Below are 57,671 nucleotides of genomic sequence, written 5' to 3'. Positions count from 1 at the left end.
GGACAACCGCTGGGTGCCTGTCTGGATGCGCGCCCCTGATGCAGAAAAAGCCCCGTCTGATGCAGAAAACAACGTATCTGATGCCGAAAACGGCAGTGCTGACGTACCCGATGCGGCTTTTGATGCAGACAGCCACCACACCCTGCCTGATGCAGCCTGATAACGGAGGCCGCCCCTTCGGGGGCGGCAGTAAGGAGAAAATGATGCGTAACATTATTACCCCCGCTGTACTGAACACCATGATCCCCCAGGAGTTTGAAGACTGGCGCGACGGCGGCGAAGACTTGCGCCGCGAACTGACCCACGCCGTGATGCGTGACCTGACCTGTCCCGCAGGCTGGGACCTGAACGGCGAATACCGCAGTGAGTTTGGCGGTTTTTTCCCGGTGCAGATCCGTTTCACGCCAGCCCACGGTAATTTCAGCCTGGCGGTATGCAGCCCCGGCGATATCAGCCCGTCCTGGATGGTGGTCTTTATTCCGGTCAGCGGTCGCCCGTTCTCGGTTATCCGCACGCTGCCCGCCTGGTCGCCGGAGGTTATCAGCCATACGTTGAGTCTTGTCGCCCGCCTCGATGCCGACGGCTACAGTCAGGCCAGCATTGTCAGCGTTCTGGCTATGGAGGGCGCGGCATGATCCCTTTATCTCACACGCTGGTTGCCCTGAAACCCGCCCGTCAGGCCGCACTACAGGCCATTATGACGGTGGAAGAATCCCGCCGCCGTGGAGCACGTCTGCCAGCCCTGCCACATGCGCGTACTTTTTTGCGTGTGCTGACCGGCAGCAGCCGGATTAACACAGCGGTGGCACAGCGTATTCCTGGCCTGAACTGGGAGCCGAAGAACCGCCTGTGCAGCCTCAAACAGGTGGAGGAAGCGCTGGATCGACTGATTGCCAGCAAAGGGGAACATTGCCCGCTGCCGCTCTCCGTGGATGTGCAGGCCGAACTGTTCCCGGAGGTGATACATACCCGGACAGATCGCCGGATGCAGCGCGAGAAAATCGCCTTCAACCGCAAAATGCGCCGGGAGGAAAAAGCGCTGGAGCATACCTGGCGGCTTCGCCAGAACCTGCTGGGGCAGGCCATGACGGAGCTTAACTTTCAGTCGCCGGAAACCATCGGTGCCTGGTATTCGCGCTGGGCGGACGAGTTTGACGCGCGGGAGCTGGCGCGGCCTTTCTGGCAGTGGCGGACGCGGTTCGCCTCGCTGACGTCGCTGGACTGGCTGCGCGACAGCGATGAGCCGCTGTACAATGTGATGTATGAAATCAGGTTCATTGTCCGGGAAACCCCGGCACATGTGCGCGAGGCCGAACGCTGGCAGGTACCCAACAAGCTGACGGACCGGAGGCAGGGATGAAGTGGCGCTATTCGCTGCGCTGGAAGCTGCCGCACAGACCGTGTCCGGGTCCGCATGAACTGGTATCGGAAGTGGTGGAGGCCGGGCTGCCCGCGCCTGAATCGGTGATGGCCCGCTGGGTGGCAGGTGCCGGGTATGCGGTATGTGTGGATTTCCTGGATGAGAGGCAGATCAGGCGCTGGAGCGATGAGCGGAAAGCGGCTACCCGCAGACGAAATCTGGAACGCCGAGTGAACCGGATTGCGCCGTTATTTGCTGATGAGTTAATCGAACGGGAAATGGAGACACGGCCTGAATATTTTCAGGGCAAAAGTATGAATTTTTCAGCGAAAGATGAGGATTTATGCTGAAGATTTTGACGATAATTCAGTAGCTGGTTGGGGGGCTAAAAATGAGATACTGGATACTGGTTGCACTGTTTAATGTTTTGTTTACGCTCGTCATGCATTTTGCTGCTCCACAAACGTACGGAACGATCCCGTATTATATAGGATTGGGCATCTGCTCGCTGATTGCATTGATAATTACCTGGAACGATCCGTCTGCACTGCTCGATGAGATAATATTCTTTGCCTTTAAATGGGGAGCGCTGGTTGGCGGTATGGCTTTTTCGGTCTGGGGCATTGGATACAAACTCGAATTCTGGGGAAATAGTGAATCTGATGCCGTTTTTAGCAGCGCTTTCGATACCATCATGCCTAATCTGGCGATACTGACAGGGCTCATGATTCTGTTCGGTGCTTACATATGGTATCCGCGTAAATAGCTCATATTTTGCCTGTTTCATGGTGAAGAATTAAAAGAGCGGTGGTGCCTGCGGCACGACCGCTTTTTTTCTATATTCCTGTCCCGTCCTTACTGCTCTGTCTCTGCCAATATCTGCTGCCTGATGTTCTGATATGCCGGTTATTGAGTTTGCACGTTTTCCTTCTGTTGATAGCAGGCTATTGCCTTTCTGTACTCAGTAATAACAGACTGATGGCCCCCTTCGGCTCCTGACCAGCTGACGCTGTCCAGTCGTCGAGCCCCACTCCGCCAGGGCAGCTGCTGCGCACCTGCCAGTCTCCGCCGAACCCCTGCGGGTTTCGTGCCATACGGCTAGGGTCTGATGGCGAAGGTCAGGGGCAGCGGCTTGCTGCGACCGTTCCGGTCGCACCGCCTCCACCGCGCCGGCGGAGCCGTCGCTCTGATGTCGCCACGCCGTTCCGACGTGTCGGGTGTGTGCATCCTGTTCGCCCGGTGAGGCCATCACCCTGTGCGTCCTCACGCGGAGGGCTGTTCGTAGCACCGCCGTGTCGTCATCCAAGGGGTATATAAACTCCGCCAAAACTTTTTGCGTGGGGCCGCAAAAACTTTTGTCTCCGCCCCTTTCCTTCCTTGGACGTCGTTGCTCCTTTGCCCTTTGCCGCGAGAGAACTCACCAGGGAGATGGAAAACCATCACCACAGGAGAAAACCAGGATGCACACACGAAACGTCAACGTCAAAACCGCCGCTCAAGAATCTTCCGGAAGATGTGATTCAGAAATCACAGCTGAACAAATCGTTGATCTGTTTTGCTGGGTTATGGCTGCGACAGAAGGGGAATTACAACCGCTGATTTTTGAACCGCCAGTCGGGAGTTATGAGTTGTCATTAATCAATGAGAACTGCATTGATTATCTCTCTGTCTGGATCCTGGACGGCAATCCAGTAGCTGCTGCTGCACCAGTAGATAATTTTTTTCGCATAATTACGCCAGTAAGTATTAAATAAAGGGGAATATTATGATCAGCTTTGCTAATCGTTATCGCGCACCGTCCTCTATTCGTCAGAATCGTCCGCTGACTAATGATGAATTACAGCGCATTGTACCCAGTGCATTTTCTTCTGAAAAACATGATTCACGTTCAGAACGCTATACCTATATTCCAACTATTGAAATACTGGACCGTCTGCGTGAAGAAGGCTTTCAACCTTTTTATGCAACCCAATCCCGTACACGAGATATTGAAAAGCGTGAGTTCACAAAACATTTATTACGTCTACGTCGCCATGATCAGATTGCGGGGAAAGAAGTCCCAGAGATTATTTTGCTGAACAGTCACGATGGCTCCAGTAGCTATAAAATGATTCCAGGTATGTTCCGCCAGATTTGTACCAATGGTCTGGTAGCATGGAAAGATTTCGGCGAAATTAGAGTGCCGCATAAAGGTGATATTGTCGGACAGGTTATTGAAGGTGCATACACTGTGATGGATACGTTCGATACCGTGATTGAAAATATTGATATCATGAAAGGTATTCAGTTGACTGAGCCGGAGCAACGTTTGTTAAGCGTTGCAGCACTTGAGTATAAATATGATTGTGCTCATTCACCTGTGACACCTGACCAGTTATTACAGGCTCGCCGTTGGGAAGACAGAGGCTTGGATTTGTGGAGTACATTTAACCGTATTCAGGAGAACGTCATCAAAGGCGGAATTTCAGGAAAGACAGCAAAAGGGAAAAGAACAAAAACACGGGAGGTTACTGGCATAGATGGTGATGTGAAACTTAATCAGGCGCTCTGGAAAATGGCAGAAGAATTTGCAAGGTTGAAAGCCTGATATAAATCCGCTCGCAAGAGCGGTTTTTTTTGATTAATTTTTGCTTACGTTTATTTCTTTTATTCTGTCCATCGGAGGTAGGGCGACTACGCCTGATGTACCATCGATGATCATTTTTCTTGCAAGCAAAATACGATAGATATTTTTTATTTCTGAAGCATAGGCACGACGTTTTTTTATCATCGTATCCCGCGGCCCCGTATTATACATTCCAACGCTGTCCCAGTTTTTTCCGTAGGACTGGAAGTTGTGTGCCAGAACCCATGCTCCCGAGTAAACACATATGCATGGATCTTTTAATAGTCGCTCGCGGGTAATATTAAACTTTTTAAGTTTATTGTAATGATAACTGTTCACCTGCATTCCGCAGACATCTTCTGATCCGTCTCTGTTTGACCCATTAACAGCTGCTGGTTTAAGACGACTCTCTTTAATTGAAATTGCCATAAGAAGCAGCGGATCTATTTGATAGTCTTTCCCTGCCTGGTCAAAACACATCTGTGGAGTGGCCGTTGCTGATAGTGAAAACGCCAGCAATAGGACAGGAGTGTTTGATATTTTCATTCAATAAGCCTTATGTCTCTCATAAGCACTGACATGCAATGCAATAAAAAATACCCCGCCAGATCATTTGAATCAAGATAATTTACTACAAACGCGCGTAAGCGCTCCAAATCATGCATTTAGCTACAACCTCAAATACCAGAATCAACCTGTTCGCAGTTATTTACTTGCCGCTCTTTGCTAACCCATTTAAACATCACACCCCACGCAAGATTCCATCTTGCAGATTTTTCCTTTAATTTCATCACGCTAATATAGGTCATAATGCGGAATTTAAGAATATGAGGTTAAATGGTGTGTGGATTAACACACATTGCAGTGCTGTTACCCCACACATTGCAGTGCCTGATTAACACACCTCCCAGTGCCTGATTAAGCACTGTAAAGTGTGGGGATTGTGTGTATCCAAATAATAGAGTAACTTAAGACGGAGTAGTGCTTGATCCACACACACAATGGTGCCGTATTAACACACCTGATAGTGCCGCATGCACACACATAATACTGCCAGATTACGACACAGAGAAAAGCGCATTTAGATTTTAAAGACGGATACAGGCTTTAAAATCAAAGCTGCCTGATGTATTAAATCTGTCTAAACAGGATAGAACAGTGCCGGATACGGCACTGCATGAAATGTTCAGGAAAATATTATGCCGCGTAAGAACATCTACTTCAAAGATAAAATTGACAGAGAGATTCAGGATATTGTTGATATAGAGTTACAGAAAGGGGCAACCGGCTCTGAAACGAACTACTCATCAACAGTTAACGAACTCGTTCGCCTCGGACTCATGGTTCACAAATCAAAAGAAGAAGGTTCAACATTCGATCTCGATGGTTTCAGGCGCGACCTTATCAGGAAAGTATCAGGCTCAAGAGAAGGTATGATGATATTAACCGCTCTTGTCTCAGAAATTTATGTCAACCTTAAAGGACCACAGGCGGGGGTGTCACTGGATGACCTCATCAATAATAACATAAGCGCCATTAACGATGCCGAAGATGAGGCCGACAGAAAACACTTTATCATCGATGAAAAATAATCATGAAGCCGGGAAGAACCGGCTTCATCGATCACTGAGCGCTGTCTTTATCCCATGACAGCGTGCTCTTTTCTGCTTCAGATATTTTTTCTTTTAAAAACACTTCAAATTCCAGACATAAGACTTTCAATGCCTGCGCATCCTCATTCTGGTCAAGAATCTTTTCTGTGAAATACCCCAGCGTGTTCATCAGCCTTGTAAGCATTTCATCATTAAGGCTTCGCTTATGAACCCTTGCCATTGTACGAATCTCTTCTGCAAGATTCTCTGGAATACGCATACTATAACCAGTTGTTTTGCCAGGAAGTAAAACACGCTCTCCTTCTCGCCACATCCACAAACGCTCTGAATAGGTGTCAGATTCTGTATTTTCCTCCACATTACCTTTTTCATTATCAAGCAGATGACTAAGCCAGTTTTCGAATCTGACAGCCAGCTCTATTAAACGTTCACCCTCTGCCGTTCTAATCACCGGGTTATTTGGCTGGTAATTCAATGACAATAACAACCTTGCGATAATTTCATCATTAACACTTCGCTTACCTAATCTGGCACATATTCTAAGCTCCATAAGCAAATTATCCGGGGCACGCAACCTCCACTCAACAGCCTCACCCGGCTGAAACTTACGCGGCCTGCCACGACCTTCCCACATTTTCTCTTTTACTTTCATTGTTATAGATCTCGCAAGCAACACATCGACAGTCTGGAAGACAACCCTACTCGACTTACATATTAGGAATATTCCCAAAAACTTTTAACAGTGTGACATGTGTCACGGTTTTTTTTTTTTAGGGTCATGGGACAATATCGTGTGCGTAAACAAACACTTATGCACATCCAAATTGTTTACTTCCGGAGAAAACAAGCATGTCCAAACAAGGTAATGCCCTTAAAGTCTCAAAGGGATGGGCGGTAGCGTCTTTATTTCATAAGGCACGCGCAAACCGACAACTTAGAAAATTCATTAATAACGGAGGGTTGATTTTAATTTCACTTATGGTCGCTCATCCAGCTTTGGCTGGCGGCACTGATTTACTCGCATCCCAAAACACGACAGTTAATTCAACCTTCGGCTCCGGTTCCTCTCTTGTAAAATGGTTCTACATAGCTGAAATCATTATGGGGCTGTTTATTTACATCAAAGTACGCTCACCACTGGTATTTCTCGGTGTCGTGTTGTGTATCATATTCACTCGTATCGCTTTCGGCATCGCGAGTTAAAGATGAGCGGGGAAGACGATAAATACCACTTCCCGGAAACTCTCAATCAGCAGGAACGCTATATTGGTCTTCCTCTCGATGAAGTGATTATTGTTGCCCCTTTAATTATCCTGGGGGTTCTTAACAATATGTCTCTCGAACTTTCCATTGTAGCGGGTCTGCTGTGGGCAATAATCAGGCATCTGAAAAAAGGGCAGGGTTCGTACTGGTTACTTAACTTTTGCTATTGGCACCTACCCTCCATCCTGTTCAGGATTACCTTCCGACAAATACCTGATTCTAGTTTCCGGCACTGGAGAGCGTAACTAATATGAAGCTTAAAATTAAAGGCGAGCGCGATAAACAACTCCGCTATGCGTTTATTGCACTGGCTTTATTGCTTCTACTCAGCGCCGTGGGAAATGTTCTGACGGGGTCTCTCGCGTGGTATTTCGCCACAAAACAGAAAACCATCACTACACCCATGTCATTCAATCAACCATTTACATCTGATGCCTCTGGTGCTGACGGTACCGGAATGACTATGTTCGCCGCCGCCTTTATTTACTGGCGACTGAATGTCAGCCCGGAAAACGTAGATAACAACCAGAAAATGCTGCTCGGTTTTGTCCCATCCGCCGAACGGGATGAGCTGAAGAAAGCACTTGATATTGAGGCTGAACGTATCAAGAAAGGCGGAATCACCACCCGCTTTGATACAAAAGAAATTCGGGTAATGAATGAACCTGGCGTGGTTGAGTTCAGCGGAACACTGAAGTCCTCCACAACCAATGGCGCTATCACCACACCGCTTAAGGACCAGGAAAAAACCTACCGACTGAAACTGAGTTATATCGAAGGACTGGTAAATCTTCACCTGTTCGAAGAACTTCAGTCGGCCATCACCACTAACTGACAGGACTGCCAATGAAAATCCGTATTTCACCGGCAGCTGCTGCTGTGTTACTGGCAACGGGACTTTTTACCAGCGGCCTTCGGGCCGCTTCCGCCCCCGCTGCCATTCCGTTTGAGAACGACGCCGCCTTTAATGTCACTCTCAGCAATACCAATCCCAGCAAGGTTGTTATTAACGGAGAACTGATTACCAGCATCAGCGGACCATCCGGTGCCTATGACCAGAGCCAGACAGATGACGGCGCCCTTATCCTTTCACCACTTGTCGGTCAAAACTTTACTGTTTTCATTCAGACTGACCGGGGCTCATCTCTGAGCCTCAATGTCCGGCCCCAGCCAGGTAACGGTAAAACACTGCGATTTACCCCTGTGTCTCCACCGCTTCGCAAAAACAATGATGCGAAAGCGTGGGAGGAAGGGCAGAGCTATGAAAAAACGCTCGCTTCCCTGTCACGTATTATCGTTAACGGCGACGTTCCTGATGACTACCAGGAATACCCAATAAGTCGTATGCCTGCATATAACCCGGGCACGTCAGTACACCTGGTACCTGAACGCCAGTTTGTGGGGAACCATCTGCGAATAGTGCGTTTCCGTATGTCCAACTCCGGCAATATTACTCAGAACCTGCGTGAACGTGACTTCTGGCGCAAAGGTGTCAGGGCTGTGATGCTCTCCCGGCATCAGCTTTACGCCGGTGGAGAAGGGTATGCCTGGATTATTTTTTCAGATGACGGAGAACCGCGCTCATGAGTCTGAATGAAAATCTTAAAACCCGACGCAGACAGATAACTGTCCTTGCCGCCCTCATTGCCTCCGGGGCAGCTCTGGCTGGAGGAGTTTACTGGTATGGACAATATCAGGAAAAACAGAAAGCACCTCCTCCGGTTGCCGCCCCAAATATGACGGGTGTGGTTACCGCCTCGTTCAATGAAAAGGTCAACGATGCCGCACTGGCACAGCAGCAGGCCAAGACGTCTGCGCTTGAACAGAATTTCAACATGCTGTCTCAGAAGCTTGACCAGAACATACTTAATACAGGCCAGAAGCTGGCAGAAAAGGATGCTGAAATACAGCGCCTGACTGACCTGTTAAACCAGAAAGCCTCCGGCAGCAATTCGACCAGTGGTCAGCAGACACCACCTGCTGGTCAGAACGGAACACCACTCCCTGGTCCTGTTGCTGCCGGTCAGGCCCGACCGCCAGAATACTCCATAACTCCAGCAGGCACACCGTCCGCCAATGGTTCTGCCAATACGGGACAGGGGGTTGGCTTTTATCCCGGAGGCTCTGGCCAGCGTGTCATGGGAGGACTTACCACCTCAAAGTTTTCTTATGAAAATCTGAAAAAGAAACCAACGAAACTGCCGTGGATACCATCAGGCTCTTTCTCTGACGCCATTATGATTGAAGGTGCTGATGCAAACGCCAGCGTTACTGGCCAGCAGAATACCCGCCCGGTGACTTTCAGGCTGCTTGGTAATATTCAGATGCCTAACAACAAGGAATATAGCGCTGATGGCTGTTTTGTTGTCGGGGAAATATGGGGGGATATCTCCAGTGAACGTGGTGAGGTACGAACTAAATCAATCAGTTGTGTGCTGAAGAATGGAAAGCATATCGATATGGAATTCAACGGACATGTCAGCTATCAGGGCAAAGGTGGTATCCGGGGAAAACCGGTTATGCGTAACGGTATGATTGTGGGTTATGCAGGTGCGGCTGGTCTGCTGTCCGGCTTTGGTGAGGGGATTAAATCTGCATCCACGCCGTCTGTAGGGTTGGGGGCAACTGCCGATGTTGGTGCCGGCGATGTGTTCAAACAAGGATTCGGCGGAGGGGCAAATAAAGCTGCTGATACGCTGAGCCAGTACTGGATTAAGCGCGCCGAACAATACCATCCAATCATTGATATCGGTGCCGGTAACCGCGTTACCGTGGTGTTCCAGAAAGGCTTCCGCCTGGAAACTCTGGAAGATGCGGAAGAACAAAAAGCGAAGGAAGCCCTGCAGAATGCGGCAAATTCAACACAGAATGAAACCGCGCTTCAGTCCGTCAGCCAGACGACATCAAACAGCACCACTTCAGTGGGAAATATTAACCCGGATGACGTGTTACGACAGGCCAGCCAGTTGCGTCTCGGCGACACGATTAACTGAGGTGGATGATGAATGATAACGACAGATTGTTTAACAAGATTGGCGTGGATATACGGATGTGGCGCGACAATGCTTATCCTCCACGCATCACGTGGATTTGGATACTGTCAATTACGTTCAGTCTCCTCAACGCAGGTGTATGGATTTATATATATACATACTGGTGGTCATCCTGGTGGTTTCAGTGTACTGCCATCTTTGTTGGTATGTGCCTTTTCCCTTTTCTGTTTATGAAAATTTTTGGCACCCTTCCTGGTACCTGGCCTGAAGTACTGGACAGAAATCTGGCCATATATAAGCCACTGAACATCGCGGCGTGGCAGTGGCTACAGTCCACGGTTACCGAAAGAAAGGAGCTTCCTCTGGATGTCATGCAGCGGTGGTATGAGGAAGAAAAAACATATCGTGATGAAGGAATATCAGGCAAAGCTTCAAAAGAATGTCACTTCAGGTTTCTTCAAAACATCCCGGACATCAACGGCGAGGGGAGCGGGGGGCGTGAACGTTAATATACTCTGTGGACTCCAGCCACACTGATTTTCATCCTCAATTACTTCCATTAATACCTAATAATTTACCGGAGTTATCCCATGAAAAAACTGATGGGCGCTGCACTGCTGTGTAGCGTACTGACCGGCTGCGCCGGTATGAATTCTGATTTCGACTGTAATAAAACCGCGACCGACCAGTGCCTCACAACCGGGGAGGCAAATAAACTGGCCGCCCAGGGCAAAAGCCTTGACGACCTCACTGCGGATAAAGCTGCAAAAAAGCCTGCGGGTGAAACCCTGCCGGCACTGCGCAATGTGGCTCCTGTCGTTAATACGTCACGTCCTGTTTCAGTCGCAGCAACCGGATCTCCCAGTTCTAAGTTAATCGCGCCACGTCCTCTTGCTGCTGTTCCAGCAGGAACTATGCAGACCGGAGTGACTCCGCGTATTACTTCTTCAGCTGTTGGGCAGTCTGTCCCTGCCAATACGGCAGGACGGGTTCAGGCGCAGCGTATACCTGACGCGACCCAGCGTCTGTGGATTGCACCGTGGGTGGATACCGATGACAACTTCCATCAGCCGTCCGTGGTCGAGTTTGTGAAAAACAAATCGCACTGGGATGAAAGCTATCGTGTTATCGGGGAGGGGGGCGAATGATCAGTTTAAAAGATGACCCCACTTCGCCAGATATGACACTGCTGACTGAAGAGAGAGTGTTAAACAATTCCGGATATCGAATGGAGATGAGTGTCGATGAGCCCGTGTGTTTCAACCTCACTGAAGAGGCCCGGCAGCGCCGTCTTGAGCTGATCCGTTCTGTTGTGGAGGGGCGAAAATGAGCAGCGTTCTGGATACTCTGATGGGTTTGATTGAAAGAGGACAGCACAAGGATGGCGCAGCAACTGCTCGAGCCAATCTTGAGCAAACATGGGATTACCCCTCCCTGGTTGCCAGCCTGCCATACCGTTATTACGATGAAAAAAATGACCTGTTTATCAATACGGGTACGGCAGGATTTGTTCTCGAACTGGCCCCGCTTCCGGGGGCCAATGAGCAGGTGATGGCGGCTCTTGATGACATGCTGCGTAAGAAGCTTCCGCGTAAAACACCTGTCACCGTTATTCTGACTGCAAGTAAATGTGTGGGTGAGCGCATTGCGGCTGGCGTCAGCACCGACATGTGGAAAGGCCAGATGGCCGATCACCTGAATAAAATCACCCGTGCTTTCTGGGAGAGATCAGCTTTACACGGTCTGGCAAACAAGCGTGAATACCCGCTTTACCTGCGTAATTACCGGATCTTTATTGTCTATGGTAAAGCCGTTAAACGATTTTCTCAGCAGGTGATGGATGAGCTGGTTCAGCTACGTAACACCATTCGTGTTTCCCTGGGGGCGGCTCGTATTGATTCCATCAATACTGACGTGAACGGTTTCCTGTCAGTTATGCGTGAAATGATGAACTACCGTCATGAGCAGATTATGACGTCTCCGGGCGACTATAACGAGGATGAGTTGCTCAACCGCCAGGTGGTTGATCCGTCCATTGATTTTGAAGTTCATCCTTCACACTTACGTATTGAATTACCTGAAAAAATAGAAACGGATGGTACACGGCTTCCTGCATCAGTCTGTCGTATCGTAAATATGCAACTGAGTAAAAATCCACGTCGCTTTGCGCTCTGGCAGGGGGCCGATAACCTGCAGAATATCCGATTCCCGGATCTTGGCATTCCTTGTCCGTTTATGATTACCTGGACAACTGAGCTAGAGGAACAGACATCAAGTCAGAGCGAGGCTTTCCGCAAGGATACGGATCTGTCCAAAAAAGCAAACTCAGCCTATGGCGCTTTGTTCCCCGGAACCAAAAAAGCAGCAGATGAATGGCGTAAAACGCGCGAACAGCTGTATACCAACGAAATTGCTCTTTGCCGCACGTATTTCAATGTGACGTTGTTTACACCTGACAACAATACAGAAGCACAGAAATGTGAACTGGCGGCAGTGAACGTCTTTCGTAAAAACGAACTGGAAATGGTCACGATTCAGTACCAGCAGATGCGTAACTGGCTGGCCAGCTTCCCTTTCGTTATGCAGGAGGGGATGTGGGAGGATCTCAAAACGACAGGGGCCACATTACGTGGAAAATCATGGAATGCGGTAAGCCTGATGCCGGTGGTAGCCGAACGTCAGTTGTCACGTGGAGGAATGCCGCTTCCGACCTACCGCAACCAGGTCGCTTTCTTCGATATGTTCGACGAAGAGAATGGCAGTACCAACTTCAATATTGCTGTCACGGGAACGTCTGGTGCCGGTAAATCATTCCTGACACAAAGTATTCTCCGCGATGTGCTGAACGCAGGTGGATTTGGCTGGGTTATTGATATGGGTGACAGCTACAAGAACTACTGCCTGCAGGCCGGTGGTGTGTATCTTGATGGTGCTCAACTGCGCTTTAACCCGTTTGCCAACGTCAGGGATATCAAGCTTTCTGCTGAAGGCATTGTTCGACTCCTTGCGGTACTGGCGAGTCCAACCGAGCCACTGGATGTTGTTTGTGAAGCGATACTGAAAAAAGCGGTCATGCATGCCTGGGAACAAAAGGTAAACCGGGCACGTATAGATGATGTTTATAACTATCTGACCAGTGAGGAAGTTAATACCGCGTTTGCGGACAAACCGACCATTATTGCCCGAATGGCTGAACTGGCCATGTTGCTGGAAACCTACTGTACCTGGGGGGCTGATGGCGAATACTTTAATGCCGACAAACCTACCCTTGATGACGAAACCCGTTTTGCGGTGCTGGAACTTCTGAGTCTGGAAAACAAGCCGAAGCTGCTTTCCGCTATCCTGTTTTCTCTCATCCTCGCGATTCAGGAAAAGATGTACCACAGCCCGCGAGATCTCAAAAAAGTCTGCATTATCGACGAAGCCTGGCGACTGCTCGGTGGTTCTAATCCTCATGCAGCCCGCTTTATCGAAACTGGCTATCGTACCGTACGCCGACATCGTGGTGCATTCATTACGATTACTCAGGGCATTAAAGACTTCAGTGCCGGTAAGGAGGCTGAAGCCGCATGGAACAACAGTTCAACCAAAATCACCCTGCTGCAGGATACGAAGGCCTTCAAACAATACCTATCCGATAATCCGGATCAATTCTCTGACATGGAAAAGGAAGTTATCCGTGGTTTCCAGCCGGCAATCCAGACCGATTACAGCTCGCTGCTTATCAGTGCAGGTGAATACAGTTCCTTCCATCGGCTGTTTGTTGATCCTGTTACACGCGCCATGTTCAGTTCCCGTGGCGAGGACTTCGCATATATGCAAAACGCTCAGAAAGCAGGGGCCACATCAGAAGAGGCCGCCTATTTGCTGGCTGAAAGGAAGTTTGGTGACGAACTTCACGAACTTGAAGAATGGGTGAAAGCGGCATGAGTAACAGTAACGAAAAACCGTATAGCGGCGGCACAGTACGCGAGGGCGTATCAATATCGGGCTGGCTTACTTCAAGGAATCTGAAACTGGCTGCTTGTGTGCTGGTTACTCAGATGTTTTGGACCGGAATTACAGTGGCCTACATAAAACTCACTGCGCCAGAAATCGTGGTCTTCGACATGAAAGGCACGATCGACCTTTTCATGCAGCAGTCAGCACAACTGCAGCTCGATGAGGACAAGGCGAAAGCACTGACGACCCGCTTCAATACGGCGATGTCCGATAGTCTGGAACAGTGGCAAATCTCGCATAACGCCATCATTTTGGTGAAACCTGCGTCTGTCAGCCCGTTACCGGATATCACGACTGAAATCCGTAGCGATATTGCCCGGCGTACTCAGGAGGTCCCGTGAATACACGACCTGCACTGACAGCCCTGATACTGCTGGCACTGTCAGCCAGTTGCGGTGCGAAAGATCTGGGTACCTGGGGAAATGTATTTGAACCTGCCGAGCAGGACATGCTGGATTTTATCCAGAACCGGCTGAAGGGAATGGAACAAAGTGGGGAACTGGATAAATTGCGTGGAGAAGCCGTTGAACGGGTGAAGAGGAATGCCGTCCGGCCACCTGCTGTCGGGGGGCTGACCAATGCTGAAAAATACCGCAGCTTTGTATTTGACCCTACGTTTACTGTCCAGGAAACCATCACGGATATGCAGGGAAATGTTATCGCGCGCAAAGGAGAGCAGGTAAATCCACTGGATAAAGTCCCTTTCAACCAGGTGCTGTATTTTATCGATGGCGATAATAAAGACCAGATGGAATGGGCCAGAAAGGAGCTCGCCGATAAGACGAACGCAAAAGTGATTCTGGTTAAAGGCAATATTAAGGACACCAGTGATGCCCTCAATGAGCGCATTTACTTCGATCAGTCAGGAACCCTCACGCGCAAGTTTGGCTTCTCAAATATTCCTGTGCGTATATCCCCCGATGGCCGTGTACTTAAAGTGGAAGAAATTCCGGTATCAGGAGCAAAGAAATGACAACAACAACGCTAGGCGATCTGTTTCCCGAAATGCGTACAGTCGTTACATCACCTGAAAGACCTCGCAGTTCACCCCGTAAATTCCCTGGCAAATCTGTAAAGAAAAACGTTCGACAGGGAACGGCAGACAAACTTAAGTCGTTATATCCGGAGATTAGCTCCTGGAGTCCGGTGCTGGTGACGCAGGCATGGTTAAACTGGCTGAAAGTCAATCAGATGGAGCTTGTTGAGCCAGAAACCCGAGATGAGCGTTTCCCTGAATACCTTGTTGCGTTAATGGTGTCACATATGCGGGAGACAAAGGCATGGACCTAGACGAGACAGAGATTATGTCAGCGATGGGTCTATTAATGGCTCTGGTCGTAATACTGTACGCCTGCTTTTTCCTCATTTGGGCAATGAGAAAAGATCGCCAGAACAGTGATATCTCTGTTCCACGGGCATTTTTTGAGGATGAACCTCCTGTAATGGGGGGCTGGGAAAAACATGCTTATCCTCTTACTCAGGTGATAGTCAGTGTGAATGCTCAGCCACACACGATAACCCGCGACCTGGTGTTTTGTCTTGAACGCGCTGCCAGCTGTATCACGAGTAACGAACTGCCGGGGAATGCTGAAGGATTTCATTATCGTGGTGACTATGGAAATACCGGTTTAGCGTTTCCTGAATACTCCGTTCACTGGCATGTTCATGCACGTTTGTGCTTTGAATCCCCCGGCTTTTTTCCGGAAGGTGCTGGGTGTACGTTACCCCCGTTGATAAAAATGGCCGGCTATCTTGCTGAAGGCAGTCTGGCCCGTCATATCGTCGTTATTGTCCAGGGTACGAAGCACACTTCTCGTGAGTTCCTTTCCCGGTATCTCACTGATGCGGCGAACTCCATCGCCACTGGCGCGACCGAGGGTTCTGAGTTTGACGATGACAGTGGCTACGCATTCATTGTTGTTCAACCAGTATCAGTAACATGATGATTATTTACTCTATTTGATATTCAACATGTCCGGCAGCTGGACATCGTTTTGCACCTCAGCAAGCCCTCATTTTTTTTAAATCCAGACAAGGTAAATCCATGAAAAAAGACCCTGAAGGTGAAAAGGGCCGGAATATTTCCATCTCGTCACTACGTCATGATGAAGGTTCAGCCAGAAGGCTGGATGAGATCCTCAATGAGAACCCTCTCTACAAACCTTCAGCCGTAATGCGTGGTGGCATTCTTGCCCTGTATGAAATGACTCAGGAACAGCGACTGGCCATCATTATGAAAGCTGCCGCCAGTGCTAAAAACCACTGATATTTCCCTGCCCCCGCAGATCTGATGGTGGCACATCCGGAGATCCCCATGACCTACTTTGAACCTGTAAAGGCGGTTGCAGTAATCCGTGACACAAACGGCTTCTGGACTCACCCACACTACTTTAAACCTTCATGTGATGAGGCCTCCCGGTCCGATTTCGATGAATGGCTACGCATGAATCAACTTGTCTGTGCACTTCGCTGGCTGGAGAACGATGCGCCTCCGCAGGTTATTGAAGCCTGGGAAAACGGAGCATCAGATATTCGTGAATGGCAGCCATCATCTCCTGCAGAAGAGGGCTGGTTTATTGGCTCGATACACGACACTGAAGACGGACCTGTTTGCGTGTGGCTCAGGGGGGTGGCATGAAACGCTTTGTCTGGTTCTCCACATTACTTCTGGTACTGGCCTGGACGCCAGCGCCGGTGTTTGCCTCAAGTAATGCCGGCGAGGGAAGGTGGGTGAATCCGATTTCGGATATTTGCTGGAAATGTATGTTCCCCATGTCAATTGGTAGCATCAAACTTGCTTCAGGCCCTCTGCCTGACACCAGTAATCCATCCTCCCCCATACAAATTTGCCCTGTTGGAATATTGTACCGCATCGGGCTGGCAATTGGATTCTGGGAACCGATGGCGATGGTCGATGTCACCCGTGAACCTGGCGTTATGGTGAACATGGGCGGATTTAAAATTGATCTCGGTCGGACGGGTATCGGAACGGCTGGCCAGAGCGACCGTCCTGCTGCTGGCACGTTCTATCATGTTCACTGGTACAAATACCCACTAATTTTCTGGCTTAACATTATCACCAGTCTTGGCTGTCTGCAGACAGGGGATCTGGATATTGCTTACCTTTCAGAAATCGATCCATTGTGGAATGACAGCACGCTGTCCATGATGATCAATCCGGAAGCCTCACTTTTCGGAAATCTGATTGCGCAGGCAGCATGCGCGGCGGATTCTGTGGCAAGTGCAGTCGGCCGCCCATTGGCCCCATTATTCTGGTGTGCGGGCAGTCAGGGGTCGATGTATCCCATGACAGGCTATACCAGTGGTGAGTTTTCCCCTCTTGAATCATCACTTCTGGTCAGTGAACGCATGGCGTTCAAGATGCACCGTGAAGGTCTGGTCTGGAATTCAATTGGCGCGGATAACGCAGTCTGCAACCAGTATCCATCCCCCATAATTCCGAAAGATCGCTGGCGTTACCAGATGGTGAATATGTTCCCGGAGAGCACAAATTGCCACGCTTTTGGGGCCACCACTCAAACCTGGGGGATTAAACATAATACCCCCAATTCAAAAAAGAATTTCGGTTACCTCTTCTGGCGCAAACGTAACTGCGTTTTTCTGTAAGGAATTAACAATGAAAACAATCAAGTGCCGGGTGCTGCTTGCCAGTACTCTTTTATTCTGCACATCGTTTGTATCAGCCAGTGAGCAGTCTGCTGTGTCCGTCAGGGATATGTCGTGGATAAAACAGCAGCAGCAAGAACTGGAAGCATTTAAACAGAATCTCCAGGGCCAGACATTACCCCTCCCGATCGAACAGCAGAGACAGATTAACCGTCTTCAGGAGGACATTTCCCGTCAACAACCCTCTGCCCAAAACGGGGAAAAACACACATTTCCTGCCATCTACTTTGTCAGTCTTGGCCTGCCTCGCGAGGGGTTGTTACCCATGCTTCGTGATGCAAACCGCTATGGCATTCCCGCCACTCTCCGCGGGCTGGTTAACAACGATATGCGTAAGACAGCTGCGACGATATTTGAACTGGCTAAAGAAGATAAAAACATTGGCGTGCAAATCGATCCGACGCTGTATACCGAATATCACATTACTGTCATACCGGCTCTGGTGGTTACCTGTCCGGGACATTTTGATGTTATTCGCGGCAGCCTTCCTCTCAGGCAGGCCCTGGAAAGGGTGGCTGAACGTGGAGACTGTGCAGCAACAGCAAGACAGTTGTTGAAGGAGGGAGAATGAGAGCATTTTGGGGAGGGCTGATACTCCTGTTGCCGTTACTGGCTGTGGCCGATACAACCAGTGATGCTTTTAATGCCGGGGCAGAATTTGGCAAAGGAAATAAAGGGCAGGGCACTAATAGCCTGAATAATCCGGATCCGGTGACAGGGAGCATTCCCGGATACACCGCGACACCACCTGAAACAGGGTATTACGGCGGAGTTAAAGGCGATGATGCCGGACTTGCAAATAAAGGTATGGAAGGGTTGCTGAACAGTAACGCAGGGCAGGCAGTTATCGATGCCGGTACTAAAAACCCGTTACCCGTTATCGATCCCAATGCTCCTTTTATTACAGCAGGCAAGGATGCTGAATCAAACGCTGAGGGGATGGTCAACGGAACCGGAAACCCTCAACAATGCCAGGAAACAAACGTTTCAAAGTCCGAATTCGTGAAATATACCTGCGAGCGTGACGCCTGGATAGAACAAAGCTGTAGCCGTACTGCAAAAATTGTTATTGAGGGGGATTCCACCTGGGAAACTCAGACGTTGCAATACGAACTCTACGATATACCCATGCAGGAAATTAACGGACGAAATGTCGTCACCATCGTTCCCCAGGTGAGCGGGGAAATTATTCAGGCCACTTATTCATGGCAGGATAACAAAGGTAACAAACCCCGTTTCTTCATGAATGTTTCCATTCTGGGGGCAGAAATTCCCTGGCACAATAAAGGCAATTACCAGAATGTCAGCTTTACACCCGTACCGGCGACGCTGACCGCCGGCGTTGCTTTTACGTCATCTCATCCGCATGAACTCAGGGACGGTTCGGGCCGACAGAAATTTTATAAACATGTCCCGATGTCTATCCGTCTGGTCCTGCGGGTGAAGAAAAATAACAGTGTGCCCAAAGTTGAATGGACTGAATCGTGCGGATTCCAGAAAAGCAGAAGCGCTCTTGCAGCCAAAAGTACACCTGTCTTTGTATCAAGCACCTGCTCAGTGGCCGGAGGGTACAGACCAGTGACTATAGACGGTGTTGTCCAGCAGGTGTGGAGTGATTGCTGGGAGTATCTGGATCAGTATCTGGTTCAGTCAGGTTCAAACGGCACCTGCGAGCCACTGATGAATGATCCAGCATGTACCGTGACGGGAACGCAGTGCCTTACGCAAAACGGGAGTTATTGCGAGCATGAGAGGGTGAACTACGAATGTCAGCGTAAGTTCACTTCTGGTGGGGTTATCTGCGGTGGTGATTATTTTTGTAAAACAGGCGACTGCAGTGATACAGATGGTGCCGGAGACAGTGGTTTTGACGAAGCAGTATCGAAACTGGCAGGACTGGCATCCGCAGCTGATGATGTTAAAAATGGCCAGAATGCCGTGGATGTCAGGGCATTTACCGGGAAAGTGACCAGTTGCCGTAAAGCTATTGCCGGCTTTTCTAACTGCTGTAAAGACTCCGGATGGGGCCAGGACATCGGTCTGTCGGCTTGTAACAGTGAAGAACTGGCGTTGGGCAAAGCGAAAGCTAAAAAAATTACGGTCAGTGTTGGTGAACGCTGCGATCGTGAGGTTCTGGGGGCCTGCCTTCAGAAGAGTAAAGTTTACTGCGTGTTCGAAGGAAAACTGGCTCGTATTATTCAGGAGCAGGGGCGTCGTGACCAGCTTGGTGTTGGGTTTGGAAGTGGTAAGAATCCTGACTGTCGGGGAATAACTATCCCTGAGTTACAAAATATTAATTTTGACTTAATTAATTTTTCTGACTTCTACAGTGACCTGATGGATAACCAGAAAATCCCCGATTCATCGGTAATGGTTAAACAGGTGAAAGATCGCATTGCGGCACAGGTACAGCAAAATCAGGGAGGGAAAAAATGAGGCAACTCATATCCTCGCTCCTGGTGCTGGCAATCAGTTTGCCTGCAATAGCCGATGAGATTGTGAAACCGGCAGATCCCTTCACTGGCTGGTTCTGGTACAACGAACCAAAAACACCACCTGAAAAACCACAAAAGAAACAACAACATCCACCGTCGGTTATTCCTGATCTCAGCAAGATGACTGCCCAGGAACAGGCAAAGGTGCTCAGGGGATACACAATGGAGGCGCTTAATCGCGCCATCCTGTATCCCACGAGGGAAAATACTGCCACATTCCTGCGCTGGCAGAAGTTCTGGACGGACAGGGGATCGATGTTCAGTCAGTCCTTTGCAGCAGCACAGTTGAGTCATCCTGACCTGGATTACAATCTGGAATATCCTCATTACAACAGCATGGCGCCGTTCGTGCAGACTCGCGATCAGCAGGCCCGGCAGAAAGCAGTGGAACAGATGGCGCAACAATACGGTCTTTTCTACTTCTACCGTGGCAGTGACCCGATTGATATCCAGATGGCCGGTGTGGTGGCTGATTTTGCAAAGTCCAACGGGATATCGCTGATTCCGGTTTCGGTAGATGGTCAGGTGGCGGCATCACTGCCACAAAGTCGGCCAGATTCAGGGCAATCCCACGCAATGAACATATCCCATTTCCCGGCGCTGTTTCTGGTAGATCCGAAGAATAAAAACTACCGCGCGTTGTCCTACGGCTTTATGACGCAGGACGACCTTGCTAAACGCTTTCTGAACGTATCCAGCGGGTTCAAACCCGGCTCTTAAGGATTATTCCGTGAACAAATTTGAATATGCACGTGCTGTGCGTACGTTGTCGCGTGTCGCTTTTTTTTCTCTGGTGACGGCCCCCTCTCTGATGATGTTCGTACTTTTCATCACGCTGACATTTAACAATTCGATAGCTGGTAGTTTCCTGTCAACAGCCAGGTCTCTTATCGACGGCGCTCCGGATGGGATGGTAATTAGTTCAGTGTGTGACATACCGAAGATGTCACCTGACGACTTATCTGATGAGAAGTCTATTCCATCTTTATCGGCTGAGGATTCCTTTTCCCATCCGGGTTCCCCCGTGTATTTAGCAAAATGTATCACAGGGATGAAAGCCGCCTCTGAATGGCAGAGGGAAACTGACAGTACTATCCGACATCTATATCTGCTTTCTGTGGTTATGGGATTAATTGTTTCGTGGTTGTTCAATGGCGCACGCATCCCTGCCCGTTTCTTTATCAGGAGAATGAATTCATGTTTTGTGAGGCTAATTCATCTTCTCTGGTGGGGAATGGTGGCTAAGTGCCTGAATTATAGGATTTCATATCCGGTAACGTTCACTCAAAGCTTGTTGATTTGGAGCTGTTATCTGATGTGGACACTGGCAGTGTTGCTCATGGTTATAGCCAGCGTGCATGAATGGCAGGCTGAAGCACGCAGCCTGTCCAGAAAGGGGGCATAGTATGAAAAGTAAAATTGTCGCCAGTCTTTTTATGTTGTTTCCCCTGATGGTCAGTGCTGGCGTGAGGGATGAACTTGCGGCTCTGGATGCAGCTAAAAGGAAGCCCCAAGAGGTGATGCCCTCAATACAACAATCTTCAGTAAAACAACCCAGCCTGATGGCATTACCAGACGGTCGCCAGGTGAACATGAAGGATTATGCAGTTGTATTGTTTATGCAGGCACACTGCCAGTACAGCGCGAAATTTGATCCACAACTTAAGGATTGGGCCGATCAGCACGATATCAAAGTATATCCGTATACGCTCGATGGCGGCGGTGACCCTTCATACCCTTCACCAATGATACCGCGCAAAACGGATCAGGCTTCCCCAATAGCAGATGAAATAGTCACTTTCTTTGGTAATGGTTTGCCTATTGCCACGCCGACGGCCTTCATGGTGAACGTAAACACGCTCAAGGCTTATCCGCTAACCCAGGGTGTGATGGACATTCCTGTTCTTGAAAGCCGTATGGCCAGTCTTATTCAGGCCGATCTGGATAACGTTGACCCGAAAACGCTGCCGCCCATGCCAGCAAGTTCGCAGCTCACACCTCAGTAATACAACCGGACTACAACATGATCACTTATACGTATGCACTAGCGCGTACCGAACGCGTCTGTCTTTTGTTCAGTATTACGTTGCTGGTATCCGCGACAATTTATGGCTTGTACTGCCGGACACTACGCATTGCGGATTTCTCTTCAAAAGCCGACTTACAGGGGAAACCGTTATGATTAAATCACTGGCAGTGGCCGCAGGTATTTTTATTACAGGTTTATCAGTATCTCCTGCCCGGGCTGATGTTAATGGTGACCTGAACGGGTTTTTTGGCAGTCTGGGATACAGCGGAAACGTCTCACAGGCTCAGGCCTGGCAGGGACAGGCGGCGGGTTACTTCTCTGGCGGTTCGGTGTACCTGCGAAATCCAGTCAAAAACGTACAACTTATTTCGATGCAGTTGCCTTATCTCAATGCCGGCTGCGGTGGCATCGATGCGTATCTCGGCTCATTCAGTATGATCAGCGGCGAAGAAATTCAGCGCTTCGTTAAACAGATAATGAGTAATGCGTTGGGATATGCTTTTGATCTTGCCCTCCAGACGATGGTCCCCGAGCTGAAGCAGGCTAAGGACTTCCTGCAAAAACTGGCCAGCGATGTGAACTCGATGAACATGAGCTCGTGTCAGGCTGCTCAGGGCATCATAGGTGGGTTATGGCCAGTGACGCAGGTATCACAACAAAAGATTTGTCAGGATATTGCCGGCGAAACCAATTTGTTTGCAGACTGGGCCGCATCTCGTCAGGGCTGTACGGTCGGCGGGCAGAGCGACAGTGTGACTTCCCGGGCTGGCGATAAGCAGAAAGATCAGGTTCTGAAAAACAAGAACCTCATCTGGGATTCACTTAGCAAAAATGGATTACTAAGTGGTGACCGCGCCCTGAAAGAGCTGGTAATGAGTACCGTCGGCTCAATCATTTTCAACAGGAATGGTGATGTCACTATCCTGACACCGCTGGTTGATAACCGCGACCTCATTAAGGTGTTGATGCGTGGCGGTACAGCAAAAGTCTACGGATGTGATGAAGCCTCACTCTGTCTGAATCCGGTCGTCACCAACCTCAGTATCTCCGAATCAAGCGCCCTTGTTACCCTGGTTAAAAACCTGATGATCTCCATGCAGAACAAACTGGTGGATGACAGACCGTTGACCGATCAGGAAAAAGGGTTTGTGAACACCACGTCGGTTCCGGTGCTGAAATATCTGACCAACGCTCAGAGCATGGGAATGAGTGCGACCTATCTGCTGCAGGTGTCGGATTTTATCGCTCAGGATCTGATGATTCAGTATCTCCAGGAGTTGGTTAAACAGGCCAGTATGTCCCTGGCGGGTAAAAATTTTCCGGAAGAAGCCGCTGCGAAGCTGCGTGACAACGTTATTCACGCGCAGGGCCTGCTGGCTGACATGAAACTGCAGTCAGCGGCAGATCAGAATGCGCTGGATGGTATCGACCGTAATATGCAATACCTGCAACAGCAGGTGTCCACCATTGTTTCCGGCTCATACCAGAGCAACTACCATTGGGGTGATCGCTGATGCTTGAGATTTACACCATTTACGGCGGGGGAATGTGGAAAACGGCGCTGGACGCCGTTGTTACCCTCATAGGTGCCAGTACATTCAGTACGCTGTTGCGCATGGCAGGAACCTTCGGGGTACTGGCTGCGCTGATCATGTTTATCAAACAACGTAACCCTATGGTGTTTGTACAGTGGCTGGCTGTTTTCATGATTATTACCACTATTTTGTTAGTTCCGAAGCGTTCCGTTCAGGTGATCGATATATCTGATCCTGCAGCTGTCTGGAAAACCGATAATGTTCCGGTTGGACTGGCTGGTATTGCATCTCTGACGACAAGTGTCGGTTATAAGATGACTACGTTATATGATTCTCTGATGGCCCGCCCGGACTCGGTAACCTACAGCAAGACGGGGATGCTTTTTGGTTCACAGATAGTGGCCGAAACGAGTGACTTCACGACACAGAACCCGGAGCTGGCACAGATGCTGCCGGATTATGTGGAAAACTGCGTCATTGGTGACATTTTGCTGAACGGAAAATATACCGTAAACCAGCTGCTGAATTCATCAGACCCACTCGCGCTTATTACCAGTAACCCAAGTCCGTTGCGTGGAATATTTAAAACATCCTCCACAACGAGACAGTTTATAACCTGCCAACAGGCTGCTGGCGAAATCAAAACGCTGGCAAATGTTGAAGCAAATCCTGGTAGTGCAACTTTTACCTGGCTGACGAAAAAGATATTCGGCAATAAGCTGAATGGTGCAACGTTGCTGTCCAGTGCGATGGGGGACAGTTACGGCTTCTTTTATGCAGGGGGGATGACTGCCGCGCAGATTATGAAGAACAATATCACCAACAGTGCGATACGTCAGGGAATTAAAGGATTTGCAGCTCGCTCATCAGACACCGCAAACCTGCTGAATCTGGCAACAGAAAATGCGGCCACCAAACAACGTCTCAGTTGGGCATCAGGGAACGAACTGGCAACACGCACGCTGCCATTTGCACAATCATTGTTGATGTTGATCCTGGTGTGCCTGTTCCCGCTGATGATTGCTCTGGCGGCCACAAACCACAGCGTTTTCGGACTTAATACGCTGAAGATTTACGTGAGTGGTTTTATCTATTTTCAGCTTTGGCCAATCATGTTTGCCATTCTGAACTATGCCTCAAATTACTGGCTGCAGTCGAAAACTGGAGGGACGGCTCTTGTGCTCTCCAACAAAGATATTGTGGCGTTACAGCATTCGGATGTGGCGAACCTGGCAGGATACCTTTCGCTTTCAATTCCGGTACTCTCGTTCTACCTGACCCGGGGAGCTGCGGCAATTGGATCGCAGGTCGCCGGCGGTATGCTCAGTTCTGCGGCCTTCACGTCTGCCGGTGTGTCTTCTACAACAGCTGATGGAAACTGGTCGTTTAACAATATGTCGATGGATAACGTCAACCAGAACAAAATGGATACAAATCTGGTACAGCGTCAGGGTCAACAGACATGGCAGGCAGATAATGGTTCTACACAGACAATGACTGCCGGTGGCCATACCGTTATTGATGGCTCTGGTGCTATGTCTAATCTCCCTGTGAATATGAAACTCAGCCAACTGGCCAGCAGTGGATTCCAGGAGTCGGCGCGTCAGTCGCAGGTACAGGCGCAAACTGCACTGGATGGTTATAACCATAGCGTGACCAGTGGCTGGTCCCAACTGGCGCAGTTATCTCGCCAGAGTGGTACCAGTGACAGCCTGAGTTCAGGCAGTGAAAACAGCCAGGCAACAAATGCTACGCGCGGTGCAAGCATGATGATGTCCGCAGCGGAGAGCTACGCCAAAGCAAACAATATTTCCACGCAGGAAGCATATAATGAGCTTATGTCAAAATCAGTTGAAGGTAGTGTTAATGCTGGCGTGAAGGGTAAAATTAATACTGGTGACCAGGCATTTGGCAAAATTGGCAAATGGGCAACAGGAGTATCGGTTGAGGGATATGGAGGAGTTGAGGCTAAGGGAAGTAGTGGAAGTTCTCATGGTACTCAGGAGACTAACTCCAGTACACAGGATATGCGGCATGACAAGAACAGTCAGGCTGTAAATGATTTCCGTCAAGGGATGGATATGGTTACCAGCAGTCGAGTGAGTGATGGATCAAATCATACAGAGAATGCAGGAACTAGCGACGTTCAGCAATTTGCAGCCACGCTTAATGATGCGGAAAGCAAATATCATCAGTACACCACCAGTTCGACACAAAGCAATGAATTCAGCCGTATGGCCACTATTGCACAGAACCAGAGTGCTAGTCTGGATACCAACTACACTCAAGAGTTTGTGGATTGGGCCGCTAATAAGTATGGTGACAAGGCTCAGAGCATGCTGACAAGTGCTCCAAGTGCACGCGAAGCGGCAATGGAATTTGTGAATGAACGTTTGAAACCTGAAATTGCCGGAGATTATCAGCAGGGCCGTTCAGACCTTGTAACCGGTTCAGAACATGAACCATTCAGTGGGAAACATATCGTGCATCCTGCTCAAAGTAATCAGCAAATGATAGGAAACTCAGATACACAAGGGGGAATGCATTACAGTTCGTCTGGAAGTTCAGAAGGGGTAACCAGTACATCTTCTGGCGACTCACATTTATATGGCGATCAGAACATGCCAGTAAGGCAAGATACTTCTGCCCGAGCAACCGAATCGTCCTTAGCAGATTCGGGACATAGTTACAGCGATGGACAGACAATGAGAACTGCAGAGAATCATAGCGACCATACTGGAAATCAATATGGTGGTGAAGAATATCGTTCAGCCCCAGTAGTTAAAACTCATCGCGGTGAAAACCATTCAGTAGGTAGCAGAGAGTATGCCTCTGAAACCGTACAAGTAGGTAAGGCGATAAACATCACCGCTGACAGAACTGCCGCGGGCGGGCGTATCATCGGCAATGATATGTCAGATTCTTTTAAGGATAATCAGGAAAAGCTGCGCGAACAAAGAGGACAGGTTTTTGAGTCTCAAAATGAATTAAAGCGTAGGGCTGCAGAACAAAGATCTGATATTCAGAATAATATCAACAATTCTGCTGGAGAAATTGATAAAAAACAATCCACTGTTCAGGTATCCAGTGATATTCTTAAAGGCGAAAGCGAAAATATTAAATCTCAATTTTTAGAAGGTAAGCGCGCAGAAGATTTAAGACAAACTGCATTGCCTATTCTCCACAGTGATGAGATTGAGAAACATAAGCAAAACATTGAAGAATTGAGAAAGAGAGTGAGGTAAAAATGCTGACATTCAACGACGTTAATCGTGATATTAAAGCTATTTTAGATGGTGTTTCTGACAATAATCGACCTGTGCCATCAGCGGTTAAGACAATGAGATCTGCATTAACTTTGCCTGCGATTGGTAGTCTTCTCTCTGCATTAACATTTGGTATAGTATGTGCCAACCTTAACCACAGAAATTTAAGTGTCAGCCTGTTTATAGAGTATTTTTTCTCAGGTGGAGCTATACCAGTTTATATGTCTATAGTAGCAGGTCTTTTCCAGTACATGTTGTTGCTTCCTTACATTGGTCTTTACAATTTGATACCTCAAGATATCAGGAAAAAAAACCCGCTGATAATTCATTTTAAAAGTGCTTTGTTTAAGGGCAGTGTGTTGTACATCTGTGCATTAGTGGTGACATGCTTGATGTCTTTCTACAATCCCATTTATTTATTATCAACACCAATTCTGATGATTGTGGCAATTTTTGTTACTTCAATTACTGTTAATTTAAAAGTGACAAAATATGGGGTTGCACCATTGTTAAAAAAAATCAAAAACAATCTGAGTTAAGTATGATTCCAATTATAAGCCTGTATTCTTTTAAAAGAATGCGGGTTTTTATTTTAATTTATATTAATAAGTGTTTAACTGCTTGAATTAGTGGGGTTGTTTAAGGTTTTAAATAGGTGTTTCATTATTTCATCAGTGGTTATTAGTAATTAAACTTGTTAGCAATCCTTATATATTGAGGCTTGAATGTTGCTTATTGATTCCCTATTGAGATAATTCTTAAAGTAATGCGCTATATCAATGAATTTTAGACTGAATTTCAGGATAAGTAGTGCGCTGGCAAAAATAAACAGGATAAACCATGAAATTAAAACAATATGCAGTTGTAACTTTAGTTGCCTCTACCCTGGTGCTTTCTGGCTGTGGTGCCATGTCCACTGCTGTGAAAAAGCGCAATCTTGACGTGAAGACTCAGATGAGTGAAACAATCTGGCTGGAGCCATCCTCAGAGAAAACTGTTTATCTCCAGATTCGCAATACGTCCGACAAAGACATGTCAGGCCTGCAGGCGAAAATTACCAGTGAACTGGCTGCAAAAGGTTACCGTGTTTCCAGTTCTCCGGATACGGCCTACTACTGGATTCAAGCCAACGTCCTGAAGGCAGAGAAAATGGACCTGCGTGAATCTCAGGGCTTCCTAAAAACGGGCTACGAAGGAGCCGCGATGGGTGCAGCTCTTGGAGCTGGCATCACTGCGTATAACTCAAGTTCCGCAGGTGCCACACTCGGAGTTGGTCTGGCCAGTGGCCTAATCGGTATGGCCGCTGATGCGATGGTTGAAGATATTAATTACACGATGGTAACCGATCTACAAATCTCTGAACGCAGTAAAGCCACTGTCACAACGGATAATGTTGCCGCTCTGAAGCAAGGAACCTCTGGAGTTAAGGTGCAAACGAGCACTGAACAAGGTAACAGGGCAAAATATCAAACCCGCGTGGTGTCAAATGCCAACAAGGTAAACCTCAAGTTCGAAGAGGCGAAGCCAGTACTTGAAGCACAACTGGCCAAATCTATTGCCGGTATTATGTAACTCCTTTCAACTTCCCGTTGTCAGGAAATCTACCGCACTGACGATGAGATCTCTCATCTCAGGGCGGTAACTGTGAATATCCTCCTCATCAAGCTCATGAAGATAGACGGTCTGAATCAGCTGCGTCATCAGAATGTATCGTTCACCATCGATGTTAACGACCGGATTGATCTTGCTCATTCCGGGTAATGACGGACGCCATCTGACAAAAGGAATGATGACGCGTGTATTGAGATCGATTAGCTGGTCGGTCTGAGCTATGACGAAATACGGATATTCCGGATTATCCAGCCTTCTGAATACTGTTCCCTGATTCATTTAAAGACTCTCAGTGCTGCGCTGCTACCTGGAATAATGTGTTCGGCTGTGAACTTGTTCATGGCATCAATAGCCGCTTTATTCTCCTGTCGCCACCTGGCCTGACGTTCAGCACGTACCACGTCCTCAAGGGCAGAGTTGAGAGCAGCTGAAAGGTTGATATTCAACATCTTCGCTTCGTCCACCAGGGCGGCATCCAGCGAAATATTGGTGCTTCTTTTGCGCGACCGCATAGTCGTATTCATTGTTAAATCCTCTGCGCATCATGTATGCGCATAAATATAGCGCATTTTAGCTTCGCAGCGTAAGTGCCCATCGTTATTCCTGTGAAATTTCGCTTCCTCGCATGACTGCACAGGCGCAGCCATGCCTGCGGCGAGCGCTGGAATTTCTTATTAACCAACCATTTTGTCTCGTTGCCGATCAGGCAATGCGAGTACTGCCGGGTAAATTCTATGAGTTTTGCAGGTAAAAATCTCACTCAGGGTGGGCAGATGACTGCCTATCGCTGGCGCATGTTCTTTCAGGTCAACAACTGGATTGGATTCTGGATATTCATCCTGTTTGCGGTGCTGGCTGCCATCATCTTTTTCTTGCGTATACCACAGGAAGTCCTGGATAACGGCTCACTGTGGTGGTTTGCCAGCATTAACAGCAGCTTCATCGACCTGATGCCGCCGGGCACGCCAAAACTCTATGACATTCATTACTGGTATGCCGCCACTCAGACGCAGATGGTCCTGAAAATGACCCTGCCACAGATACACACAGACCCTTACATGATGGCTATGGGAGAGCAGTTTTTTAATGAACTGCAGTGGGCCGTGCTGGTCAGTGGGGTATTCAGCATATGTGTATTTGTCGGCATCGCCTGGTACATAGCCGACATTGGCCGCAAAGAGAGTGAAGACCAGTATATATCTGGTATGCAGCTGACGGAAAACCCGGCGGAGGTGAACCGGCTGCTGCGTAAGAACCGGGAACTGTCCGACTTACGTGTGGGTGAACTGCACATGGTCAGGATGGCCGAAGTAATGAATTTCCTGATCCACGGCACGATTGGTGTAGGTAAGTCGACACTTATTCGCTGGCTGCTGGAATTTATACGCAAACGTGGTGATCGGGCCATTATCTATGATTCTGGCTGCACATTTACCGAAACTCACTATAACCCCCGCAAGGATTTCATTCTTAACGCTCATGATGAACGTTGCGCCAATTGGGATATGTGGGGCGAGTGTGTTGATGCTGTGGATTATGACAACCTTGCAGCAAGCCTTATTCCCGTTGAAGGAGAATCCGATCCCTTCTGGGTATCCAGTTCCCGGACTATTTATGCCGACCTCGCGATAAGGATGTCTGCGGATCCGGAACGCAGCATTGAGAAATTTCTCAAGACATTGTTATCCCTCAGCATGAAAAGCCTGCGTGAATATCTGGCCAACACCCCATCGGCCAACCTGGTTGAAGAAAAAATTGAAAAGACCGCCATATCGATCCGCTCAGTGGTCACCAACTATGCCAAATCGCTGCGTTACCTGCAGGGACTGGATGACGGTACCAAACCGCCATTTACCATCCGGGAATGGATGATACAGCCCCGGTATGACAACAGCTGGCTCTTTATATCCACACAGGCCCGACACCGAAAAAGTGTCCGGCCTCTGATATCTCTCTGGTTATCACTGGCCACCTTGTCTTTACAGAGTATGGGGGAGAACAGCGACCGCCGGGTGTGGTTTATCTGTGACGAAATTCCCAGCCTTCAGCGTATTCCGGAGTTGGCAGAAACGATGGCTGAAGCGCGCAAATTCGGGGGCTGTTTTGTCCTGGGAATGCAGAACATGGCGCAAATGATCCACGTCTATGGCCGTGAGCTGGCCAAAAGCATATTCGACCTGATGAACACCCGCATGTATGGCCGTTCACCAAGCGCGGAAATGGCCAAAGTGGTGGAAGACGAGTTGGGGCATCAGCGCAAACGAAAAATTCGTGAGCAGAACAGCTACGGTCTGGATCAAGTCCGTGATGGTGTGTCGCTGGGTAAGGATGAGGTTAACGATCCGATTGTCGATTACGACCAGATTATGCGTCTGCCTAACCTGAGTTTCTACGTTCGTATGCCGGGCGAATATCCGGTTGTCCGTCTGAAACTCAAATACCGTAAACAGAAGAAAAACCATCCCGGACTGATTGAAAGGAACATTCGCGATGCACTGAGTCCCGAGCTGGAAAGGGTGATTCAAAAAAACGAGCGGGCAACCTCAGCCGCCGGTTTATCCTTCCCTACCGGTGAAGAAATACTGGAAATGGCGAGTGGTAATGCATCTGCTTCTACAGGCGATACAGTCATTACTTCCCATCCTGCAAACGCTGTGACAACAGAAAAAGAAACGCCACCGGCAGACGTTGCTCCTGTATCTGCCCGGATCACTAAACCAGTGCCGCAGCCGGAACGCATTGTTTCTCCACCAGTGGGAACCGATAAAAAATCCCGTGACAGGCAGATTTCCTCCGGCGTGGAGACAAATAATGTGTTTCCTCTGTCTTTCACCCGGAAAACACCACAGGAAACACCGGTACCTTCCGTTTCAGTAAATGACGCCCCCGGCTCTGTAGAGCCTGCCATTCCTGTCGTGCCTGATTCTGTTGTTCAGGACAGCACTCTGCCAGCGGCATTGCGTAGTCTCCGTCACCGTACGTCTGGTACAGAAAAGCCAGTCACTTCAGCCCTGGATATGTTGCAAAAAGCTCGCCAGAGACCAACAGCATCTGGCAACGACCCGCAAGGTGAAGAAGACGCTGCAGGGGAAACGATGAACCTGGAGGCTCGTATCACCCCGAATAGTGAGGGGGGAGTGACGGTCACGACATCAGGAAAAAAAGCCCAGGCAGACGTCAGTCAGGAATCGCATCAGGCGAATAAACACCTCGCTCATGACGAAGAAAACATTTTACTGCACCGCCATCCTGACGACCCGGGTTACGGCGAAAACGATCAACATTATGACGACAGAGAACCTGAATTATGATGTCAGTCGCCCCTATTGGCTCGGCAGCCGACGCTGCCGGCTATTACAGTCATTCCGACAACTATTATTTCCTCGGTAACCTGCAAAGTCTCTGGATGGGGGAAGGTGCTGACGTGCTGGGCCTCGATGGTCAGGTCAGGGGAGATGACCTGACCGCTGTACTGGAAGGCCGCTTACCCGATGGCTCCCGCCTGGGTAAAGAAATTAATGGTAATCATGTTCACAGACCCGGGCATGACCTGACCTTTTCCGCACCCAAAAGTGTCTCAATACTGGCCCTTATTGGAGGGGATAAGGAGATGCTGGAAGCCCATAACCATGCTGTTCGTATTGCGGCGGGTTATGTTGAGAAACTGATTTCTGTCCGTGATACGAAAGATGGTGTCACCTCCATCGTTCACACCGGCAAAATGGTAGCCGCAGCATTCACTCATGATACCTCAAGAAACCTTGACCCTCAGCTGCACACACACCTTCTTGTCGCCAACATGACAGAACAGGATGGAAAGTGGAAAGCACTGGCCACCGACTATATCCATAATGCCGGTTTTATTGAGACGGTTATGAAAATGCAGGTGACGCTCGGGAAAATTTACCGGAGTGCTTTGCGAAGTCGTGTGGAGGCGTTGGGCCATGAGGTAGAGGAAGTCGGTAAACATGGCATGTGGGAAATAAAAGGCGTCCCGGAAGAAGTCCGGGAGGCGTTTTCCTCACGCGGACGGGAAATTCAGGGGGCAATCGGCGCTGAGGCCACGTTGCGCAGCCGAGATGTGGCCGCAAAAGATACCCGTCGTGCCAAAGTTGATCCCTCGAGGCTGCGTCTCATGGAGCGCTGGCAGGAGCAGATGAAAGAGAAGGGGTTTGATCTCAGGGCCTATCAGGAAAGCGTTCAATCACACGAACACCCTGCCCAGGAAAAGGTATCGGAAGCAGAGAATTCGCTCAGCAACACAGCTGTAAGGCCGGGTTTTCCCACATCAAAAACGCCGGAACGGGTACCCGGTAACGAGGGGGAGAAAACGGCTTCACAACCGCGTGACAGCAGGGCATATCGCACTCTGGACAGCCGCCTCGGTGAGTCACTCCCTGCCCCGGAAGTGATAGATGCTGTCCGTCAGGCTATCTCACAACTGAGTGACAGCAAAACACGTTTCACCTTTGGTGAGCTGATGCTGACAACGGCCGAACTGAGTGAAAAACTACCTGAAATTAAAGACATTCGCGCCGCCATTGATGCGTCACTAAAAGACGGCATGATTGTGCCCCTGGACAGCGAGAAAGGGGTATTCACGTCAAGGATCCACTTGCTGGATGAATTGTCTATTCAGGCTCTGAGCCAGGAGCATATTAAATCGACAAGCGTGGTCAGTTTTTCCCGACCGGAGCTGTATGCGCCCCCGGCACTGGCCGTTGTGGAACAGGACTCTCTGGTACTGATGAATGCGCCGTCAGGTGTCGCGGGCATCCGTGACCTTGCCACTCAGCTTACCGGTATCTCTACATCACTTGGTCGGGATGTTCAGGTCCTGGCCAGTTCCGCTGAACGTGCCATATCACTGGAGAAATCAGACGTACTGCGTGACCGTATTATCAGTCGCCAGCATATCTTGAGCGGCGACTTTCACCTCAAATCCCAGAGCACGCTGATTGTTGAAGGTGCTGAACGTCTGGGACTTAAGGAAACGTTGGTTCTTCTGGGTGAAGCCCGCGCTCAGGATGCTCAACTGGTCTTCCTTGACAGCGCCGGTCGTCAGGCAAACGGTAATGCCATGTCGGTACTGGAGTCCGCTGGAATAAGCCGCTCCCGTCGGACAGAACCTGCTCCCGGGCTGGAAGCAACGGTGGTCAGTATTCCGGACAAACGTGATCGATATGAATCGCTGGCTACCCGTTTTGCCGATCTGAATGGAGGAAACGAAAACGTCACCGCCGTAGTGGTCGGAAAGCGTGAACAGACACACCTGACGGGGTTAATCCGTAATGCGCTGCAAAATGCCGGGCAACTGGCCCGTGATGGTGTGGACATCGAAGCCAGACAACCCGTCTGGCTCGATAAGCGAACTCGCCGGATGCCTGGTTCTTATCGCCCAGGCTTGGTACTTGAGGATCGTAGTGATTCCAGAAACCGCCAGTCTTACGTGATTGATCGGGTGCATGAGGATACCCGAGTACTTTCACTCATTGACGGGGATGGGGTGCTTACCCGGATGAAATTAAGTGATGTCACAGCAGACTGGCGTCTTTTTAACCGTGAAACACTGAATGTTTCTTCCGGAGAAAGACTTCTGGTTGTAGCCGGAGATCGTGAGCACCACCTGAAAGCTAAAGACCGACTCGAAGTAACAGGGATCAGCGAGAAGGGAATTGAGGTCAGGCGTGGTGAGGATGTGCTGACGCTACCTAAAAACCAGCCATTGTATGTGACGCATGCTTATGTGAGCGCCCCTGGAGGACGGGATAACGATACCGGCGTGGTGCTGGCCGCACTGAACAGCCGGGATATATCAACACAGACCATGAATTCACTCGCGCAGAGTGGCCATCGCGCGGAGATTTTCACTGCAGAGGTGCAGGACAGGGCAGAGGCGCGACTGCAAAGGATGAAAACGAATGTGTCGCCCGTGCAGTTGGTTCGCACACTCAGTGGGCAGGATAATGTCAGTAGCGCGGTTGAAACCCTGCAAGACAGCGTACGTACTGAGGCCGGGCTTGCTGTCTGGCGCGCGGTCAACGACCAGAGAACGGTGGCGTTCAGCCCGCTGGATCTGGCTAAAGATGCTGTGAAATATCATCCTGACCTGGATGCAATCGGGCTTGAAATTGGCTCAATGCTTAAAACCGGTGAGCTGTTGCAGGTTTCACTCAGCGGAGAGCCCAAGCTGGTAGCCCGTTCAACCTGGGAGATGGAAAAGGCAATCCTGCGTGTCGTGGAACAGGGGAAAAACACGCAGTTACCGTTACTCGACCATGTCCCTGAAGGTGTCATGAACGGACTAACTGAGGGGCAGAGAAAATCCACCACACTGGTGCTTGGCAGTACTGATCAGTTTATAGGGATTCAGGGGTATGCCGGTGTAGGGAAAACAACACAAATTAAGGCAGTTATTGCCGCATTGGATACTCTGCCTGCAGACGTACGTCCGGTACTGACAGGGCTGGCACCGACACACCAGGCGGTGAAAGAGATGAGTGATGTAGGTGTCCAGGCACAGACAATTAAATCATTTATTGTGGAGCATGAGCAGGCGACAGCAGGTGGTGAGAAACCTGATTATAAAGGGCAGGTGTTTCTTATTGATGAATCCTCAATGGCAGGAAACCAGGATACTGCTGCGTTGTTTCAGGCTATTGCGGCAGGGGGAGGCCGCGCTGTTTCTATGGGGGACATCGACCAGTTCGAATCTGTCGATGTTGGTGCCCCCTTTAAACTGATGCAGGAACGCAGCCCGATGGACGTGGCCATCATGAAGCAGATAGTTCGTCAGAAAGATGTCCAGCTACGAGGGGCGGTTCATGACATTATCGATAATCGTATTGATGCAGCCCTGAAACGTATTGAAGCCCAGCCCGGTGACCGCGTGTCGCGTAATCCCGATGTGATAGTGCCTGCCAGCGCCTTTCTGGAAACGGCCTCGCCGGTGGATGATATTGTGGCAGACTGGACGGGCCGGACACAGGATGCACGTGCCCGCACTCTTATCATTACTCAGCTTAACGCGGACCGCCGGGCGGTAAACGCCGGCATTCATGCCTCGCTGGCTGAGCGTGGAGAGCTGGGTGAGAACGCGGTCAGGGTACCTGTGCTTGAGAAAATCACGCATACACGTCATGAGTTCAACCAGACTCAGGCCTGGCTGGCGGGAATGGTGGTTAAACGCGGTGATCGTTATCAGGATGTACTGGCTGTTGACCGTAATGGCAGTACCGTAACAGTGCGTGATGAAGAAGGCAGAATTGGCCTGTATTCACCCCGGGAGCTTATTACCGGTGATGTGCAGCTGTTTCACCGACGGGAGATAGAAGTCAGAGCCGGTGATTTACTGAAATTTACGGCAACCGATCGTGATTTGGGCCAGACAGCGAATAAGCGATATACCGTCGAGTCAGTCAGTGAGACAGGTGATATCCGGCTTAAGGGCGAAGCAGGACGCATAACCATTAACCCGAAAGACGTTCGCGCACAGCAGCACATAGACTACGGCTGGGCTGTAACCGGGTATGGCGCACAAGGTGCCAGCACCGATTACGTGATATCTCTGGAAGGCACAGAAGAAGGGCGTAAGGCACTGGCCACCCGCCGGGCCTTTTACATATCCGCTTCGCGTGTGAAAGAGCACGTCCAGATTTATACCGACGGTAAGCAGGACTGGATCAACGCAGTCAAATCCCCGGAACGTGACATCAAAACCGCCCACGATGCGCTTGCACCTGAAACGCAGCGAAAACAGGCAAAAGCCATCTGGTCAATGGGACAGCCAGTCAGCAAGACTGCAATTGGTCGGGCCTGGATGCGACACCAGAATATGCATGAGTCATCCCTTACCGCAAAAATTATCCCTGCAACCCGACGTTTTCCGGAGCCGGCTCTCGCTCTGCCTGTCTATGACAACAATGGTAAAAGCTCAGGGCTGGCCCTGGTTTCTCTGGTAGCCAGTCCTGAAGGGAAACTGACACAGGGCGAGATCCGCATGGTGATGAGTGAACGCGGTCGTGGAGCTCTGCTGCAAAGGAGCAAGTCCGGGAATACGGTCGTTGTAAGCGAACTGTCGGTGGCGCTCGATGCGGCCCGCAACCGTCCGGAGGATGGTGTGGTCTGGCAGGTTGGACCGGAGTCACCTTCAGCACAATTGATTAAAGTGAGTGGCGGTGAACGTCGGGAGCTCGAAGAAATAAGTGTTCAACGTGTCAGCCGTCAATCTGCTGAATTCATTCTGCCTGAAACCGAACAAAACGCCGATAAAAATGCTCCGGTCGATATCAGCCTTATTCGTGAGCAGGATGAAGCCCGTAAGCGCACAGAAGAGTCTCTGGCTGTCAATGCCGGTAAAACATCAGGGGAAGCTGCAGAGCCGTTGTCGGTGAAAATGATTCACCAGCCTGCCGAAGAACTGAACATCAAACCGGAGATTTATGATGCTGACGGACAGAAAGATATTTCTGAACCCGATAAAAACACTCTCAGAAGAATAGCTTCAGCAGAGGACAAGCAGGATCTTGAAGCGGCAAGATTACTACGGGCCGGGCAGGAAATTGATACCGAACATGGTACTGAAATTTCCGGCGTATCCCGTCAGGTGACAGAACTTGCTCGTAATGAACGGGATATAGCGTGGCAAACTAACAGTCCTGACCAGGGCCGTATGCCGGAACGTGAAGAACAGTCACTGACCCGTAACATTCAGAAAGAACGCTAATCCCCAATCCGCCATTGAAAGTGAGAAACCATTTATGAAGAGAACGATCTTATCTCTGTTAATCGTTGCCACATCCAGTTTTGTAAGTTTTACGTCACCGGCTGCAGCCCCACAATCCCCATTCACGCCGGAGCAGGAAAGAAGAATCGGTGAGATTGCTGCAGACTACCTGGTGGCACATCCTGACGTTCTGATAACCGTCAGTAAAAAAATTCAGGAACAACAGCGACAAAGGGTGCAACTGAATTATGCCGTTCGGGCGATGGACAATCAAAAACTGCTGCTGAATGACGCTGATACGCCAGCTACAGGGCCTGTGCATGCAAAAGTGGCGGTTATAACATTTTTTGATTACCAGTGCGTGTTTTGCAGCAGGCTGGCTCCAGATCTGGAAAAAATCATGCTCGCGCGTCCGGATGTTCTCTATGTCTTTAAAGAATTACCAATCTTTGGTGATCGTTGGGAAAATTCCCGGAAAGCAGCTGAACGTGGCTTATCTGTCTGGAAGCAAAAGGGGGCTGATGCGTATATGACTTACCATAATGCCATTTACAGAACAGGCCATGATGAAGGAAAACTAAGCGCAGAAGATATTTCAGAAGCTTCCCGTCAGGCGGGCTGGAAGGCTGTCCCCGGGACAGAGAATTTCACCCCAGCGCTTTCCCGAAACAATGAACTGGCCGCAAAGTTGGGACTCACAGGCACCCCAGGCATTATTGTTATGCCCGTCAGCGACGCGATACCTCAAAAAATCACTGTGTTCCCGGGCTTTATTCCCGCAGAAAAAATTCTGTCCGCCATCGATAAGGCATCCAGGTAACACCCGCCCCGACCTGACAACAGTTTCCCGCCAGAAAACGTTGTCAGACAGTACTGGTTCGTTCCTGCCTTTAAAAGATCTCGCAACTTTGCGTACCCTATGCCTGATTTTGTGAGAAACGCATCCAGACATACCTCATGAAGTAGATTATTTCTAGCTCAACTGAACGCGATCCAGTTGCTTTTCGTCACGATCCTCGATCTTCTCGTATGGAAAATTTACGAGTGAAAAGGTAAACTTCCTGGACGTACAGAAGCCTTGTGGTGGGGTATTCTGTTGAATAATTTTAGTTTTACACCCAATCCAAATTCTATTGGCTGCTTTGTGGTGAGGCAGATGGGCGCAAAACTTTGTTTCGGAAGAAATGCGGACTTCCGGAAGCAGGAACGTGGATGGGAGCGTATCCATAAAACGCTCAGGAGCAGGTGACGGAGAATATCCGGAGCCTGAATGCACAAACCCCCCGAAATCTGTCGAATCTTGGCGGAATCAGTCAGAGATCAGGGGGTCCAAAAGCAGGCGCGTTGCCTGTGAAGGATTATAACGCATGCACCATATAAAACAACACCCGACCGCCATAAGAAAAGGTCGGTGTGACTGAAAAAAAACCTACCTTTTACAGACAGGTCAAAAATCCTAATCCGGAATTCACTCCGCGAGAGGGTAAAAAGACACTGCCGTTCTGCCGTAAGCTGATGGCGAAAGCCGAGGGCTTCACATCCCGTTTTGATTTTTCCATCCATGTGGCGTTCATGCGTTCGCTGGGTAAGCGGCATCGTATGCCGCCGGTACTGCGTCGCAGAGCCATTGATGCGCTGCTGCAAGGGATGTGTTTCCACTACGACCCGCTGGCCAACCGTGTTCAGCGCTCCATCACCAATCTGGCCATTGAGTGCGGTCTGGCCACTGAATCAAAAAGCGGTAATCTGTCCATCACCCGTGCCACACGGGCGCTGAAGTTTATGGCGGAGCTGGGGCTGATAACCTATCAGACGGAATATGACCCGCAAATTGGTTGTAACATCCCCACCGATATTACTTTCACGCCGGCATTATTTTCAGCATTTGACGTCTCTGATGTGGCTGTGGCCGCTGCACGCCGCAGCCGTGTCGAATGGGAAAACCAGCAGCGTAAAAAGCAGAGCCTGATGCCGCTGGAGATGGATGAACTGATAGCCAGGGCCTGGCGGTTTGTACGCGAGCGCTTCCGCAGCTATCAGTCGGAACGTAAACTTCATGGACTGAAACGCGCCCGGGCGCGGCGTGATGCCGACAGAACCCGCAAGGACATTGAGACTCTCGTTAAGCAACAGCTGACACGTGAATACGCGTGCGGACGTTTTACCGGGGGGCTTAAAGCCATGAAACGGGAAATTGAGCGTCGTGTTAAAGAGCGCATGCTGATGTCGCGTGATAATTACACGCGGCTGTCCACAGTCCCCATATAACTCTCCTGCATGAAAAATCCGGCTGACGCCGGAGGATTTCGCACGTCTGTACCTCAACCCCTCTTATTAAACGCCCCGTTCACCGCCGTATAATCCCTGAATAAGCACAGAATTCCCCTCAGACTGGCCATAGATTTTATCAACCACGCCGTTTCCGGGCGATGAATTCAGTTATCTACAAATAAGTGCAAGGGAACGTTCCATAAGGTTACAACCGTTATACTCAGAAAGCGCCAGCCGAGCTGATTTCAAGGTGCGTCGTTCCTTTTAAACACCTGCTCTGTACTTCTTTTAAATACATAATCTTTATCTCCTATAAATACATAACCTGTTCATCGCCTGCCCTGTGGACAGACTTAAAGAATGACCGCCCTTGCAGCGGACTCACGTCCGCGCCGGTTCGGAAAAACCAGAAGTAGCTCCCGCCTCTTCGTGGCGGGCAAAAACCAGAAATAATAGTTACAACATCCAAAATATGTAGCCACAAATCAGTGCCCACCCAACCATCCAGCCCTCCCCACCACTGAAAAGCGCCGCCGCCCCGGCCGAAGGCCGGGAACAACATCGCTTTTAATGCTGGATGATGTAACTAAACTTTTGAGTGGCTGTCAGTTACATCGCGGCAGGTTCCTCTGTACAGCCCCCGGGCACCGGCTTTGCCGGTACCACGGCTCCGGAAATCACGCCCTGTACGTCGCAAGCGCCGTACAGCCCGCTCACCGGAGTTAAAAGGGCTTAATGAAACCACATCATGGTTATAAGCGGGTTATGGCTTAGCAGGGCGAAGGGATGGATTGGTGGAACCTGTCAACAGCGTAACCGGCTGCGCCGGGCTACGGCGCCATTAACAACCGTGCTCTGGTCAACTTCTGAGGGCGCCTCTATGCGCCTTTGGCGCATTCCCGGAATGCCTGCGCGCTGCTCGGCATTCTTAACCCGAATATTGAAGCTGCATTTCCGGCTACGCCGGGTCCCGGCGCCACTCACCATCAGTATTCTGTTTACCGCCTGCTGGCGCCTCCATACCGCCTGGCGGCATTCGTGACCACAGCTTATGCTCAGCAGTACAAATACTGACGTTATGCCTCTGCCGTAGTATATTTTCCCGATTATCCTTAGCTACGCTAAGGCTGGCCGGACGTGGTCAGGACTAATATGGTCATCAGGGAAAGCATATGAGCGATGAACCGGGAAGAGGTAAATTTGTCGATCAAGCGGCAGAAGCCAGGCCTTCTGTCTGGCGCAGAACAGCTGGCTGGATACGTGAGGAAATTCTGCATTCTCTGGGAAGGCCCGCCCGCCTGGAAGGTGCGATTGCTTCCGGGCAGCTAATTCCGTGTCCGATCATCGCCCCTGCCGATACGTTCTGGACACGGTCGGTGGTCTACTGGCAGGACTGGATGTCTTTTTCTCTGTCATCATTTCATTCCCGTCCCTGGACGATCGACTACCGCAAACCGGGCTACCAGCGCCGGCTTGAAAGCCATGCACTTGCTGTTCCTGAGGTTCAGCAGCTGATTAGCAAAGAAAATGTCCCTCATTTTTCATGCGACATCACAGATATCCGGGGGATTTCGGCCTCGAAATCTATGGATCATGATATCCGGGACATCGATGAGTTTCCTGTACTGAGATGCCGTGAGCTGGCTGAACCTGTGACTGAAGAGCACCTGCGAAAAAATATGCGTCACTGGGAATTACGGCTCGACCGGATGCTGTTTGCTGAATATCCGTGGGCAGAGCGGAGGCTCTACTGGCTGAATGACGGTGGCTCACACCATTTTGGCGCAGCCCGCTATCAGGCATGCCGCCTGGGCATTGCGGTTCCACTAACAGGCAGACTCTGTCGCTACGGTGTAAATGTGCCGATGATCTCCGCTATACGTCAGCAATGGCATCTGTTTGCTGTTCCGGCAGATGAACTCTTCGGCAGCTTTTTCGACGCCATGAATGCCTTTGAATGCCCGTTTGGTAATTCCGGTTTGCCGCGTCACATGCATGATACGGATAAGTCTGGAGTTGATCTCAAACTGGTCTGGCTTGAACGTGGGCATCCCAGAGCCAGTGCTGTTGCTGATGTACTTTCAGCCGCAGGTTTTCCTGATTTCGGGAAGCAGCTCCAGCAACTGGCCAGAGAACCTTCGCCACGTTGAATAAGCCTGATTTATTTTCTCTGACTTATTCGATTAATGCTAATGTACGCATACATTAGCATTAATCAGGCATTTAATCCCCTGCGCCTTTCTCCCTGTTCTGATTTTTCCGGTAGTCCTGCTTTACCCTTTCGATATTCTTCAGAACGGTCTGCCAGTGGTCGTCTGCCTGCTGCCGGTAGCGTTCAGCAACGGCAGCAATAATGTCAGGAGCACTGTCATGGCTGCGGTGCATGCGTCCCTTCTGGCCAAAGATATCAACAATAATATTCTGGCTGCCCTGCCTGTCGAAAAGTTGGGCGCACAGACGTTTCACGACGAGCGGCGTGTAGTCCAGCCCGGCCTCATCCGCGATCCGGAAGAAGAAGTACAGCATCTCATACGTTTTGTAGCGCTTGACGGCCGCACTGAGTCTGGCTGCCCGTTGTGGTGCTTCCCAGGTGTCATCCCTGTAGTTGGGGTCAGTTTGGATATAGAGAATTATTGTACGGCAAGCCTGTTTTTTGAACAGACTTGCCTATAGCAATAGGGTGTACTCCGCGCTATACGCCGTTTCCCGTGGATTTTATCTAATCGGATAACCTAAATGCGATACAGAATACGCGATTATTTAAAAGCGATAGCCACTGCCAGTAAATCAATCCCTTACGGGCTGACATGGTTAAATAATGCGCTAAACGTACAATAATTTCCGATCTCCAAACTCACCCCAGATACATTCCGGCTGTGCCGGAATCACTCCGACGGCGCACATCAGCTCCTGAGCGATTTGACAGCGGGTTATGGCTTTTCAGGGCGGAAGGGGTCGACTGGTGAAACCTGTCAAACCTGTAACCGGCTACGCCGGGCCTCGGCGCCATTTCAGTTCAGGGCTGTATTTTGATTCTGCTGGCGCCTTTTATGCGCTTCGCGTATGCGGATTCACATAATTCATTCAGCCTGCGTATAATTCAGGGCGGATAACATTATCAGGACCACTATGTCAGTTAACGGAAAAAACGAGAAAACCGCGCACTTGGTCTGGTGTGCCCTGATTGCCCTGCACCTGGCCCGCCAGGAGGGCCGCGTCCGGTCTGAACAGCAGGAGAATCTCTTTCTTGTCCGCTGGTTCGCCGACGCAGAACGGCAGCGCCGCTTTTCCCGGGATGTCGCCCCCGATATCCGCTGGATGCTGCAGCAGGGGCGCTCGCTGGGGGGCCGGGCGCAGCTGGCGAAGAAACTGGATTACATCTGGCTCTCCACCACCGGGGATATCATGGCGCAGACCGAACTCTTCCGGCTCACCCGGGGGCTGGAAACGGCCCGCAGCCAGCAGTGGGTGTACCATGTGCTCAGCGACCCGGAGTGGCTCAGGCTGCGCCGGCTGAGTATTAACCCGGATGTCTGTGCCGTGTACATTCCCAAATCCGCACTGGAAAAGGCTTTTTCTGGTGAGGGGAAACAGATATCCCCTGTCCCGGTCAGAATCACGGGGAATGTGGCGGCCTTTGGCGTGTTACTCGCCTCCTGTGGCTGGCAGGTTCAGCCCTCAGAAGAGCCGGGTGTTCTGTCCCTGAGGGCCGAATCCTGTGTGGCCTGTCCGGAGAGAGAGGGGACTGATCCCGGAGCGGATGGGGTTCAGTCTGAGGGTATGTATGATAATGACGGATTAAAATGATAACAGTTCTTTTTCTGAAAGCGTTTACCCTGACGCTGCTGGGCCTGCTGCCGATGGTCAATCCTCCCACCACCGCCACGCTGTTGCTGGGGCTGACCCGGGGCATGTCGGTTCAGCAGGTCAGCGAACAGATCAATAAAACGGCCGTGTATCTGTTCATCACCCTGTGTATCACGTTTTTCGCCGGCACTTCCGTCCTGAGTTTTTTTGGGCTCACGCTGCCGAGTCTCAGGCTGGCGGGCGGGCTGGTGATAGCGGTTATCGGGTTCCGGATGCTGTTTCCTTCTCCTGCCGGACAGCAGTGCAGTCAGGCATCAGGGGGGCCGCTTGGAATTCGGAAATTATCCTACGTTAAGCTTTTCAAGCTTAACGGGTGATTTCATTCCATTGAGCGGAAACCCCTGACCGTAAGGAATGTACGTAACTATGAGACTGTCCGTTTCTGGTTTTGCCTACTTTCGTACAGAGCAGCAGCATGGTGTACGTAATCGCTCGATTTCGGACACAGAAACGCTGCAGTCTCGTAATCCAAGGGATCGCCAATATCTGTTTGGTTAAAAAACAGTCTTAGCGTAAGAAATTTTCCCTTTTCCAAGCGGCCCCCTAAGAGCAAACAGCGGTTGCTGGTGCGTAATCCCTGGCCACTGGCCACACCGGAAGCGCTGAACCAGAATTGGTCTGTCGATTTTATGCATGATGCCCTAGTTTGTGGCCATCGTTTTCGCACGTTCAATGTCGTAGATGACTTTAACCGTGGGGCGTTGTCGATTGAAATCGATCTGAATCTACCAGCTCTGCGCGTGGTCCGTGTACTCGACAGGATCGCTGCAAATCGCGGCTATCCGGTCATACTACGCATGGTCCGGAATTTATCTCGCTAGCACTGGCTGAATGGGCAGAGAAACTTGCAGTAAAACAGCGTTATCAGCCTATAGGGGCGCTCTCCAGATCATTCATTCCAACATTTCTCTGCACCAGATGATTTCGCTACATTGGTCCTCAAGCCCCATTCTTTAATTTTTTATCCACAATCTCTTAATGTGAGTTTTCGTTCCACTGAGTGCCAAACGCTTTTAAAAAGTTTTCTTTGCCCAATACTTGAGACCTGAGAGATTGTCCAATAGTGGACTCAATATAAATTGGTCATAAAAAGAACAGAGTGTATCGTAACCATCTATAAACATGATTTGGGAGTTGATTTGCTCCCACCTGTAAGGAAAAACTCCCACACTACTTGTAACGGTTATGATTTTTAAACACTCTATTTCAGCCTTTATTTTAAGTTTTGCTTCGTTTTCTGCTTTCAGTTTCCAACAGCCAGTGTCGATGCTCTCAACAAAAAGTGTATTATCGGTCTCGCCAGAGAAAAAAGTTCGCTTACATTCTGATAATAGCTCACTACAAAGGCGCATTCTGGAGCAATATCAAAAATGGAAAGGGACACACTATCAATGGGGCGGTACATCTCACAACGGTATCGATTGTTCAGCCTTGGTGCAGCAGGTATTGAGCGATGTGGAGAATCTTTCGCTACCGCGCACGACCGGGGAACAGATTCGACAGGGTGTACTGGTGGCAGAATATGACCTTGAAGTTGGTGACTTGGTTTTCTTCCAGACAGGTCTTAGCACTAAGCATGTAGGTATATATATCGGAGATAATCATTTTATGCACGCCTCAACAAGTCAGGGCGTCACAGTATCGAATCTTGCAAAAAGTTACTGGCATTCGCGTTTTATTGCCGCCCGACGGGTAACGGTCGATATATCCTAGATACTCAAATATCAAGATCTATATGCTTCTTTATTATACCTGAACTCTGGTCTGTGCAAGTCGTTTGCGAATTTTTACTCTAGTCCAGTATGGCGCAAGCTGATCATTACACAGCCAGTACAAATGGGACTGATAATAATGATCCTCACAACGACTTGTGAGCTGGCCGCCAGTATAGGTAATGCACATGATTATAAAAATAAAAGCTAACTAGTAGCCTTGTTGAGACTGATTCCATCACTGTTTGGTAATGGTAGATACTCAAATGTACAGAAAACTCCGTTATTGCGGGTTTCGGCTGTTTCTGTCATGCTCTTAGCCGGATTTAATCTATTATTTAACATTATATTAAGCGCTTGATATTAATGATATAATTATCATAATTTAACATAATCTTTGTTATGCGCACTTACCATGTAACTCCAATATTCTAATGTCACTTTTAACCCATTTAGTGATGTCACTTTTTCTGGCATAAAGGATCCTATCCTCAGGCCATGGAGACATCAGGATGCTTGTGACCATGTCAGATAAAGAAATAAGTCGGATCAACGTCATTCAGTCAGTTGTTGAAAAGCGCATGCGCCGTCGTGATGCTGCTCACCAACTTGCTCTGACCGAACGTCAGACGCAGCGTTTAATGAACCGTTTTCGAGAATCTGGTGCTGCAGGTCTGGTAAACCTTCGGCGCGGACGTCCCGGCAATCACAGGCTTCCTGAATCACTGAAGCTACGTGTTCTTTCGTTACTCCACGATCATTACAGCGACTTGGGTCAGTTAATCCACGTCGCAAACACATTTAAACTACTTCCCTTCGCCATGTAATGGGCTTTCCCCATCGCGGACTACTACGGAAGCTCCGCCAGCCAGCGCGTCATCGGAGCCATGCCCCCTTAACATCCGTCGCTGACCTTCCCCGGTTTACCTGCCTGGACTCATACATACTGAGGAGGCTGCCCGTCGCACTCTTTATCCTTGCTTGCCGCAAGTTGGCAGAAGTCAGCAGCCCGAATGTGATGGATACTGCTGCCCCGGTGTTTTGCATACATTTCAAAGCACCTTTGGCTGTAAGCGCATACGTATCGCTGCCAGCTCCTTCTGCACGGCCTGTTATATCACGTAGGCCGTGGTGACATTTTCAACCCACAGAGGCGGATTAACGGGTTCATGTTCTTCAGCCTTTCAGTACTTAACCTTGAGGATCATCTCGGCTTAGTGATCTCGCCTCAATCCCCGTTGTCAGCGGGTTACATTACCCTGCGGGCATGCCGCAGGTCACTGCCGCTCAGGTTCACCACCGTCACACCCTGTGGGATCGTTGGGTTTCTCATCGTGAGTTACCGGTTCAATATTCCAGACAGGCTCGTGGTTCATTTGAGCATCCATGCCCGCCCTGAACTCCGGGCACACTGTAAGTTATGTCCGTTACCCAACGTTCGTCCGGTGCTTCCGGGTTGAACTGTCGCAGGAGCCTGTTAGGTGTCACGATACTGACTTCACCTTTACGTGCTCGTGGGCTTCGATACCCGACCTGAGCCTTTATCCCGGCACGCTTCATCAGCCGCCAGACCCGGTTAATCCCACATTGTTGCCCGCTATCTCGCAGGTCGAGATGGATCTTTCGATAGCCATAAACGCAACCGGACTCCAGCCAGAACTGTTTGATTTGTCCTGTCAGTCTGAGGTCCGCCTGAAGCCGTAGTGAATGCGGCTGCTGAAGCAAGGTGTAAAACCCGCTCGGATGAACATTCAGCACCCGGCAGAGTAAACGAACGGGTCAACAACAGGAGTTGTCACGGATAAAGGCGTACCTCAGTCGGAAAGCTTTGCAAAGTACGCCGCGGCTTTTTTTAATATGTTCCGTTCGTCAGTAACCCGCTTCAGCTCCTTCTGGAGTCGGCGGATCTCGGCCTGAGCATTTGACTGCTCTTTGTTGGTGGAAGAGTCCGGCCCGTATTTCTTTATCCAGGCATAAAGGCTGTGGGTAGTGATATCGAGACGTGTTGCGACACTGGAAACAGAATGGCCACGATCAACAACCTGTTTGGCTGCTTCAATTTTAAACTCTTCAGGATAACGATTACTGCTCATGTGCACCTCTCTTTAAGCCATTTGAAATGACTCCGAGGTGTCTGTTAAATCTGTGGCGATTCAAGTAGCTTTTTCATGTTACGGCAAACACATCCAGTCCTCCGGCCCGCTATGCCTGTAATTCGGGTGAAAGTGGGCTGTCAGAAGACTGTGTTAGGGAATCGGGAGTTATTATACATTAATTAGCTATTCCCAAACTGCACCTTATATGCTCCCCCATTGTATCTGTAATTTTCAAAGTGTATTGATAGTATTTAAAGTCAAGTATACCCATGTCCAATATTACACAGTCACTATGGAATGAATGTACACACTTAAAATCGAAATATTATATTGTTAAGTGATTTATATGCAGTTTTTTATGCTGCAAGCAAAAAACTATGTTATTGATATATAACACTATTCGAAATAATAAAAAGGCACAAAACATCAAAAATAGTTAATTTTTAAGCGAAAAATAATTAAGTGGAATACATGTAAGAAAAGACTAAAATAAAGACCTCTGACAGGTAGCCATAGTTAGAGACTAACTTCAATGTAGACAGCATAGTTCATGATATTTCATGAACTGATGTTTATTTTACTCAGGAATATAATATGAGTTTCGTTAAAACTTTAGCAGCTGTATCTGTGATGGCTTTCTGTTATAATGTAATGGCCGCAACAGATATTTATACCGGTAAAGTTAATTTTACCGGTATAGTTGAAAACGCCGCATGTGCTATTTCAGCAGGAGATGTAAACGGGCAAACGGTTAATTTGGGTAATGTTCGCCTTGCAGAAATCAGTGGTTCTGCCGGAAAAGCTTCAGCAGCAAAAACATCTTTTACCATTACACTTGAAGATTGCTCCTCTGTTGTTTCATCAAGAGCAGCGATTAAATTCACCGGAAACACAGCTCCAAACATGGATAATATTCTTGTCGGGACTGGTATTGGTGTAGGTATTCAGATTTTTGATAATGTCAGCGCTGCACCTCTGGTATTCGGTACCAACTCGTCAGCTTATGAACTGAGTAATGGACAGAATACACTGGATTTTAAAGCCGGATTCGCATCTACGACGGCAACTCCTGAAGCAGGGGCTGTAACAGCAACGGCTAATTTCCAAGTTAACTACCTTTGATAATGAGGCAGGCGGGTTCTCCCGCCTGAATTAAGAATGAAATATTGGCTTTTCGCATTAATCACTACCTTCTTTATTATTAATACTTCAGCATATGCTGGAGGAGTATCTCTTGGCGCAACGCGTCTGATTTATAAATCAGATGATAAAGTAAAACAACTGGCAATATATAACTCCGATAACAAAAATGAATTTTTGATGCAAAGCTGGATTGAAGATGAGAATGGGAATCTGTCACGTGACTTAGCTGTTATTCCACCACTGGTCCTGATAAAAGCAGGAGGGCAAAATAGCATCAGACTTATTAGAAATAACTCTGGTTTATCATCTGATCATGAAATGGTTTACTGGCTCAATGTCAAAGCAATCCCTGAGAAAAATCAGGACAGCAACCAGAGCACACTCCAGTTCGCAATAACCAGCCGGATCAAAGTTTTTTACCGCCCAGCAGAACTTCAGCAGGGTGCTGCAGAAGCTTATCGTAAGCTCCAGTTCAGAAAAAAAGAGGATAAAATAAGTGTGTTTAATCCGACACCATATTATATCACGCTGACCAATATACGCTCTGGAAAACATACCGGATCCAGTTTAATGCTAGCACCGAAGGAAACCCGTGAATTACACATGGGAACTTCTGAAACAATAGAAGCTGACAGCATTAATGATTATGGTGGCTTAGATCATTTGAAAATAAATATTTAATGAAATATGAATATATCTAATACCAGACCAGTGGCTTTGTCGGTGGTTATTGCTTTAACCGGACAGGTTTATACCAACACAGTCAGAGCAGAAACCTATAATCGCTTTGATCCTGCTTTTCTGAATACTTCAGTAAGTAAAATAAGTGATCTATCTATTATTGAAGCTGGAGGTATTGTACCACCAGGCGAATACGATGTTGATATATATATCAACGGTGAATATCGCGAGATTAAACGGGTGACTTTTCGTAAAAGTGACGCAACCAGAGAAGTTGTTGTTCCGTACTTCAATCTCAGTGACCTTGAGTATTATGGTATAAAAAAGAGTTTTATCCCTTTACAAGAAATAGATTCTTTATATGATATCAGCGACATCGATGGAGTGGTGGTTAATTTTGATGCAGGACGCCAACGACTGGAAATATCAATTCCTCAAACCATGATGGAAACCAAACCCCGGGGCTATATTCCTGAAAGTCGTTGGGATGATGGTATAAGTGCTGCGTTACTGGATTATAATATGAACTATAATTCTAATCGTAATAAACAAGGGCAAACAGACAGTTATTTTCTTAATTTGAATGGCGGATTGAATATAGGTCCCTGGCGTTACAGAGAATATACAACCGGCAGTTATGATGACAAATCAAAAAAATTTCAGTGGTCCACTTTATCGCGGTATGTAGAACGCCCGTTACGTAGTATACACAGCACTTTTCGTCTGGGTGATCAAAATACTCCGGGTGAAATATTTGAAAGTGTTCCTGTACGTGCAGTTACACTGGCTTCAGAGCAAAGCATGTTGCCGGACAGCCTGCTAGGCTTTTCCCCTGTCATTCGCGGTGTTGCAAGAACAAATGCTGTCGTGACTGTATATCAGAATAATTATCCGATTTATGAGGCCAGTGTTTCACCGGGCGCATTTGAGTTCAAGGACGTTACCCCGGTTGCCAACAGCGGTGAGTTGACGGTTAAGATCAAAGAAGCAGATGGCAGGATCAGTCAGTACATTGTCCCCTATTCTGCCGTACCTGTTTTTGTGCGAGAGGGGACTATGCAATATGACCTTACTGCTGGCCAGACACAAGGTTTTGATAAGGAAACGCCTTTGATTCAGGGGACGTTCCGTTATGGGTTGCTAAGTAGGGCGACACTTTACGGAGGGGGGCAGTTATCCAGAGATTATCATGCTTTAGTGGCTGGAACAGGTCTGGATATGGGAAGTATTGGTGCTCTGTCTCTGGATGTTACCCAGGCGCAGAGCTCAGCAGATAAAAGATCGCACTACACAGGTCAGTCGTGGCGTTTTCTGTACGCAAAGTCTGTTCAGGCAACAGGTACGAGCTTTCAGTTGGCAGGTTATCGTTACTCAACCCGCGGATTCAGAACCCTTACAGAACATATTTCTGAAAGGGAGGACCGTGTAATAACGGCTGGATCGTCTGGTATCGGACAGGCAAGCTCAGCAGGTAACCGTAAGGAGAGTTATCAGTTAACGGTTTCTCAACAACTAAATGAAATTAACACTGTATTTATTAATGCCAGCAGGAATACTTGGTGGAATCGTAAAGGGGCAGAAACGCTGCTTCAGTTAGGGCACAGTACGACCTTTGGGAAGGTATCCATCAGTACCTTTGCCAGTTACAGCATGAATACTCCCGGAGGGAAAGCAGATAAAAATATCAGTGTGTCCTTTTCTGTTCCACTTGAGATATTTGGAGGTATGCCGGCATCAGCCAGTTACACCGCCAGCCAGAGTCATGGACGAGTGAGCCACATGGCTGGTCTGGGTGGCACCGCTGGAGAAAACGGTGAATTGCAGTACAGCATGTACGATAACTGGGCACCGGATAACGGCGATAATCAGTCTTCATTAAGTGGTGTCTGGCAGAGCCGACGGGGTACATTTGGAGCAGGTTATAGCACTGGAAAAGACTTTCACCAGGTGAATGCCAGTATGCACGGAGGTGCAATTTTACACAGCGGGGGGCTGACTGTGGGCCAGCCACTTGGAGAAACCAATATTCTGGTAGAAGCCAAGGAAGCAGAAAATGTAATGGTTACAAACCGTACAGGAATACGTACTGATAGTGCGGGGTATGCTCTCCTGCCTTTCGCTTCAAATTATCGGGAAAATACAATTTCGGTGGATGTGGCTTCTCTTGGTAATGATGTCGAGCTGAACGAGCCTGTGAGGAAAATTGTACCGTCAAAAGGTGCTGTAGTAAAAGCGTCTTTCCCGGTAAGTGTAGGGCACAAAGCCTTGGTCACCCTATTACAAGGGGGAGGTAAGCTGCCGTTTGGTACCCTTGTACAAGTTAAAGGCAAAGGAGAGACGGGGATCGTTGACGAGCATGGACAGGTATTTTTATCCGGGCTCGGGAATACTACGATCCTGATGGCGGACCAGGGTAACAAGCAGGGCTGCACCGCAACCTTGCAGGTACCAGAAGAGCACTCAGAAACAGGGATACATTACCTGAAGGCCGAATGTAGATGAAGAAAAAATTACTAAGTGCGCTGACAGGCGTTGTTATCGTAACAGCCACAGCCCGTTGCGCGTGGTGCGCAGATTTAATGATTGAGATAGACGGCAATATACTAGCTAATACCTGTACGATTGCACCATCGTCAAAAGACATGCTGGTTCCATTGGGGTCTCATTCTATTAAAGATTTGAAAGACACATTACAGCCCTTTACGGAATTCAGCATCAATCTCGAACAATGTGGGAATTCTGTAAATGGGGTAAATATGTATTTCACTGGGCCAACCCAGCAGGGTTTTAATTTGCTTCAGTCACCGGAAATGATAATCCAAAATGCTGCCGTGGAAGTGATGACAGCTGCCGGAGATAACCTGATGCTTAACAGCGGGACAGGTATATATAGTTCATTGACTCCAGGTGCGAACAATACAATAAAATTTAAAGCAAGAATGCGTCCATTTATGCACAGTAAACAACTTATGCCAGGACCAGTGTCCGTGACCATGACTTATACTCTGGAGTATTTGTAATGCGTATGATCATTTTTATTTTATTACTTATTAATTTACCGTGCCTGGCCTCAAATGTGACAGTGCTAACGCCGTCATACAGTGGTCCCCGAGATGCAAATGTAGTGGGAACAGCTCTTAATCAATGGTCAGGTGATCAGATGGTAATGGATGATAATTGCGGATTATTCTGTGTAACTTCATCGTATATAAAACCAGTAGCACCAATAACTGGTATCGATTATATCGATACTGACGGAAAGGTATATTCAACTTATCCAACAGCAGAGCCAGAAATTGGTATTATTTACATGGCAAAAGATATGGCTAACGGGAACTGGGTTCCAATCAGAGGTTCAAGTTTGATTTCAGTATTTAACAGTTCCACATGGATAGGTAGAATGAGAACTATTGTCAGAACTCGACTTGTCTTTGTGAAAAATAATCAGAATAAAAGTGTAAATTATAACATAGGTCCAGTAAAAATAGGAACGGCATCAACTAATTCTGGAAGAACTGAGGATATATTTCTGTCTCCATTAGCCTTCAGTCTTACACCATTAACATGTTCAGTTTATGCAAGCGCTAATAAAATTGTACTTGGGGATATTAAGGAAAGTGAACTTCCACAGATAGGTAGTACAACATCTAAGAAAAATATACAGATAAACTTCGACTGTCCCGCGAATGTAACTGTTAAAGGATATCTTGTGGATATACTTCATCCATCAAATACAGGTAAAGCATTATTAATAAATGAAGATAATTTAGAGTCAGCCACAGGGGTAGCTATAAATATTTATACTAACAGAACAGGGAGTAGTCCATTACCTTTTGGTTTCGACTCAAACATTGCAGGTGGAGTTAATGAATTATTCATACTACCTGCAGTATGGATGCCATATAAGGAGTCATTGACATTATCAGCCAGTGTTATTAGAACAGGGAAATTAACAGCAGGAAAAATAAATGCGCTTTTAGGTATAACATTTTCATATCAATAGTCATGGTAAATATATGTTAATCGCTGAAACGGATTATAAACAGAGTGTTGATACTCTTGGTAAGAGTATCATGAATCATGAATCAGGATTGGAACTATCTTTTCAATCAGGTCAGATTATTGAGTTACCATCAAATTTCAGGGCAATAATCTATTTAAAAGAAGGAAGTGCAGGAATATATTATAAAGAAAATCACTGTCTGGTATCAGAAAACAGTAGTCCGGCAATTATTGGATTAACTTTTCTTTTTATTCAGAACTATCACATGTACATTAGATTTTATTCTGAATGCAAGGCGTATTATATTAACCAGACTGAATTTGTAAAATTGTGTGATAAAAAACAACTCTGGCGTCATGTCTCACAACTTATTGCACGAGCAGAAAGAACACTACATAGCAGTCCGAGCATTTCGGCATTCAGAAATGTTTATGATGTTGTCAAATTTCACTTAGATAACATTTGGAAACTGCCTGAAAATGAAAGAAATAATATCTCAATATATAAATACATACTTGAGAGATCGCCTATATCAAGAAGTTCTCTTCATAAAATCATCAGAGATTTGAATATGGGTGGGTATATAAAAACCGAAAGAGGAAAGCTTCTGAAACTCATCAGGCTTCCAGTGAAATATTAACTGATGGAAAATAACATGAAAAAAAATGTAGAAGGTATTTTCGAGATAAAACATTGCCATGTTCGTTTAAAGTTCGAGCCTCTTTTTAACATGAGCAACCAGTTACTGGGGTATGAAGCTTTGTCAACTATCCATTATCAGGAAGACAGCAACAGAAAAATTAATCCAGAGGTTTTTTTTAGTTCGTTAACTGCTGATGAATCTCTCAGCTACTTTCAGCATCAGATAGATTTTGCTAAAAAATACAGCAGTTATTTTATTGCGCAGAAAATTTTTTTATCTATGAATATCTGTGAGAATATTCTTCTGAATTACCCATGGGAATCACTTAAAGACAGTTTTAAAGAAGCATCAGATTTCATTCGACTGGAAGTAAATGAAAACATTGAGCCGCGTGTTGTTGTTAGAGCTGCGCTGGAAAGGATACGTCGGATACTTCCAGTCTGGCTGGATGATTTCAGCCGTAGTTCATTTTGTTTCGATTATGTCCTGAATGGGCCATTCGATGGTATTAAAATTGACAAAGATTTATACTGGACCCTACGTGAAACAGAACAAGGCATAAATTATCTGACATCGCTATGTCGGTTATTCACACAGAAAAATAAAATAATTATTATTGAAGGTATTGAAACCGATAATGATCTAAAAAATATTATGAAATGTGGATGTGATGCCGGACAGGGGTGGTTATGGCCCTCTATTACAGCAGAATTAATTAATTCAAATGTAAATGACTTAACTTATGATTACTCCTGAGTATTACATATCATCTTGTCATTTTTGAGCAATAGAATAAATGAAAATAATTACTGACAACCATTATCTCAGAATGGCACTAATTGATATCATTGCTAATTCTGTAAAAATTAGCAATGATACAAAAAAAATTATTATAATTGATACATTTTCAAAAAGAATGTTAGGCGATATTTGCTGGGGTAACTATGACGTGCTGATTCTGCTTATCGGCAGTGATTCTGATATTATATTGTTCAACAACATAACTTTCCCTATTACTGTCAAGTACTTAAATATACATACGGACCTTGAGATCCTGAAACTGACGCTGAAGAAGTTTTTTATTCAGCCTCTTGCCCTCAATAAAACTCGCTCGTCCCCCCAAAGGCTTGATTTGTTAACAGGACAACAAATGAAAGTGTTATATCTGACTGGTTGGGGCCATTCATTAACAGAGATTTCCAATATTATGGGTATTAGCACCACGAATGCTTCTGCGTACCGGATATCGGCGTTAAAAAAAGTGAGGAAACGATTGAGTGTGGATACCCTTACCAAGCTACGTCATCTAAGGTTAGTAACCACGTCAGAACTTACGGATGACCTCCGCCATGATTGTATCTCCTGTTAACGCAAATTAGTTTCCGGTTTCAGGGAGTTCGCGCTCAAATCTTAATCTATTTGTGTTATCCCGACAAGGTACCTGCCAGTTTTAGCTTCCTGGCGGGATGATATGGCAAAGTTTTCCCGCCAGACCTATACTGGTCAGTATGACTCGTATGTATCTGGATAGGTAAGCTTCATGCAACTACAAACTCCTTACCCGGAAGTACCAATTAATATTCTTATTAATTATGCGATACAGAATGCAGACAAGCTTGATGGCCACTATATACAACACTGTGGGCGTCTGACTCTATCTTCGGAAAAGATCTATCTGCTTACTGAGGGCAATATTCGTATTGAGCACAGAAAAACATCAATCACACTGGGTGTTTTCATCCGAAAAATGGTGATTGGTATTGTAGAACAAAATTATTCTCTCGAAGACTTGGTATACGTTACAGCTAAAGATACTGTGATTTTATCCGTTGACTCAGTGAAATATCTTTCAGCTCTTCGCGATGAAAACCTGCTTTTAAACCTTAACGTAGTTACTTCCTATTTTGTTGCTAGACTCATTGAATGCGTGAATATTATCTTGTCAAAAAATGCATACTCTGTTATCCGGGCTCTCATAGAGCGCTATGATTCATCACAGCATGTTTCCTCATGGTCAAAAGAATCTCTCGTATCCTTTATTCTTGCTCGATGTCCCCTGTCCAGGAGTATGGTCATGAAGATTTTGTCGGATTTACGAAAAGGGAAATACATTGTCGTTCATGAGGATGGCCGTCTCGAGATAATCAAAAAACTGCCTCAGGACTACTAAACGTAACGGTTGGAATTTACCGCCATCGAAACTTTGTTTATGAAAAATGGTATATGCTCTGTATGACTGCATTATACTGGTATATATAAATTTATTGCTGCTTACACTCAATCTATTTTTTATCAGGAGTACTCTATAATCCTTCCGTCATAACATTTATATTCATGCGAACGTTGCGAAACTGTTTCATTGCCTTAATTCCCTGGAAAAGACATGTTGTGATACTTCACTAAAATTCTTAGCCATGAATTGCCAGTTATTGTCTTTGCTGATGATTTCCCAATCATGCTTTTGTAACAATTGATTCAATTGAATAGTCTTTCCGCAAATTTTGACAGGTACAGTTGCGGTCTGAAAACCATCGTCATTGAAAGCTATTTCAAGATTATCTTTAAGCAAAAATATGCTGTTAATAGATGCCGGAAGAGTGGCCCGGCAACTTCTACCCCACTCACTGTCTTCTAATATCTGGCATACCCAGCCACACTGTCTCGCCATCTCCAAAGCGCAGGTGAGGCGAAAGAGATCATTCTGCTCAGCCAAATCTCCCGTACAAATACGCCAAATATATTCCAACTTATTGAATAATCTGGAATGCGTCCCATATATCTGTCCCTGGCTCAGTATCCAGTCAATATCAATAGCCACATCCCGCGAAAACCGACGCTGTTTCTTGGCTAGCGCAAACCAGCGGGTAATAAACAGATTTTCTTGAGATTCCGATGTAACCAGACCATTTTGCCTCGCTGTCAGCAGAGCAATCATGGCACACCACACGAGATGGGCTTTTTTTTCTGTACTTCTCATTTGTTTGCAAAAACCGTACAAGATAAAACTAATTTCAAAAGTAAACTATGCAATAATGATTATACTAATATACATAATTTAATTTAGATGAGTAAATTTCCATTTCTTACTTTAGATTAATAATTTGCTGGTAATTTATTAACTGACAACAAACGACCATTAATCATTTTTATATAATCACCTCTCCGCAACTCAGCTAATACCGAGGATATTATTGATCGAGATAAATTGGTTCTTCTTTGTATATAAGCCCCTACTTTCACCGAGCTTCTTAAGGGCTCGTCCCATTCGGCCATATGTAATAAAGCAGTCCTTATCTGATAATATGACCCCCTACCTGCTATACTATCATAAGCCTGTATTAAAAAATAATTCTGAAAATTCATCCAGATGAAAGCCTGGCGCCACAACTGATACTTTTCGATAACATCCATTGTTTGTTCTAAAGTTATATATAAACCACTGCAGTTTCGCCTCAATATTATCTTGCAATTCGATTCCACATGGTTTTTCGTATCAAACAATCCAAGTACAGTAGGCTTACAAACTATATCAATCAATAACTGATCACTGTCTCTGATAATTTCAATAGCGCCGGTTAATATAAAGTATACAAGTTTCTCCCCTTTTTCATTTTGTAATAAAATTTCAGTTTCTTGTGGTGCGCAAAACTTAACGGCATGGGAACTGATTCTTTTAACAATTTCTTTTAGAGCTGTATAAGCCATAAATTTAATATATTTTATGCTTGTTGTTTTTAATTAGAAGAAGCAGAGGGAATTTCTCCCTCTGCTTTTATTACTACCAGGTATATTTAACACCTGCGTCAGCAGACCAGTCTTGATCGATATCGCCACCTCCGAGGTAGTTTACGCCTGTATAAGCACTGAAGTTCTTGGTGAAGCTGAACTGAGTACCCAGTCCAACGCGTACCGCAGAACCCTCTACGCCATTATCGATAGCGTCGCCGTTTACGTTAGAATCGTTGTTAGAGTCATCGTAAACATAGGCCAGTTTGAAGTGCGGAGTCAGCGCCTGGTCGTTGCCGTAGGCGAAAGTATAGCCTGCATCTACACCCAGTTCATAACGCATGC

58 protein-coding genes and 4 pseudogenes (1 of these 62 running past the window's edge) are annotated in these 57,671 nt (G+C 47.8%); 53 read left to right on the top strand and 9 right to left on the bottom strand.

From position 1 onward, the window contains the following. The 7 genes from FDX14_RS11705 to FDX14_RS11675 all read left to right on the top strand — a co-directional run. On the top strand, positions 1–160 hold the 3' portion of the coding sequence (locus FDX14_RS11705; RefSeq protein WP_137349590.1) for a ParB/RepB/Spo0J family partition protein. The gene continues 1,886 nt to the left of window position 1, outside the view; the window shows 160 of its 2,046 coding nt (coding positions 1,887–2,046); the start codon falls outside the window, past its left edge; it ends in the stop codon at positions 158–160. Between the two features lie 40 nt (positions 161–200). After that, positions 201–635, top strand: a complete 435-nt coding sequence (gene psiB / locus FDX14_RS11700) for a conjugation system SOS inhibitor PsiB (RefSeq protein ID WP_137349589.1) — start codon at positions 201–203, stop codon at positions 633–635. Continuing rightward, complete coding sequence (locus FDX14_RS11695; RefSeq protein WP_137349588.1) at positions 632–1,360, top strand: plasmid SOS inhibition protein A; 729 nt, start codon at positions 632–634, stop codon at positions 1,358–1,360. The genes psiB and FDX14_RS11695 overlap by 4 nt, the downstream gene beginning before the upstream one ends. After that, positions 1,357–1,710, top strand: a complete 354-nt coding sequence (locus FDX14_RS11690) for a theronine dehydrogenase (RefSeq protein ID WP_137349587.1) — start codon at positions 1,357–1,359, stop codon at positions 1,708–1,710. The genes FDX14_RS11695 and FDX14_RS11690 overlap by 4 nt, the downstream gene beginning before the upstream one ends. Positions 1,711–1,751: 41 nt before the next feature. Then, positions 1,752–2,126 (top strand): hypothetical protein, encoded by a 375-nt coding sequence (locus tag FDX14_RS11685; protein ID WP_103771720.1) that lies wholly within the window; start codon positions 1,752–1,754, stop codon positions 2,124–2,126. 694 nt (positions 2,127–2,820) lie between these two features. Next, positions 2,821–3,114, top strand: a complete 294-nt coding sequence (locus FDX14_RS11680) for a hypothetical protein (RefSeq protein WP_137349595.1) — start codon at positions 2,821–2,823, stop codon at positions 3,112–3,114. An 11-nt stretch (positions 3,115–3,125) separates the two neighbouring features. After that, the gene (locus FDX14_RS11675) at positions 3,126–3,947 is read left to right on the top strand and encodes a DUF932 domain-containing protein (RefSeq protein WP_137349586.1); all 822 of its coding nucleotides are present in this window, start codon (positions 3,126–3,128) and stop codon (positions 3,945–3,947) included. A 33-nt stretch (positions 3,948–3,980) separates the two neighbouring features. Here the strand turns inward: FDX14_RS11675 and FDX14_RS11670 are convergent, their stop codons facing one another. Then, on the bottom strand, positions 3,981–4,511 hold the full coding sequence (locus FDX14_RS11670; RefSeq protein WP_137349585.1) for a lytic transglycosylase domain-containing protein: 531 nt from the start codon (positions 4,509–4,511) through the stop codon (positions 3,981–3,983). A gap of 653 nt (positions 4,512–5,164) precedes the next feature. On the opposite strand from FDX14_RS11670, the gene FDX14_RS11665 reads away from it, so the two are divergent. Next, on the top strand, positions 5,165–5,557 hold the full coding sequence (locus FDX14_RS11665) for a relaxosome protein TraM (protein WP_103771730.1): 393 nt from the start codon (positions 5,165–5,167) through the stop codon (positions 5,555–5,557). Positions 5,558–5,588: 31 nt separating this feature from the next. Here the strand turns inward: FDX14_RS11665 and FDX14_RS11660 are convergent, their stop codons facing one another. Next, complete coding sequence (locus FDX14_RS11660) at positions 5,589–6,230, bottom strand: Arc family DNA-binding protein (RefSeq protein WP_103771731.1); 642 nt, start codon at positions 6,228–6,230, stop codon at positions 5,589–5,591. Positions 6,231–6,427: 197 nt separating this feature from the next. Between FDX14_RS11660 and FDX14_RS11655 the strand changes: the two genes are divergently transcribed. The 26 genes from FDX14_RS11655 to traT all read left to right on the top strand — a co-directional run bounded on the left by FDX14_RS11655 (position 6,428) and on the right by traT (position 28,420). Beyond that, the gene (locus FDX14_RS11655; protein WP_137349584.1) at positions 6,428–6,781 is read left to right on the top strand and encodes a type IV conjugative transfer system pilin TraA; all 354 of its coding nucleotides are present in this window, start codon (positions 6,428–6,430) and stop codon (positions 6,779–6,781) included. A gap of 2 nt (positions 6,782–6,783) precedes the next feature. Beyond that, a complete protein-coding gene (traL, locus tag FDX14_RS11650) occupies positions 6,784–7,086 on the top strand; it encodes a type IV conjugative transfer system protein TraL (protein ID WP_103771733.1) in 303 nt (100 codons plus the stop codon). Positions 7,087–7,091: 5 nt separating this feature from the next. Next, positions 7,092–7,676 carry a TraE/TraK family type IV conjugative transfer system protein gene (locus FDX14_RS11645; protein WP_137349583.1) on the top strand — a complete coding sequence of 195 codons (585 nt, stop codon included), beginning with the start codon at positions 7,092–7,094 and terminating at the stop codon, positions 7,674–7,676. A gap of 11 nt (positions 7,677–7,687) precedes the next feature. Further along, entirely contained in the window at positions 7,688–8,428 is a 741-nt protein-coding gene (gene traK, locus FDX14_RS11640) for a type-F conjugative transfer system secretin TraK (protein ID WP_137349582.1), read from the top strand. Further along, positions 8,425–9,834: an F-type conjugal transfer pilus assembly protein TraB gene (gene traB / locus FDX14_RS11635; protein ID WP_137349581.1), complete on the top strand. Its 1,410-nt coding sequence runs from the start codon at positions 8,425–8,427 to the stop codon at positions 9,832–9,834. The genes traK and traB overlap by 4 nt, the downstream gene beginning before the upstream one ends. A gap of 5 nt (positions 9,835–9,839) precedes the next feature. After that, positions 9,840–10,343 (top strand): hypothetical protein, encoded by a 504-nt coding sequence (locus FDX14_RS11630; protein WP_137349580.1) that lies wholly within the window; start codon positions 9,840–9,842, stop codon positions 10,341–10,343. Between the two features lie 81 nt (positions 10,344–10,424). Further along, entirely contained in the window at positions 10,425–10,982 is a 558-nt protein-coding gene (gene traV, locus FDX14_RS11625) for a type IV conjugative transfer system lipoprotein TraV (RefSeq protein WP_103771738.1), read from the top strand. Beyond that, positions 10,979–11,164 (top strand): hypothetical protein, encoded by a 186-nt coding sequence (locus tag FDX14_RS11620; RefSeq protein WP_103771739.1) that lies wholly within the window; start codon positions 10,979–10,981, stop codon positions 11,162–11,164. Before traV ends, FDX14_RS11620 begins: the two co-directional genes overlap by 4 nt. After that, positions 11,161–13,764, top strand: a complete 2,604-nt coding sequence (traC, locus tag FDX14_RS11615) for a type IV secretion system protein TraC (RefSeq protein ID WP_137349579.1) — start codon at positions 11,161–11,163, stop codon at positions 13,762–13,764. Before FDX14_RS11620 ends, traC begins: the two co-directional genes overlap by 4 nt. Then, positions 13,761–14,177 (top strand): type-F conjugative transfer system protein TrbI, encoded by a 417-nt coding sequence (gene trbI, locus FDX14_RS11610; RefSeq protein ID WP_103771741.1) that lies wholly within the window; start codon positions 13,761–13,763, stop codon positions 14,175–14,177. Before traC ends, trbI begins: the two co-directional genes overlap by 4 nt. Continuing rightward, on the top strand, positions 14,174–14,809 hold the full coding sequence (gene traW, locus FDX14_RS11605; RefSeq protein ID WP_103771742.1) for a type-F conjugative transfer system protein TraW: 636 nt from the start codon (positions 14,174–14,176) through the stop codon (positions 14,807–14,809). Before trbI ends, traW begins: the two co-directional genes overlap by 4 nt. Further along, positions 14,806–15,126 (top strand): hypothetical protein, encoded by a 321-nt coding sequence (locus tag FDX14_RS11600; protein ID WP_137349578.1) that lies wholly within the window; start codon positions 14,806–14,808, stop codon positions 15,124–15,126. Before traW ends, FDX14_RS11600 begins: the two co-directional genes overlap by 4 nt. Positions 15,127–15,161: 35 nt before the next feature. Then, complete coding sequence (locus tag FDX14_RS11595; RefSeq protein ID WP_137349577.1) at positions 15,162–15,779, top strand: hypothetical protein; 618 nt, start codon at positions 15,162–15,164, stop codon at positions 15,777–15,779. Positions 15,780–15,880: 101 nt separating this feature from the next. After that, complete coding sequence (locus FDX14_RS11590; protein WP_103771745.1) at positions 15,881–16,102, top strand: hypothetical protein; 222 nt, start codon at positions 15,881–15,883, stop codon at positions 16,100–16,102. Positions 16,103–16,150: 48 nt separating this feature from the next. Continuing rightward, positions 16,151–16,474, top strand: coding sequence for a hypothetical protein (locus FDX14_RS11585; protein ID WP_137349576.1), 324 nt, complete (start codon positions 16,151–16,153; stop codon positions 16,472–16,474). Beyond that, positions 16,471–17,463, top strand: a complete 993-nt coding sequence (gene traU / locus FDX14_RS11580) for a conjugal transfer pilus assembly protein TraU (protein ID WP_137349575.1) — start codon at positions 16,471–16,473, stop codon at positions 17,461–17,463. Before FDX14_RS11585 ends, traU begins: the two co-directional genes overlap by 4 nt. A 10-nt stretch (positions 17,464–17,473) precedes the next feature. Further along, entirely contained in the window at positions 17,474–18,094 is a 621-nt protein-coding gene (gene trbC / locus FDX14_RS11575; RefSeq protein WP_103771748.1) for a type-F conjugative transfer system pilin assembly protein TrbC, read from the top strand. Continuing rightward, positions 18,091–19,959 carry a type-F conjugative transfer system mating-pair stabilization protein TraN gene (gene traN / locus FDX14_RS11570; RefSeq protein ID WP_137349574.1) on the top strand — a complete coding sequence of 623 codons (1,869 nt, stop codon included), beginning with the start codon at positions 18,091–18,093 and terminating at the stop codon, positions 19,957–19,959. The genes trbC and traN overlap by 4 nt, the downstream gene beginning before the upstream one ends. Further along, positions 19,956–20,738 (top strand): type-F conjugative transfer system pilin assembly protein TraF, encoded by a 783-nt coding sequence (traF, locus tag FDX14_RS11565; RefSeq protein WP_137349573.1) that lies wholly within the window; start codon positions 19,956–19,958, stop codon positions 20,736–20,738. The genes traN and traF overlap by 4 nt, the downstream gene beginning before the upstream one ends. A gap of 10 nt (positions 20,739–20,748) precedes the next feature. Continuing rightward, positions 20,749–21,423, top strand: a complete 675-nt coding sequence (locus FDX14_RS25395) for a hypothetical protein (RefSeq protein WP_252182528.1) — start codon at positions 20,749–20,751, stop codon at positions 21,421–21,423. Between the two features lies 1 nt (position 21,424). After that, positions 21,425–22,024, top strand: a complete 600-nt coding sequence (gene trbB, locus FDX14_RS11555; RefSeq protein ID WP_103771753.1) for an F-type conjugal transfer protein TrbB — start codon at positions 21,425–21,427, stop codon at positions 22,022–22,024. A 17-nt stretch (positions 22,025–22,041) separates the two neighbouring features. After that, positions 22,042–22,200: a hypothetical protein gene (locus tag FDX14_RS25165; protein WP_170973584.1), complete on the top strand. Its 159-nt coding sequence runs from the start codon at positions 22,042–22,044 to the stop codon at positions 22,198–22,200. After that, entirely contained in the window at positions 22,197–23,561 is a 1,365-nt protein-coding gene (gene traH / locus FDX14_RS11550; RefSeq protein WP_137349572.1) for a conjugal transfer pilus assembly protein TraH, read from the top strand. Before FDX14_RS25165 ends, traH begins: the two co-directional genes overlap by 4 nt. Further along, positions 23,561–26,827, top strand: a complete 3,267-nt coding sequence (gene traG, locus FDX14_RS11545; RefSeq protein WP_137349571.1) for a conjugal transfer mating-pair stabilization protein TraG — start codon at positions 23,561–23,563, stop codon at positions 26,825–26,827. Before traH ends, traG begins: the two co-directional genes overlap by 1 nt. Positions 26,828–26,829: 2 nt before the next feature. Continuing rightward, positions 26,830–27,387, top strand: a complete 558-nt coding sequence (locus FDX14_RS11540) for a hypothetical protein (RefSeq protein ID WP_137349570.1) — start codon at positions 26,830–26,832, stop codon at positions 27,385–27,387. Between the two features lie 301 nt (positions 27,388–27,688). Further along, positions 27,689–28,420: a conjugal transfer complement resistance protein TraT gene (gene traT, locus FDX14_RS11535; protein WP_049271085.1), complete on the top strand. Its 732-nt coding sequence runs from the start codon at positions 27,689–27,691 to the stop codon at positions 28,418–28,420. Positions 28,421–28,426: 6 nt separating this feature from the next. On the opposite strand, the gene FDX14_RS11530 is transcribed toward traT, so the two are convergent. Both FDX14_RS11530 and FDX14_RS11525 read right to left on the bottom strand, forming a co-directional pair. Next, on the bottom strand, positions 28,427–28,738 hold the full coding sequence (locus FDX14_RS11530) for a CcdB family protein (RefSeq protein WP_137349569.1): 312 nt from the start codon (positions 28,736–28,738) through the stop codon (positions 28,427–28,429). Then, a complete protein-coding gene (locus FDX14_RS11525) occupies positions 28,735–28,983 on the bottom strand; it encodes a type II toxin-antitoxin system CcdA family antitoxin (RefSeq protein ID WP_049271083.1) in 249 nt (82 codons plus the stop codon). Before FDX14_RS11525 ends, FDX14_RS11530 begins: the two co-directional genes overlap by 4 nt. A 210-nt stretch (positions 28,984–29,193) precedes the next feature. On the opposite strand from FDX14_RS11525, the gene traD reads away from it, so the two are divergent. The 5 genes from traD (at position 29,194) to FDX14_RS11495 (ending at position 41,605) form a co-directional block, all read left to right on the top strand. Then, positions 29,194–31,770 carry a type IV conjugative transfer system coupling protein TraD gene (traD, locus tag FDX14_RS11520; RefSeq protein WP_137349568.1) on the top strand — a complete coding sequence of 859 codons (2,577 nt, stop codon included), beginning with the start codon at positions 29,194–29,196 and terminating at the stop codon, positions 31,768–31,770. After that, positions 31,767–37,184: a conjugative transfer relaxase/helicase TraI gene (gene traI, locus FDX14_RS11515; protein WP_137349567.1), complete on the top strand. Its 5,418-nt coding sequence runs from the start codon at positions 31,767–31,769 to the stop codon at positions 37,182–37,184. Before traD ends, traI begins: the two co-directional genes overlap by 4 nt. A gap of 34 nt (positions 37,185–37,218) precedes the next feature. After that, entirely contained in the window at positions 37,219–38,004 is a 786-nt protein-coding gene (locus FDX14_RS11510; RefSeq protein WP_137349566.1) for a DsbA family protein, read from the top strand. A gap of 593 nt (positions 38,005–38,597) precedes the next feature. Continuing rightward, on the top strand, positions 38,598–39,452 hold the full coding sequence (repA, locus tag FDX14_RS11500) for an incFII family plasmid replication initiator RepA (protein WP_137349564.1): 855 nt from the start codon (positions 38,598–38,600) through the stop codon (positions 39,450–39,452). 1,175 nt (positions 39,453–40,627) lie between these two features. After that, the gene (locus FDX14_RS11495; RefSeq protein ID WP_137349563.1) at positions 40,628–41,605 is read left to right on the top strand and encodes a DUF6685 family protein; all 978 of its coding nucleotides are present in this window, start codon (positions 40,628–40,630) and stop codon (positions 41,603–41,605) included. Between the two features lie 73 nt (positions 41,606–41,678). On the opposite strand, the pseudogene FDX14_RS11490 reads toward FDX14_RS11495, so the two are convergent. Continuing rightward, positions 41,679–42,062 (bottom strand): annotated as a pseudogene (locus tag FDX14_RS11490) (cytoplasmic protein); the annotation flags it as partial. Positions 42,063–42,584: 522 nt separating this feature from the next. On the opposite strand from FDX14_RS11490, the gene FDX14_RS11485 reads away from it, so the two are divergent. From FDX14_RS11485 to FDX14_RS11465, 5 genes and pseudogenes are all read left to right on the top strand, one after another. Beyond that, positions 42,585–43,262 carry a DUF2913 family protein gene (locus FDX14_RS11485; protein WP_137349561.1) on the top strand — a complete coding sequence of 226 codons (678 nt, stop codon included), beginning with the start codon at positions 42,585–42,587 and terminating at the stop codon, positions 43,260–43,262. Beyond that, positions 43,259–43,639 (top strand): MarC family protein, encoded by a 381-nt coding sequence (locus tag FDX14_RS11480; protein WP_137349560.1) that lies wholly within the window; start codon positions 43,259–43,261, stop codon positions 43,637–43,639. The genes FDX14_RS11485 and FDX14_RS11480 overlap by 4 nt, the downstream gene beginning before the upstream one ends. A 228-nt stretch (positions 43,640–43,867) precedes the next feature. Beyond that, positions 43,868–44,229, top strand: a pseudogene (locus FDX14_RS11475) (DDE-type integrase/transposase/recombinase); the annotation flags it as partial. Between the two features lie 278 nt (positions 44,230–44,507). Continuing rightward, complete coding sequence (locus tag FDX14_RS11470) at positions 44,508–45,035, top strand: C40 family peptidase (protein WP_137349559.1); 528 nt, start codon at positions 44,508–44,510, stop codon at positions 45,033–45,035. Positions 45,036–45,558: 523 nt separating this feature from the next. Then, positions 45,559–45,810: pseudogene (locus FDX14_RS11465) on the top strand (helix-turn-helix domain-containing protein); the annotation flags it as partial. 637 nt (positions 45,811–46,447) lie between these two features. Here FDX14_RS11465 and FDX14_RS11455 read toward each other — a convergent pair. After that, positions 46,448–47,127, bottom strand: a pseudogene (locus tag FDX14_RS11455) (IS3 family transposase); the annotation flags it as partial. 597 nt (positions 47,128–47,724) lie between these two features. On the opposite strand from FDX14_RS11455, the gene FDX14_RS11450 reads away from it, so the two are divergent. The 9 genes from FDX14_RS11450 to FDX14_RS11410 all read left to right on the top strand — a co-directional run bounded on the left by FDX14_RS11450 (position 47,725) and on the right by FDX14_RS11410 (position 55,770). After that, positions 47,725–48,252 carry a fimbrial protein gene (locus tag FDX14_RS11450; RefSeq protein WP_137349558.1) on the top strand — a complete coding sequence of 176 codons (528 nt, stop codon included), beginning with the start codon at positions 47,725–47,727 and terminating at the stop codon, positions 48,250–48,252. A gap of 36 nt (positions 48,253–48,288) precedes the next feature. After that, complete coding sequence (locus tag FDX14_RS11445) at positions 48,289–48,954, top strand: fimbrial biogenesis chaperone (RefSeq protein WP_137349557.1); 666 nt, start codon at positions 48,289–48,291, stop codon at positions 48,952–48,954. 6 nt (positions 48,955–48,960) lie between these two features. Then, positions 48,961–51,456, top strand: a complete 2,496-nt coding sequence (locus tag FDX14_RS11440) for a fimbria/pilus outer membrane usher protein (protein ID WP_137349556.1) — start codon at positions 48,961–48,963, stop codon at positions 51,454–51,456. After that, the gene (locus FDX14_RS11435) at positions 51,453–51,974 is read left to right on the top strand and encodes a fimbrial protein (RefSeq protein WP_137349555.1); all 522 of its coding nucleotides are present in this window, start codon (positions 51,453–51,455) and stop codon (positions 51,972–51,974) included. The genes FDX14_RS11440 and FDX14_RS11435 overlap by 4 nt, the downstream gene beginning before the upstream one ends. Before the next feature lie 140 nt (positions 51,975–52,114). After that, a complete protein-coding gene (locus FDX14_RS11430) occupies positions 52,115–52,957 on the top strand; it encodes a fimbrial protein (protein WP_170973587.1) in 843 nt (280 codons plus the stop codon). A 13-nt stretch (positions 52,958–52,970) separates the two neighbouring features. Further along, positions 52,971–53,597, top strand: coding sequence for a helix-turn-helix domain-containing protein (locus FDX14_RS11425; protein WP_137349553.1), 627 nt, complete (start codon positions 52,971–52,973; stop codon positions 53,595–53,597). A 15-nt stretch (positions 53,598–53,612) separates the two neighbouring features. Then, complete coding sequence (locus FDX14_RS11420; RefSeq protein ID WP_170973586.1) at positions 53,613–54,356, top strand: EAL domain-containing protein; 744 nt, start codon at positions 53,613–53,615, stop codon at positions 54,354–54,356. Between the two features lie 73 nt (positions 54,357–54,429). After that, complete coding sequence (locus FDX14_RS11415; protein ID WP_170973585.1) at positions 54,430–54,969, top strand: helix-turn-helix transcriptional regulator; 540 nt, start codon at positions 54,430–54,432, stop codon at positions 54,967–54,969. 171 nt (positions 54,970–55,140) lie between these two features. Then, positions 55,141–55,770 carry a helix-turn-helix domain-containing protein gene (locus FDX14_RS11410; RefSeq protein ID WP_137349550.1) on the top strand — a complete coding sequence of 210 codons (630 nt, stop codon included), beginning with the start codon at positions 55,141–55,143 and terminating at the stop codon, positions 55,768–55,770. A gap of 186 nt (positions 55,771–55,956) precedes the next feature. Here the strand turns inward: FDX14_RS11410 and FDX14_RS11405 are convergent, their stop codons facing one another. From FDX14_RS11405 to FDX14_RS11395, 3 genes are all read right to left on the bottom strand, one after another. After that, complete coding sequence (locus tag FDX14_RS11405; protein ID WP_252182527.1) at positions 55,957–56,535, bottom strand: DUF2913 family protein; 579 nt, start codon at positions 56,533–56,535, stop codon at positions 55,957–55,959. A gap of 158 nt (positions 56,536–56,693) precedes the next feature. After that, positions 56,694–57,305 carry a helix-turn-helix domain-containing protein gene (locus tag FDX14_RS11400; RefSeq protein ID WP_137349548.1) on the bottom strand — a complete coding sequence of 204 codons (612 nt, stop codon included), beginning with the start codon at positions 57,303–57,305 and terminating at the stop codon, positions 56,694–56,696. A 73-nt stretch (positions 57,306–57,378) separates the two neighbouring features. Then, positions 57,379–57,671, bottom strand: a 293-nt coding sequence (locus tag FDX14_RS11395) for an autotransporter outer membrane beta-barrel domain-containing protein (protein WP_137349547.1), incomplete at its 5' end; no start/stop codon positions are given.

Source organism: Citrobacter sp. wls710, from assembly GCF_005281115.1.
Taxonomy (GTDB): Bacteria; Pseudomonadota; Gammaproteobacteria; order Enterobacterales; family Enterobacteriaceae; genus Citrobacter; species Citrobacter werkmanii.
Note: the sequence above shows the minus strand (reverse complement) of the source record. Positions and strands in the feature narration are given on the sequence as shown.

What these genes read in the sequence shown, in the direction of transcription:
- psiB (WP_137349589.1), top strand. Translation starts at nt 201, where the DNA reads ATGATGCGTAACATTATTACCCCCGCTGTACTGAACACCATGATCCCC.
- FDX14_RS11695 (WP_137349588.1), top strand. Translation starts at nt 632, where the DNA reads ATGATCCCTTTATCTCACACGCTGGTTGCCCTGAAACCCGCCCGTCAG.
- FDX14_RS11690 (WP_137349587.1), top strand. Translation starts at nt 1,357, where the DNA reads ATGAAGTGGCGCTATTCGCTGCGCTGGAAGCTGCCGCACAGACCGTGT.
- FDX14_RS11685 (WP_103771720.1), top strand. Translation starts at nt 1,752, where the DNA reads ATGAGATACTGGATACTGGTTGCACTGTTTAATGTTTTGTTTACGCTC.
- FDX14_RS11680 (WP_137349595.1), top strand. Translation starts at nt 2,821, where the DNA reads ATGCACACACGAAACGTCAACGTCAAAACCGCCGCTCAAGAATCTTCC.
- FDX14_RS11675 (WP_137349586.1), top strand. Translation starts at nt 3,126, where the DNA reads ATGATCAGCTTTGCTAATCGTTATCGCGCACCGTCCTCTATTCGTCAG.
- FDX14_RS11670 (WP_137349585.1), bottom strand. Translation starts at nt 4,511, where the DNA reads ATGAAAATATCAAACACTCCTGTCCTATTGCTGGCGTTTTCACTATCA.
- FDX14_RS11665 (WP_103771730.1), top strand. Translation starts at nt 5,165, where the DNA reads ATGCCGCGTAAGAACATCTACTTCAAAGATAAAATTGACAGAGAGATT.
- FDX14_RS11660 (WP_103771731.1), bottom strand. Translation starts at nt 6,230, where the DNA reads ATGAAAGTAAAAGAGAAAATGTGGGAAGGTCGTGGCAGGCCGCGTAAG.
- FDX14_RS11655 (WP_137349584.1), top strand. Translation starts at nt 6,428, where the DNA reads ATGTCCAAACAAGGTAATGCCCTTAAAGTCTCAAAGGGATGGGCGGTA.
- traL (WP_103771733.1), top strand. Translation starts at nt 6,784, where the DNA reads ATGAGCGGGGAAGACGATAAATACCACTTCCCGGAAACTCTCAATCAG.
- FDX14_RS11645 (WP_137349583.1), top strand. Translation starts at nt 7,092, where the DNA reads ATGAAGCTTAAAATTAAAGGCGAGCGCGATAAACAACTCCGCTATGCG.
- traK (WP_137349582.1), top strand. Translation starts at nt 7,688, where the DNA reads ATGAAAATCCGTATTTCACCGGCAGCTGCTGCTGTGTTACTGGCAACG.
- traB (WP_137349581.1), top strand. Translation starts at nt 8,425, where the DNA reads ATGAGTCTGAATGAAAATCTTAAAACCCGACGCAGACAGATAACTGTC.
- FDX14_RS11630 (WP_137349580.1), top strand. Translation starts at nt 9,840, where the DNA reads ATGATGAATGATAACGACAGATTGTTTAACAAGATTGGCGTGGATATA.
- traV (WP_103771738.1), top strand. Translation starts at nt 10,425, where the DNA reads ATGAAAAAACTGATGGGCGCTGCACTGCTGTGTAGCGTACTGACCGGC.
- FDX14_RS11620 (WP_103771739.1), top strand. Translation starts at nt 10,979, where the DNA reads ATGATCAGTTTAAAAGATGACCCCACTTCGCCAGATATGACACTGCTG.
- traC (WP_137349579.1), top strand. Translation starts at nt 11,161, where the DNA reads ATGAGCAGCGTTCTGGATACTCTGATGGGTTTGATTGAAAGAGGACAG.
- trbI (WP_103771741.1), top strand. Translation starts at nt 13,761, where the DNA reads ATGAGTAACAGTAACGAAAAACCGTATAGCGGCGGCACAGTACGCGAG.
- FDX14_RS11600 (WP_137349578.1), top strand. Translation starts at nt 14,806, where the DNA reads ATGACAACAACAACGCTAGGCGATCTGTTTCCCGAAATGCGTACAGTC.
- FDX14_RS11595 (WP_137349577.1), top strand. Translation starts at nt 15,162, where the DNA reads ATGGCTCTGGTCGTAATACTGTACGCCTGCTTTTTCCTCATTTGGGCA.
- FDX14_RS11590 (WP_103771745.1), top strand. Translation starts at nt 15,881, where the DNA reads ATGAAAAAAGACCCTGAAGGTGAAAAGGGCCGGAATATTTCCATCTCG.
- FDX14_RS11585 (WP_137349576.1), top strand. Translation starts at nt 16,151, where the DNA reads ATGACCTACTTTGAACCTGTAAAGGCGGTTGCAGTAATCCGTGACACA.
- traU (WP_137349575.1), top strand. Translation starts at nt 16,471, where the DNA reads ATGAAACGCTTTGTCTGGTTCTCCACATTACTTCTGGTACTGGCCTGG.
- trbC (WP_103771748.1), top strand. Translation starts at nt 17,474, where the DNA reads ATGAAAACAATCAAGTGCCGGGTGCTGCTTGCCAGTACTCTTTTATTC.
- traN (WP_137349574.1), top strand. Translation starts at nt 18,091, where the DNA reads ATGAGAGCATTTTGGGGAGGGCTGATACTCCTGTTGCCGTTACTGGCT.
- traF (WP_137349573.1), top strand. Translation starts at nt 19,956, where the DNA reads ATGAGGCAACTCATATCCTCGCTCCTGGTGCTGGCAATCAGTTTGCCT.
- trbB (WP_103771753.1), top strand. Translation starts at nt 21,425, where the DNA reads ATGAAAAGTAAAATTGTCGCCAGTCTTTTTATGTTGTTTCCCCTGATG.
- FDX14_RS25165 (WP_170973584.1), top strand. Translation starts at nt 22,042, where the DNA reads ATGATCACTTATACGTATGCACTAGCGCGTACCGAACGCGTCTGTCTT.
- traH (WP_137349572.1), top strand. Translation starts at nt 22,197, where the DNA reads ATGATTAAATCACTGGCAGTGGCCGCAGGTATTTTTATTACAGGTTTA.
- traG (WP_137349571.1), top strand. Translation starts at nt 23,561, where the DNA reads ATGCTTGAGATTTACACCATTTACGGCGGGGGAATGTGGAAAACGGCG.
- FDX14_RS11540 (WP_137349570.1), top strand. Translation starts at nt 26,830, where the DNA reads ATGCTGACATTCAACGACGTTAATCGTGATATTAAAGCTATTTTAGAT.
- traT (WP_049271085.1), top strand. Translation starts at nt 27,689, where the DNA reads ATGAAATTAAAACAATATGCAGTTGTAACTTTAGTTGCCTCTACCCTG.
- FDX14_RS11530 (WP_137349569.1), bottom strand. Translation starts at nt 28,738, where the DNA reads ATGAATCAGGGAACAGTATTCAGAAGGCTGGATAATCCGGAATATCCG.
- FDX14_RS11525 (WP_049271083.1), bottom strand. Translation starts at nt 28,983, where the DNA reads ATGAATACGACTATGCGGTCGCGCAAAAGAAGCACCAATATTTCGCTG.
- traD (WP_137349568.1), top strand. Translation starts at nt 29,194, where the DNA reads ATGAGTTTTGCAGGTAAAAATCTCACTCAGGGTGGGCAGATGACTGCC.
- traI (WP_137349567.1), top strand. Translation starts at nt 31,767, where the DNA reads ATGATGTCAGTCGCCCCTATTGGCTCGGCAGCCGACGCTGCCGGCTAT.
- FDX14_RS11510 (WP_137349566.1), top strand. Translation starts at nt 37,219, where the DNA reads ATGAAGAGAACGATCTTATCTCTGTTAATCGTTGCCACATCCAGTTTT.
- FDX14_RS11495 (WP_137349563.1), top strand. Translation starts at nt 40,628, where the DNA reads ATGAGCGATGAACCGGGAAGAGGTAAATTTGTCGATCAAGCGGCAGAA.
- FDX14_RS11485 (WP_137349561.1), top strand. Translation starts at nt 42,585, where the DNA reads ATGTCAGTTAACGGAAAAAACGAGAAAACCGCGCACTTGGTCTGGTGT.
- FDX14_RS11480 (WP_137349560.1), top strand. Translation starts at nt 43,259, where the DNA reads ATGATAACAGTTCTTTTTCTGAAAGCGTTTACCCTGACGCTGCTGGGC.
- FDX14_RS11470 (WP_137349559.1), top strand. Translation starts at nt 44,508, where the DNA reads ATGATTTTTAAACACTCTATTTCAGCCTTTATTTTAAGTTTTGCTTCG.
- FDX14_RS11450 (WP_137349558.1), top strand. Translation starts at nt 47,725, where the DNA reads ATGAGTTTCGTTAAAACTTTAGCAGCTGTATCTGTGATGGCTTTCTGT.
- FDX14_RS11445 (WP_137349557.1), top strand. Translation starts at nt 48,289, where the DNA reads ATGAAATATTGGCTTTTCGCATTAATCACTACCTTCTTTATTATTAAT.
- FDX14_RS11440 (WP_137349556.1), top strand. Translation starts at nt 48,961, where the DNA reads ATGAATATATCTAATACCAGACCAGTGGCTTTGTCGGTGGTTATTGCT.
- FDX14_RS11435 (WP_137349555.1), top strand. Translation starts at nt 51,453, where the DNA reads ATGAAGAAAAAATTACTAAGTGCGCTGACAGGCGTTGTTATCGTAACA.
- FDX14_RS11430 (WP_170973587.1), top strand. Translation starts at nt 52,115, where the DNA reads ATGGTAATGGATGATAATTGCGGATTATTCTGTGTAACTTCATCGTAT.
- FDX14_RS11425 (WP_137349553.1), top strand. Translation starts at nt 52,971, where the DNA reads ATGTTAATCGCTGAAACGGATTATAAACAGAGTGTTGATACTCTTGGT.
- FDX14_RS11420 (WP_170973586.1), top strand. Translation starts at nt 53,613, where the DNA reads ATGAAAAAAAATGTAGAAGGTATTTTCGAGATAAAACATTGCCATGTT.
- FDX14_RS11415 (WP_170973585.1), top strand. Translation starts at nt 54,430, where the DNA reads ATGGCACTAATTGATATCATTGCTAATTCTGTAAAAATTAGCAATGAT.
- FDX14_RS11410 (WP_137349550.1), top strand. Translation starts at nt 55,141, where the DNA reads ATGCAACTACAAACTCCTTACCCGGAAGTACCAATTAATATTCTTATT.
- FDX14_RS11405 (WP_252182527.1), bottom strand. Translation starts at nt 56,535, where the DNA reads ATGATTGCTCTGCTGACAGCGAGGCAAAATGGTCTGGTTACATCGGAA.
- FDX14_RS11400 (WP_137349548.1), bottom strand. Translation starts at nt 57,305, where the DNA reads ATGGCTTATACAGCTCTAAAAGAAATTGTTAAAAGAATCAGTTCCCAT.